52 protein-coding genes (1 of these 52 running past the window's edge) are annotated in these 57,671 nt (G+C 49.1%); 34 read left to right on the top strand and 18 right to left on the bottom strand.

What is annotated here, in order from left to right:
* From AC4PME_RS13470 to AC4PME_RS13450, 5 genes are all read left to right on the top strand, one after another.
* A protein-coding gene (locus tag AC4PME_RS13470) for a hypothetical protein (RefSeq protein ID WP_491045696.1) crosses the window boundary here: on the top strand, nucleotides 1–287 show its final stretch. Its footprint begins 292 nt before the window's first position; only the last 287 of its 579 coding nucleotides appear in the window; its start codon lies off the left edge, out of view; its stop codon occupies nucleotides 285–287.
* Nucleotides 284–541, top strand: coding sequence for a hypothetical protein (locus tag AC4PME_RS13465; RefSeq protein ID WP_303574544.1), 258 nt, complete (start codon nucleotides 284–286; stop codon nucleotides 539–541). Before AC4PME_RS13470 ends, AC4PME_RS13465 begins: the two co-directional genes overlap by 4 nt.
* A 9-nt stretch (nucleotides 542–550) precedes the next feature.
* Nucleotides 551–1,126, top strand: a complete 576-nt coding sequence (locus AC4PME_RS13460) for a CC0125/CC1285 family lipoprotein (RefSeq protein WP_491045695.1) — start codon at nucleotides 551–553, stop codon at nucleotides 1,124–1,126.
* Between the two features lie 151 nt (nucleotides 1,127–1,277).
* Nucleotides 1,278–1,823 (top strand): type II secretion system protein, encoded by a 546-nt coding sequence (locus tag AC4PME_RS13455; protein WP_269748666.1) that lies wholly within the window; start codon nucleotides 1,278–1,280, stop codon nucleotides 1,821–1,823.
* A gap of 229 nt (nucleotides 1,824–2,052) precedes the next feature.
* Nucleotides 2,053–2,514, top strand: a complete 462-nt coding sequence (locus AC4PME_RS13450; protein WP_161599135.1) for a ferritin family protein — start codon at nucleotides 2,053–2,055, stop codon at nucleotides 2,512–2,514.
* 24 nt (nucleotides 2,515–2,538) lie between these two features.
* Here the strand turns inward: AC4PME_RS13450 and yfbR are convergent, their stop codons facing one another.
* Nucleotides 2,539–3,183: a 5'-deoxynucleotidase gene (yfbR, locus tag AC4PME_RS13445; protein ID WP_119500972.1), complete on the bottom strand. Its 645-nt coding sequence runs from the start codon at nucleotides 3,181–3,183 to the stop codon at nucleotides 2,539–2,541.
* Nucleotides 3,184–3,476: 293 nt separating this feature from the next.
* Here yfbR and AC4PME_RS13440 point away from each other — a divergent pair, with 293 nt between their 5' ends.
* Both AC4PME_RS13440 and AC4PME_RS13435 read left to right on the top strand, forming a co-directional pair.
* Complete coding sequence (locus AC4PME_RS13440; RefSeq protein ID WP_070125299.1) at nucleotides 3,477–3,653, top strand: DUF1328 domain-containing protein; 177 nt, start codon at nucleotides 3,477–3,479, stop codon at nucleotides 3,651–3,653.
* Nucleotides 3,654–3,683: 30 nt separating this feature from the next.
* Nucleotides 3,684–3,878, top strand: coding sequence for a hypothetical protein (locus AC4PME_RS13435; RefSeq protein WP_119500971.1), 195 nt, complete (start codon nucleotides 3,684–3,686; stop codon nucleotides 3,876–3,878).
* A gap of 45 nt (nucleotides 3,879–3,923) precedes the next feature.
* Here AC4PME_RS13435 and AC4PME_RS13430 read toward each other — a convergent pair whose 3' ends face one another.
* The 6 genes from AC4PME_RS13430 to AC4PME_RS13405 all read right to left on the bottom strand — a co-directional run bounded on the left by AC4PME_RS13430 (nucleotide 3,924) and on the right by AC4PME_RS13405 (nucleotide 9,426).
* Entirely contained in the window at nucleotides 3,924–4,475 is a 552-nt protein-coding gene (locus AC4PME_RS13430) for a DUF6942 family protein (RefSeq protein WP_119500970.1), read from the bottom strand.
* A gap of 90 nt (nucleotides 4,476–4,565) precedes the next feature.
* A complete protein-coding gene (locus AC4PME_RS13425) occupies nucleotides 4,566–7,013 on the bottom strand; it encodes an efflux RND transporter permease subunit (protein ID WP_491045694.1) in 2,448 nt (815 codons plus the stop codon).
* Entirely contained in the window at nucleotides 6,964–7,866 is a 903-nt protein-coding gene (locus AC4PME_RS13420) for an MlaA family lipoprotein (protein ID WP_491045693.1), read from the bottom strand. Before AC4PME_RS13420 ends, AC4PME_RS13425 begins: the two co-directional genes overlap by 50 nt.
* Nucleotides 7,853–8,194 carry a hypothetical protein gene (locus tag AC4PME_RS13415; protein WP_150154265.1) on the bottom strand — a complete coding sequence of 114 codons (342 nt, stop codon included), beginning with the start codon at nucleotides 8,192–8,194 and terminating at the stop codon, nucleotides 7,853–7,855. The genes AC4PME_RS13420 and AC4PME_RS13415 overlap by 14 nt, the downstream gene beginning before the upstream one ends.
* 53 nt (nucleotides 8,195–8,247) lie before the next feature.
* A complete protein-coding gene (locus AC4PME_RS13410; RefSeq protein WP_161599134.1) occupies nucleotides 8,248–8,415 on the bottom strand; it encodes a hypothetical protein in 168 nt (55 codons plus the stop codon).
* Nucleotides 8,416–8,823: 408 nt separating this feature from the next.
* Entirely contained in the window at nucleotides 8,824–9,426 is a 603-nt protein-coding gene (locus AC4PME_RS13405; RefSeq protein ID WP_119500967.1) for a BON domain-containing protein, read from the bottom strand.
* Between the two features lie 262 nt (nucleotides 9,427–9,688).
* Between AC4PME_RS13405 and AC4PME_RS13400 the strand changes: the two genes are divergently transcribed.
* Entirely contained in the window at nucleotides 9,689–10,675 is a 987-nt protein-coding gene (locus AC4PME_RS13400) for an endonuclease/exonuclease/phosphatase family protein (protein WP_491045692.1), read from the top strand.
* Nucleotides 10,676–10,733: 58 nt separating this feature from the next.
* On the opposite strand, the gene AC4PME_RS13395 is transcribed toward AC4PME_RS13400, so the two are convergent.
* Together AC4PME_RS13395 and AC4PME_RS13390 are read right to left on the bottom strand one after the other, a co-directional pair.
* A complete protein-coding gene (locus AC4PME_RS13395) occupies nucleotides 10,734–11,120 on the bottom strand; it encodes a response regulator transcription factor (protein ID WP_491045691.1) in 387 nt (128 codons plus the stop codon).
* 414 nt (nucleotides 11,121–11,534) lie between these two features.
* The gene (locus tag AC4PME_RS13390) at nucleotides 11,535–12,065 is read right to left on the bottom strand and encodes a hypothetical protein (protein ID WP_491045690.1); all 531 of its coding nucleotides are present in this window, start codon (nucleotides 12,063–12,065) and stop codon (nucleotides 11,535–11,537) included.
* A 272-nt stretch (nucleotides 12,066–12,337) separates the two neighbouring features.
* Between AC4PME_RS13390 and AC4PME_RS13385 the strand changes: the two genes are divergently transcribed.
* The 3 genes from AC4PME_RS13385 to AC4PME_RS13375 all read left to right on the top strand — a co-directional run bounded on the left by AC4PME_RS13385 (nucleotide 12,338) and on the right by AC4PME_RS13375 (nucleotide 16,155).
* Nucleotides 12,338–14,461, top strand: a complete 2,124-nt coding sequence (locus AC4PME_RS13385) for a TonB-dependent receptor plug domain-containing protein (RefSeq protein ID WP_491045689.1) — start codon at nucleotides 12,338–12,340, stop codon at nucleotides 14,459–14,461.
* Between the two features lie 108 nt (nucleotides 14,462–14,569).
* Nucleotides 14,570–15,631, top strand: coding sequence for a hypothetical protein (locus tag AC4PME_RS13380; protein ID WP_491045688.1), 1,062 nt, complete (start codon nucleotides 14,570–14,572; stop codon nucleotides 15,629–15,631).
* Nucleotides 15,631–16,155, top strand: coding sequence for a response regulator transcription factor (locus tag AC4PME_RS13375; RefSeq protein ID WP_491045687.1), 525 nt, complete (start codon nucleotides 15,631–15,633; stop codon nucleotides 16,153–16,155). The genes AC4PME_RS13380 and AC4PME_RS13375 overlap by 1 nt, the downstream gene beginning before the upstream one ends.
* A 2-nt stretch (nucleotides 16,156–16,157) precedes the next feature.
* Here AC4PME_RS13375 and AC4PME_RS13370 read toward each other — a convergent pair whose 3' ends face one another.
* Entirely contained in the window at nucleotides 16,158–19,046 is a 2,889-nt protein-coding gene (locus AC4PME_RS13370) for a response regulator (protein ID WP_491045686.1), read from the bottom strand.
* A gap of 227 nt (nucleotides 19,047–19,273) precedes the next feature.
* Between AC4PME_RS13370 and AC4PME_RS13365 the strand changes: the two genes are divergently transcribed.
* Together AC4PME_RS13365 and AC4PME_RS13360 are read left to right on the top strand one after the other, a co-directional pair.
* A complete protein-coding gene (locus AC4PME_RS13365) occupies nucleotides 19,274–19,762 on the top strand; it encodes a GAF domain-containing protein (RefSeq protein WP_491045685.1) in 489 nt (162 codons plus the stop codon).
* A 42-nt stretch (nucleotides 19,763–19,804) separates the two neighbouring features.
* Nucleotides 19,805–21,028 carry an MFS transporter gene (locus AC4PME_RS13360; protein ID WP_491045684.1) on the top strand — a complete coding sequence of 408 codons (1,224 nt, stop codon included), beginning with the start codon at nucleotides 19,805–19,807 and terminating at the stop codon, nucleotides 21,026–21,028.
* Between the two features lie 4 nt (nucleotides 21,029–21,032).
* Here AC4PME_RS13360 and AC4PME_RS13355 read toward each other — a convergent pair whose 3' ends face one another.
* The gene (locus AC4PME_RS13355; protein WP_269748665.1) at nucleotides 21,033–21,161 is read right to left on the bottom strand and encodes a hypothetical protein; all 129 of its coding nucleotides are present in this window, start codon (nucleotides 21,159–21,161) and stop codon (nucleotides 21,033–21,035) included.
* Between the two features lie 249 nt (nucleotides 21,162–21,410).
* Here AC4PME_RS13355 and AC4PME_RS13350 point away from each other — a divergent pair, with 249 nt between their 5' ends.
* The 3 genes from AC4PME_RS13350 to AC4PME_RS13340 all read left to right on the top strand — a co-directional run bounded on the left by AC4PME_RS13350 (nucleotide 21,411) and on the right by AC4PME_RS13340 (nucleotide 24,432).
* Nucleotides 21,411–21,719 (top strand): hypothetical protein, encoded by a 309-nt coding sequence (locus tag AC4PME_RS13350; RefSeq protein WP_491045683.1) that lies wholly within the window; start codon nucleotides 21,411–21,413, stop codon nucleotides 21,717–21,719.
* Nucleotides 21,720–21,782: 63 nt separating this feature from the next.
* The gene (locus tag AC4PME_RS13345) at nucleotides 21,783–23,687 is read left to right on the top strand and encodes a copper resistance system multicopper oxidase (RefSeq protein WP_491045682.1); all 1,905 of its coding nucleotides are present in this window, start codon (nucleotides 21,783–21,785) and stop codon (nucleotides 23,685–23,687) included.
* On the top strand, nucleotides 23,680–24,432 hold the full coding sequence (locus AC4PME_RS13340; protein ID WP_491045681.1) for a copper resistance protein B: 753 nt from the start codon (nucleotides 23,680–23,682) through the stop codon (nucleotides 24,430–24,432). Before AC4PME_RS13345 ends, AC4PME_RS13340 begins: the two co-directional genes overlap by 8 nt.
* Before the next feature lie 77 nt (nucleotides 24,433–24,509).
* Here the strand turns inward: AC4PME_RS13340 and AC4PME_RS13335 are convergent, their stop codons facing one another.
* On the bottom strand, nucleotides 24,510–25,814 hold the full coding sequence (locus tag AC4PME_RS13335; RefSeq protein WP_119500953.1) for a porin: 1,305 nt from the start codon (nucleotides 25,812–25,814) through the stop codon (nucleotides 24,510–24,512).
* A gap of 210 nt (nucleotides 25,815–26,024) precedes the next feature.
* Between AC4PME_RS13335 and AC4PME_RS13330 the strand changes: the two genes are divergently transcribed.
* The 4 genes from AC4PME_RS13330 (at nucleotide 26,025) to AC4PME_RS13315 (ending at nucleotide 31,358) form a co-directional block, all read left to right on the top strand.
* On the top strand, nucleotides 26,025–27,785 hold the full coding sequence (locus AC4PME_RS13330; RefSeq protein WP_491045680.1) for a M14 family zinc carboxypeptidase: 1,761 nt from the start codon (nucleotides 26,025–26,027) through the stop codon (nucleotides 27,783–27,785).
* Nucleotides 27,786–27,793: 8 nt separating this feature from the next.
* Nucleotides 27,794–28,732 (top strand): hypothetical protein, encoded by a 939-nt coding sequence (locus AC4PME_RS13325; RefSeq protein ID WP_491045679.1) that lies wholly within the window; start codon nucleotides 27,794–27,796, stop codon nucleotides 28,730–28,732.
* A 106-nt stretch (nucleotides 28,733–28,838) separates the two neighbouring features.
* The gene (locus AC4PME_RS13320; RefSeq protein ID WP_491045678.1) at nucleotides 28,839–30,212 is read left to right on the top strand and encodes an alkaline phosphatase PhoX; all 1,374 of its coding nucleotides are present in this window, start codon (nucleotides 28,839–28,841) and stop codon (nucleotides 30,210–30,212) included.
* Between the two features lie 153 nt (nucleotides 30,213–30,365).
* On the top strand, nucleotides 30,366–31,358 hold the full coding sequence (locus AC4PME_RS13315) for a patatin-like phospholipase family protein (protein WP_491045677.1): 993 nt from the start codon (nucleotides 30,366–30,368) through the stop codon (nucleotides 31,356–31,358).
* A 151-nt stretch (nucleotides 31,359–31,509) separates the two neighbouring features.
* Here AC4PME_RS13315 and AC4PME_RS13310 read toward each other — a convergent pair whose 3' ends face one another.
* The 3 genes from AC4PME_RS13310 to AC4PME_RS13300 are packed head-to-tail and all read right to left on the bottom strand — an operon-like array spanning nucleotide 31,510 to nucleotide 34,331.
* Nucleotides 31,510–32,529 (bottom strand): amidohydrolase family protein, encoded by a 1,020-nt coding sequence (locus tag AC4PME_RS13310; protein ID WP_119500949.1) that lies wholly within the window; start codon nucleotides 32,527–32,529, stop codon nucleotides 31,510–31,512.
* Between the two features lie 15 nt (nucleotides 32,530–32,544).
* Nucleotides 32,545–33,642 carry a 4-oxalomesaconate tautomerase gene (locus AC4PME_RS13305; protein ID WP_491045676.1) on the bottom strand — a complete coding sequence of 366 codons (1,098 nt, stop codon included), beginning with the start codon at nucleotides 33,640–33,642 and terminating at the stop codon, nucleotides 32,545–32,547.
* Nucleotides 33,639–34,331: a 4-carboxy-4-hydroxy-2-oxoadipate aldolase/oxaloacetate decarboxylase gene (locus tag AC4PME_RS13300; protein ID WP_119500948.1), complete on the bottom strand. Its 693-nt coding sequence runs from the start codon at nucleotides 34,329–34,331 to the stop codon at nucleotides 33,639–33,641. The genes AC4PME_RS13305 and AC4PME_RS13300 overlap by 4 nt, the downstream gene beginning before the upstream one ends.
* 132 nt (nucleotides 34,332–34,463) lie before the next feature.
* Between AC4PME_RS13300 and AC4PME_RS13295 the strand changes: the two genes are divergently transcribed.
* The 6 genes from AC4PME_RS13295 (at nucleotide 34,464) to AC4PME_RS13270 (ending at nucleotide 42,193) form a co-directional block, all read left to right on the top strand.
* Nucleotides 34,464–35,651, top strand: coding sequence for a LysR family transcriptional regulator (locus AC4PME_RS13295; RefSeq protein WP_490709017.1), 1,188 nt, complete (start codon nucleotides 34,464–34,466; stop codon nucleotides 35,649–35,651).
* Nucleotides 35,652–35,716: 65 nt separating this feature from the next.
* Nucleotides 35,717–37,144 carry a GGDEF domain-containing protein gene (locus AC4PME_RS13290; RefSeq protein ID WP_491045675.1) on the top strand — a complete coding sequence of 476 codons (1,428 nt, stop codon included), beginning with the start codon at nucleotides 35,717–35,719 and terminating at the stop codon, nucleotides 37,142–37,144.
* 83 nt (nucleotides 37,145–37,227) lie between these two features.
* Complete coding sequence (locus AC4PME_RS13285) at nucleotides 37,228–38,412, top strand: AGE family epimerase/isomerase (protein WP_491045674.1); 1,185 nt, start codon at nucleotides 37,228–37,230, stop codon at nucleotides 38,410–38,412.
* Nucleotides 38,413–38,760: 348 nt separating this feature from the next.
* Nucleotides 38,761–40,452 (top strand): GMC oxidoreductase, encoded by a 1,692-nt coding sequence (locus tag AC4PME_RS13280; protein WP_119500945.1) that lies wholly within the window; start codon nucleotides 38,761–38,763, stop codon nucleotides 40,450–40,452.
* Nucleotides 40,452–41,051, top strand: a complete 600-nt coding sequence (locus AC4PME_RS13275; protein ID WP_119500944.1) for a gluconate 2-dehydrogenase subunit 3 family protein — start codon at nucleotides 40,452–40,454, stop codon at nucleotides 41,049–41,051. Before AC4PME_RS13280 ends, AC4PME_RS13275 begins: the two co-directional genes overlap by 1 nt.
* Nucleotides 41,052–41,062: 11 nt before the next feature.
* Nucleotides 41,063–42,193: a ThuA domain-containing protein gene (locus AC4PME_RS13270; protein WP_491045673.1), complete on the top strand. Its 1,131-nt coding sequence runs from the start codon at nucleotides 41,063–41,065 to the stop codon at nucleotides 42,191–42,193.
* 98 nt (nucleotides 42,194–42,291) lie between these two features.
* On the opposite strand, the gene AC4PME_RS13265 is transcribed toward AC4PME_RS13270, so the two are convergent.
* Nucleotides 42,292–43,794, bottom strand: a complete 1,503-nt coding sequence (locus AC4PME_RS13265; protein ID WP_491045672.1) for a carboxylesterase family protein — start codon at nucleotides 43,792–43,794, stop codon at nucleotides 42,292–42,294.
* 259 nt (nucleotides 43,795–44,053) lie between these two features.
* On the opposite strand from AC4PME_RS13265, the gene AC4PME_RS13260 reads away from it, so the two are divergent.
* The 6 genes from AC4PME_RS13260 to AC4PME_RS13235 are packed head-to-tail and all read left to right on the top strand — an operon-like array spanning nucleotide 44,054 to nucleotide 50,572.
* Complete coding sequence (locus tag AC4PME_RS13260) at nucleotides 44,054–45,307, top strand: OprO/OprP family phosphate-selective porin (protein ID WP_491045671.1); 1,254 nt, start codon at nucleotides 44,054–44,056, stop codon at nucleotides 45,305–45,307.
* Between the two features lie 11 nt (nucleotides 45,308–45,318).
* On the top strand, nucleotides 45,319–46,281 hold the full coding sequence (locus AC4PME_RS13255; protein ID WP_491045670.1) for a Bug family tripartite tricarboxylate transporter substrate binding protein: 963 nt from the start codon (nucleotides 45,319–45,321) through the stop codon (nucleotides 46,279–46,281).
* Nucleotides 46,278–46,748 (top strand): tripartite tricarboxylate transporter TctB family protein, encoded by a 471-nt coding sequence (locus AC4PME_RS13250; RefSeq protein WP_491045669.1) that lies wholly within the window; start codon nucleotides 46,278–46,280, stop codon nucleotides 46,746–46,748. The genes AC4PME_RS13255 and AC4PME_RS13250 overlap by 4 nt, the downstream gene beginning before the upstream one ends.
* Nucleotides 46,749–46,751: 3 nt before the next feature.
* Nucleotides 46,752–48,269 carry a tripartite tricarboxylate transporter permease gene (locus tag AC4PME_RS13245; RefSeq protein ID WP_490709010.1) on the top strand — a complete coding sequence of 506 codons (1,518 nt, stop codon included), beginning with the start codon at nucleotides 46,752–46,754 and terminating at the stop codon, nucleotides 48,267–48,269.
* An 18-nt stretch (nucleotides 48,270–48,287) separates the two neighbouring features.
* Nucleotides 48,288–49,895 (top strand): sensor histidine kinase, encoded by a 1,608-nt coding sequence (locus AC4PME_RS13240; protein WP_491045668.1) that lies wholly within the window; start codon nucleotides 48,288–48,290, stop codon nucleotides 49,893–49,895.
* 2 nt (nucleotides 49,896–49,897) lie between these two features.
* The gene (locus tag AC4PME_RS13235) at nucleotides 49,898–50,572 is read left to right on the top strand and encodes a response regulator (protein ID WP_490709009.1); all 675 of its coding nucleotides are present in this window, start codon (nucleotides 49,898–49,900) and stop codon (nucleotides 50,570–50,572) included.
* Between the two features lie 15 nt (nucleotides 50,573–50,587).
* Here AC4PME_RS13235 and AC4PME_RS13230 read toward each other — a convergent pair whose 3' ends face one another.
* The gene (locus AC4PME_RS13230; RefSeq protein ID WP_491045667.1) at nucleotides 50,588–53,386 is read right to left on the bottom strand and encodes a rhamnogalacturonan lyase family protein; all 2,799 of its coding nucleotides are present in this window, start codon (nucleotides 53,384–53,386) and stop codon (nucleotides 50,588–50,590) included.
* Between the two features lie 408 nt (nucleotides 53,387–53,794).
* Nucleotides 53,795–54,130: a DUF3718 domain-containing protein gene (locus AC4PME_RS13225; RefSeq protein WP_491045666.1), complete on the bottom strand. Its 336-nt coding sequence runs from the start codon at nucleotides 54,128–54,130 to the stop codon at nucleotides 53,795–53,797.
* A gap of 408 nt (nucleotides 54,131–54,538) precedes the next feature.
* On the opposite strand from AC4PME_RS13225, the gene AC4PME_RS13220 reads away from it, so the two are divergent.
* Nucleotides 54,539–55,927: a GAF domain-containing sensor histidine kinase gene (locus tag AC4PME_RS13220; RefSeq protein ID WP_491045665.1), complete on the top strand. Its 1,389-nt coding sequence runs from the start codon at nucleotides 54,539–54,541 to the stop codon at nucleotides 55,925–55,927.
* A 156-nt stretch (nucleotides 55,928–56,083) separates the two neighbouring features.
* Nucleotides 56,084–57,610 (top strand): DUF3369 domain-containing protein, encoded by a 1,527-nt coding sequence (locus AC4PME_RS13215; RefSeq protein ID WP_491045664.1) that lies wholly within the window; start codon nucleotides 56,084–56,086, stop codon nucleotides 57,608–57,610.
* Nucleotides 57,611–57,671 lie beyond the last annotated feature (61 nt).

Raw genomic sequence — 57,671 nt, 5'->3', positions numbered from 1 at the left:
GGCAATCAGTGGTTGTCACCGGCATATCAATTCTGGCGTCATTCGTGTTTGCCTGCTTCTGCTGGCTCATCGCCAATATCGGTATCGCCATCACATTGCATCATTTTAACGTTCACAACGGCGTAACAGCACTGATCGTTTTTGTGCTTAATCTCGCTTTTGCGGTGGCTGCATTTGCGATAGCCAGAAATGCTTACCGCTATATTTCGCTGATGCCTGCAGTCAGAACGCTGTTGCAGGCTGTAGGTGTGAATAAAGAGGAAAAACAGGAGGAAACAAAATCATGAACCTGTTTTTAAGTTCGGCACTGCGCGCCCGTGACAAGGCGCAGGAAAACTACGAAATATCGCAATATGAAAGTGCGGTTGCAGTGAACCATGCTAAAGTGACAGCAAGACTTTTTGTTGCCCGCCCCGAAACCCTGCTTACCTGTTTCGGTGCCGGTGCCTGGAAAGGTGCAACCAGTGATGATCCGCCCGGCAAGCGCCGGCAGGCCCTGTTTGCTTTTGCCCGCACCGCAGTTTTCAATTTCTTAGGATAAGGACACCATATGCCAGGTTTTGCATCAGGATTAATGATTAAAACGCGCAACGTATTTTTACCGGTGCTAACGGCAAGTGTGCTGGTTCTCAGTGCCTGTAGCAGTGTACCGGACTCAGCGCCAACACCATATAAGGCGGCAAAATCTGAGAAACAGTACGGATATTCATCTGTTCAACTGTCTGATGCGGAGTACAGAGTGATGTTCCGCGCCACAGAAGCCACCGATGCGGCGCTGGTGCAGGAATATACTTTATACCGCGCCGCTGAAATCGCTAAGGCTGCCGGCTATCAGTATCTGGCTATCGTGAAAACAGATGTTGAACGTAAAATGACTACCGGCAAACGCCTGGTAAAAGACACCAGTGCTGCGCAGATCCCTGTACTGCAGGAAGAGCAATGCACAATGTCAGGCTGTTCCGGCGTAGCCCAGCCATTCCCGGCTCAAACCACAGACATGACCGTTGAAACGCAGACCATGGAAGACGTGTATTTTTCAATCATGGTAAGAATGAGCAATGATGCGGCAACCCTGGGTAAAAAAGCCTTTACAGTCAGGGAACTGCTGGCGAACAAACCTGCCTGATATCTGAATTGTAAGCATCGCCGGGGCAGTCATTTACTTATTCTGCCCTATACCTGATAAACGCCTGAAATACCCGTTTCAGGCGTTTCTTTATTGGCGCAAACGTTCCTTTCCTCTATTCTCATCATGTCGTTAATCAGAACCTTATATCATGATGAAAACTTTTAAATATTCTGCAGGCTTTACATTAATCGAGCTGGTCATCGTCATTGTCATTCTTGGCGTGCTGGCAGTAACAGCTGCTCCCCGTTTTATTGATTTATCTGAAGATGCCACCAATGCCGTTACTCAGGGTCAGATGGGCGCATTTAAGTCAGGCATTACGCTGTTACAGGCCAAATATCAGATTCGCCAGACAACGCCGATAAATATCGGCGGACAGTCTGTAGATTTCACTCCGGATGGTTGGGCTCAGGGGAGCACTGCGGACACCGCCGGCTGTGTGGACCTGTGGAACAAAGTTTACAGCAGTCCGGAACCGGTAAATGCGCTGGCCAGCTACAACAGTCCCCTGGTGACTGGCTGGAACGCTTACTACTACAGTGGCGCCTGCGGATACATTCTCGGTAATGCCGGCGAAGTATTTTACGATGACACCGGTAATCCGACTCAGGTCCATTTTGTGTACTTCACTCAGGATCTCACTGTATCTACCTATTCCGGTAATGCAGGCGATGTGAAAATGTACAACCTGTAATTGCTGTAAACAGCACTTCAAAGCCGGCATTGTTCGCAATGCCGGCTTTTACTTTTTTACAGAGCAAATTGTAAAGATGTATTTACCCGCTTCCTGCACACACTGCCTGTTTAAGCATCCGAAAAAAAAGCCTTATGTATCATAAATATAAAATTTGAGTAGCAGACATACCATATGGCCTGATCCCTGCAATTTCCCATACAGAGTTTTGCAACAAAGGGAACCCGCTGTGTCTGCTGCTAATTATCCGTCTGATAATATTTCATATCTCATCAATGTCCTGCAAAGCGGTATCTCGTTTTACAGCGACGGAATTAAAGCCGTGAGTTGCGACAGTACCCGCGCCTTGTTTTCCCGTATATTAAGGGAGAAGCAACAAGCCTGTACTGATCTCATGCCCTATGCAAATCAACAAAGTGACTTTACCGAAACGTCTCTGGTTATCGAAGCCAGAAAACTCTATACCCATGTAGTCAGTAAGCTTTCTGCAGACAGTGAGCAAGTGTTTGTTGATCAACTGGTAGCACTGGAATCACGGGTTTTAAAACAGTTCGATGATGCGTTAAACGAAAAACAGAGCCAGTCTTGTGCTCAGCTGTTGCGGAAAATCCGCACACGCATGCAGCAATGTTATGATGAATTATTATCCCTGAAACAAGCCAGAACGCAGTTATTGAAAGACCGCGCCTGAACTGAGGACGTTAAACGTTCCCTGTTATTCTTTAATATTCAGCGTATTAGCCCTTTCGACCCAGTCTAAATCGCGGGTCTGCTCATCCAGCGTTCCTTTTGCATCTTCAAGAAATACCTGACAGAAATAATCCACACATTTAAACGTGTCCCGATATTTTTTCAGTTGTATGTCCATCTCGTGCATAGCATTTGAAAACTCTGAGTTGGATTTTGATAACTCATAGTCACATTTCAAATAAGCACACAAAACGTCTGCAGCTTTCGCCAGCGCCACATGAATATCTTCTTTATCCTGCTCAATCAGAGGCTGGTAACGCTGACGTAGTGGTTCAGGTAACGTTTGAAGTAACATGGCTTCAAACCTTCGCTCCAGCTTCTTAATCGCCATGGTGGTTTCAGGGTCGTGATATTTTACCGGGCTGGGGATGTCGCTCATACCGGCAATTTCACTGCCTTCATGGAAAATAGCCATCGAGGCTACCCGGTCAGGCTCAACATCTTCGTTAAATACGTCTTTTGCAATTGCACCGAGCATGTGAGCAACCACTGCGGCTTCATAAATATGCGTCGATAGCATTTCTTCCTGAAACTGCGCCATCAATGGCCAGCGTTTTACGTTTCTTGCTCTTTGCATCAAACCGATAAATGCAGAATGGTTTTTACTCATGAATAGTTGTCCGTGTATCGAAAGCGGGACCGGCAACGGCTGGCGGGCCACAGGTAAGCCGGGTTAAATAAATGATGAAATATAAATCTAGTGTACCAGCGTCTCTCATGCACTGCATGAAAGCTTTCCGGAGACTGTGTAAAAAATGCAAGTAAGTTGTAACTACCGCCCTGTCAATCAGACCCAAACACAGCAAAACAAAAAATACACCTTAATTTTCAACAATTTAAATAATGGCACAATACCAGCATAAGTTAATATGTCATTTACTAGAGCAATATGAGGAAATAATTATGCTAGGTTGGGCAGTTACATTTTTCATTATCGCCATTATCGCAGCAGTTTTTGGCTTTGGCGGCATTGCCGGTGCAGCATCAGGCATTGCTCAGTTTTTATTCTTCGTGTTTGTAGCGTTGCTGGTGATCTCTCTGATCGCGAATGCATTACGCGGCAAATCACCTAGAGTCTAACAATATACATTGGAACAAGGAGAAAGGACTATGAACTTATCTAAATTAATGCTTAAGGCACTGTTAGTAGCAGGTTTTGCATTCTCACTGGCCGCATGCGGCGACGGTGAAGCAGAAAACGCAGGTGAAAAACTCGACGAAGTCGTTACCGATGCAGGTAACGCAGTTGAAGACGCCTGTGAAGATGCCAAAGAAGGCATGAATGCAGAAGACAAAGACTGTTAATCAGTACTGAGAAAACTCAAAACCAGACCTCCGGGTCTGGTTTTTTTATGTCTGGCGCCCCATAGCCTGTTTCAACAAAGTTGGCCTGCTTCTGATCAGATGATTCAGAAAACCAATTTTTTCATTCGTCAACTGCCGGTAGTCAAAATACGGCGTCACAATCAATGACCGTCGCAAACACACAGCAAAATCAGCCGTCAGCCATTCCACACTGTCTGTAAGTCCCAACGTTCCGGCAAAGGTTTTGCCCATCACAATGTTTAATCTGGCAGGGTTAAAGTGTTCCGGCGCTTCAAACCAGAGCGCTGTACTCCCCTGTTCTGTCAGCAAAAGCTCGTCACGATACTGTTGCCATGAGGAAATGCCTCGTGTCTGGCCGGCACTCTCTGACAACGCAAATACCCATTTTGCGTAAACATTAAATACTTTACGCCAGCCGTTTCCGCATTCCCGGTTTATATTCTCAATGAGGGTGCCATTTGCCGGCAACAATTGCCCCGCTGGCCCCGTCAAAGGATAATCAGGCCGGTTGGCCATAAATACCCGGATACTGGCCTCTTCTCTCCCTAACCCTGCAACGGAATCTGCCTCAGGCATTGCTCAGCTCCTTTCTCAGCCATCAGTAAAAAAGGCCTGCATCGCTGCAAGCCTTTATTCGTCTATATATCATACCTGATTGCAGGGGCATTACCCGCTACTTTTCTTACCAACAAAACGATTTAGCAGCGCCGGCAATAAACTCAGGTCAGTAAACAGTGCCAGCAGCATCGCCAGTGCCGTCAGCAAGCCAAAATACACACTGGGTAAAAAGTCAGAAAAACCGAACAATGAGAAACCCGTTGCGATAATGGTAGAGGTGAACAATATAGCCAGTCCGGAATGCCCGAAGGCTGAACGGCTCCCCGCGTCTGCGCTGCCATCTCCCTGTTTCATACCAGACAGGTAACTGTGTAAAAAGTGAATGGTATCATCGACAGCGATACCCATGGCAATAGCTGCAATAGTGATAGTCATAATATCAAGGGAAATACCGGACCAGCCAATGATCCCTAAAATTCCCAGCGTGGTGAGAATATTCGGTAGCAGCGCAATCAGTGTGACCTTAAGCGAGCGGAAAATAGCAAACAGCACCAGCGCCAGCACAGCATACACAATGCCGAGAGTTTTGATCTGGGAGTCAAACAGACGACTGAGAATATCCTGATACAACACGAACAGGTTAGTCAGTTCATACTGAGAGTCATCCAGCCCCGTGGCTTTTAAGTCAGACTGCAGTTGAGTCATAAACAGTTGACGGTTCAACCCTTCCGTGGTGTCCTGAATACGCGTAGAGATACGAAAGGCATTATCTTCTGCAGAAAAATACGCCCCCACCAGCTGATTTACCACCTTTTCATCCAGTAAACGGTAGATAGAGGTAAGCTCATACTCGGTAAGCGGTTTTCCGCCATTTAACTGTTTTGCCAGTTCAGTAAAATTCACTACCGACGTCACACTGCCTGTGGCGTCAAAAGCCTTGATGGCCGCCTGCGCCAGCTGCAACTGTGCGACAGAATCTGCCGTCAGCACCAGTTCCTTCGACGCGTTTTGTTCATCCAGTGTAATAATGACATCCAGAGCAGTAGAACCACCAAATTCACGGTCGATAAACGCCAGTTCTTTGTAGATTTGCGTGTCTTTATCAAAGTAATTAATAAAGGAGTTTTCAACATTAAGCCGTGTGATGCCCGCCGCCATAACAGCAAACACAATGAGCACAAACCCGCTGACAGCCAATGGTGCGCGCATCGATAGCCGGCGCAGGCGTTCCAGCAAAGCTTTAATAAAACTGTACTCTTTCGTTTCTTTACTGGCCGGTAAAAAGGACAGTAAAGCCGGGAACAGCAGCAAACTTACCGCCATGGTGATCAACATGGAAGCCAGCATCATCCATCCAAATGCGACCACCGGCTGCAAGCCTGAAAAGATGAGAGCGCCGAATCCCACAGAGGTTGTCAGCGTGGCGTAAAAACAGGGAGACAGTTTATCTTCCAACGTAGCGACAATGCGCTGGCGTTGAGAATACGCCGGGTTATCCCGGCTTATTTCACGGTAGCTGCCGATGACGTGGATCATCACCGCCAGGGTAAGGATAAGTTGCAAAGCCACAAAATTGGCTGAAATGACTGTGGTTCGTAAATCCAGCAACCCGAACAGGCCCATGGTCAGAAATACACTGACTGCACAGGACAGTAACGGAAAGAATACCCACTTAAATGAACGGTACAATAAGGCCAGAAGTAACACGATAACTGCAGCGATTGCGGTGCCAAAATTCACCAGGTCTGACTTGATGATATCTATAAGATGCTGGCCCACGACATAGGCGCCGCCAAGATAAGTGTTCGCTCTGTCAGACACAGACTGCGTGATTTGTTCAATTTGTTCAATTTCGGCTTTGCGCTGTGCGGTCAGTTGCTGCCGGATAGGGTCTGCCTTCGCCTTTAACGCTTCAATTTTCTTATTGTCGGCGTCACTGAGGCTCCCGCCGTCTAGTACTTTGGCCTGAATGGCGGTGATTTCTTTGTCAATTTCTGCCAGTTCAGGATTGTCTTTAAAAACGATCTGAATGCCCGTTGCGGTTTCCTGACGGTTAACCAGCAGATCAGTAAAAATCGGATGGCCTGACATCATCGATTTCATTTGCGCGGGAGAATACTGCTGCTTTTCCCATGACAGAGAAGCCACATCGGTATCGCCGGTAAGTGCACCGGCATCATTAATAAGCGGCACGGTGATAATGGATGTCACAGCTTCGACACGGTCGATTTTCTTTATTTCTGCCGACAACGCAGCAATATCATCAAATGTCTGCCGGCTGAACAGATCATGAGAAACCGGCTCATAAGCCAGCAGAATGAATTCCTGCGGGGCAAACGTCTGATCAGCAACCTGAGTCTGAATGTAGAGCTTGTTATCTTTGACCAGTAAGGTGTCTGCGGACGCATCAATGCGAAATTGCGATATGTGTAATCCCAGCCACGCTAAAGCCGCAATAAAGAAAACCAGAATACCCCAGCGGGCTGAAATGATTCCTGCCGCCAGCTTACTGGTTATCTTGCTGTTCGCGTTCACTGAGTTCGAAGAGTTCGTCACGTCGCTGTCCCTGAATGTACTGATTACGGAAAAAGATGTAAGGATCCTCAGCCTGCTCATACAGTTTTCTGTAAGTATCTGACTGATTTGAGAAGTCATCAAAACCTTCAAAAATCCTCAACTGATAGCTTTCCGGTGGTTCGGCAATGTAATTTACCGGATGGACAAACCCTTCGGTGAGCGTAGATAACGCGCCCCGGGAATCAGACGGACCTAAAATGGGAATAACCAGATACGGGCCGGAGCCAATATCGTAGCGTTGTAGGGTATTTGCGATGGTTTGCTTTTGCGGTTTGATGTCGAACCAGTCGGATGCGGGGTCGAATAAGCCGAGCAGTCCCACCGTAGAATTGATCAGAAAGCGCCCTAAGTTTGCACCAGCCTCACTGAACTCGCCTGCAAAGGTGTTGTTGACCAGATTCAGCGGCTCTCTGAGATTATCAAAGGCATTACCGATTTTGTCTCTTACTACACCGGGCACTACATAATGATAACCGTCTGCCAACGGTAAAAGTACATACTGATAAGACACATTATTAAAGCTGAACATGGCCCGGTTGAACCCTTCCCAGGGATCATTGTAATACACCTCACCACCGGTATTCCCTGACTCAGGGGTATCACCTACTGCAACCACTACCGGAGAAACGGATACGGCTCCCTGGCTGGTTTGCACGGTAACGTCCTTCCCTTTCGCAAGCTCTTCAGCCAGCGCGGGTTCGTTATTTTGTGATTGCTTGTTGTCCTGCGGTTGTACAGCAGAATTTTCAGGCGTGTCGGGCGCGCTGGCACAGCCGCCCAATAAAAATAAACAAATAATTAAGGCGAAAGCACCTTGTCTATAAGCTGGCATAGATACCACTTTCCTTCCTTTCGTGGTGATTCATTATATTTTGAGCCCGCTGCAGAGCTTCATCCCTGCTGTAGTCCCAGTCACTATCATCATAGTTACGGGCCAAATCAAGATAATGCTCAATCCTTTGCTTACGAATTTGATGAAACGAATTCGCCGGGTCAAATTCCAACTCATTAAATACCGCCTCAACTTCTGCCAGATCAGCACCGGTTGATGTTTCTGCCGGCGTTTCCCCCAGCCAGGTTGAAAGTTGCTTTCCGGACCCCAGAGCTACAAGGCTGGTCAGAAGTAACACTGTCATTACTGCAATTTTTAAGTAATTCATGTTTTTCACCATCGTTGTTTAATTCAAGGGCCGTCCGGATCGCTTTCCTGTACTTACTTAGCGGTCGCTGCCTCCGCCATCACTGCACCTGCTGTTGCCTTACCGGCTTTGTGGTCACGTTTGTCGTAGCGATCGAACCAGTTAAAAACTGGCTGCGAGTGAATGAGACGCTCAAATGACGTTGACGGTAACGGACGGTGTTTAGTCTTCAGAAATTTCATACTGCTCCCTTATGTGCGTAGAATTGAATTCCGGTAAATGACTTATTTACTCTCACAACTATTTTTAATATTCCAATTTCCGCGCCATATTTTTAAAGACCTCACGGATATGCCGCAAAGGCCACCGCCGTACTTCAACGCCTTGACCGGTCTTTCCGTAACCTACTGTTTTATTAGACTTAAGTATTAATTCATTATCATTGAAGAAAAATCAGAGGGAAAGGATGCGGGCGATTACACCCAAACAATTTACGTGGACCTGAAAAAGAAATGATACTTTTTTACTACAGGCGGGAAATATTTTCACAGACGGGAAGGAAGGTTTTTCAGCAAGGCTCACTAACCGGGACGCAATAAAAAAAGGGCTGAGATAACTCAGCCCTTTCCGGATTATGCAGTTAAAAAGTATTATTCGCTTTTCATCGCTGTTTTCTGTTGAACGACCTTCAGGTTGTCTTCAACGTCTGTAACATCTGTGGCGTTTTTCGCAATCTCAACGGCCAGGTCACGCTCAGCGTCTGAGTCTACTGTACCGGTAAGCGTAACATTGCCCTGCTCAACATCCACGTCGATATCAAAACCAGAAATGTCAGAGTCCATCAGTAAACGGGTTTTGATTACAGTCGCGATTTTAGCATCTGTCAGTTTGCCAGTTGCAGAGTCCATATCCATGTCATCACCGTCCATAGCTTCAGAGTCATGCTCCTCTACAACGGTCAGCTGGTTATCAACATCTGTTACGCCGTCGATATTCGCTACCAGCTCTTCCGCGAGCTTTTTATCGACAGAGTTATCAACTTTACCTGTCAGAATAACTTTGCCATTCTGAACATCGGTGTTGATATCGAAAGAATTCAGATTACCGTTAAACAGTAATGTTGCTTCAGCTTTGCCGTCAATCCAGGCATCCTTGGCACCTTCCTCCCACTTGTTCGCAGTATCCATAGATCCTGCAAAAGCAGAAGTAGTTAATGTACCAGCTACTAACAGTGAAAGAATTGAACGTTTCATAATTTTGCTCTCCTTAATTATCAAGCAAAATAAATGAAGCTAACTTCATGCCAGCAAATTAAATAACTGAAAGATATGATTTTTTATAGTGGACTCCAATTTTCCGCTCTTTCCCTTCATGCAAACTTTTCTCAGAACCCCGTATTTTTTACCTTGCATTTACAATTGCTGAAATCACCCCGTTTGATCGAACAGGACAGAAAGTCTTTATATAAGTAAGCTAAATATTTTGATTCCGGACAGTAATTTCAGCGGACGAGCCATGACAACAGTACTCTCTATCATTACCCTTTTCTTTATTGTGGCTGCAATACTGCCTCACATACCCGGCCAGCACTGGTTAATCCGCGTATGGGAGTTTCCCCGTTTGCAGCAGGCGTTTATTTTACTTGTGCTCACCTTAGTCTGGACATACTGGTATATCGAAACGCCCTTACTGGCGCTGTGCATGCAGGCCGGTGCTGTCTGTGCTTTGCTCTATCAACTTGCCTGGGTAATCCCTTACACACCGGTATGGCGCACGGAAGTGAATCAGGTACCGGCAACTGATGACGACCGCACAATAAGCATTCTCACCAGCAATGTATTAATGACTAACGATAACTATGACGCACTGATTAATCTTACCAGGCAACGTAAACCGGATATTCTGGTGACGCTGGAAAGCAACAAAGACTGGGAGCAGGCATTAACGGTCCTTCACGACGACTATCCTTACCGCCTCTCTTGTCCGCTGGAAAATCTTTACGGCATGCATCTTTATAGCCGGCGCCCCTTCGGCAACGAAAAAATCCGGTTCATTATTGAAGATGACGTGCCATCTATGGAAATCTGGCAGGAAATGGCGGGTACTCAGGTAAAAATCCATTTTGTACACCCTAAACCGCCAAGTCCCACAGAAAATAAATCTGCCGGACCCAGAGATAAGGAACTGACACGGGTAGGAAAAGAAATGGCAAAGCTAAAGCAGCCGGCCATTGTCACCGGCGACCTCAATGATGTGGCATGGTCACCGACAACCCGAAAATTCAGAAAAATAAGTGGCATGCTGGATCCCCGTCGTGGCCGTGGATTTTTCAACACTTTCCATGCGGATTATCCGTTGCTGCGCTGGCCCCTTGACCATGTCTTTCATACTGAGCATTTCGAACTGGTCAAAATAGAAAGAATGCCGGATGTAGGCTCCGACCACTTTCCCTTGCTCACAACACTGAGACTAAGAACTAGTCCATCAGTTAAACAGGCATAAAAAAACCTGTGGCTTTTCAGCTACAGGTTTACATGAACTCTCTTTTGAAGGTATTTTGTCAGGCTGTGATTGCCAGCGGTTCCTGTGTGGCAAAGCGTTGACAACGACTCACAATGTCACGGTAGTCTGAAGGATCAGGAACACTGTCATCTGCAGCGGCAAAGGCTGCGTTACCTGCGGGGTCTTGCCCGGGGTTCATCAGTAATACCGGCGAATCACAGGCTTGTTTTATTTGTGCCAGTATATCCGCACCGGGTAAATCCGGCATCGCCACATCAAGCAGAATAGCGTCGTACCGCTGAGCCTTGCTCAGACGGATAGCCAGCTTTCCGCTGGCAGCAAAATCCACTCTCCATCCCAGTCCGGTCAAAAAGCAGGTTAACTGGCTTGCTACCACAGGATCGTCTTCAACGACCAGAATTTGTAAAATTGTACCGGGGGTCATGTTGCCTCCTTGCTGTTTTCACACTCTGTCCGCATTTCTGCGACAGGTCTCATGGACCCTAAAACTTAAGGAAACGCACATTTAACTTGTACTGGTGCTACAGGTGCAGCAATCAATTTGCTACCTTTCTGCACTTCAATCTGCAGGATTTACGTTTGCAGAATTCACGCCATCTCTCTATAAGCGGCGTTTATTACCAATTTTTAGATACCACCACAATCAGTATTAACCCTAAATATCAATACATTAAAGAAATAAGCGTACTGATTTCACGATCAAAGGTAAGACAACATTACCATTAATGAAATTTGAAAAACAATTCTATCTGTGAATATTGTCCCCATGGCAGGTCAAATTGGGACAAGCCTCCCCGCACCTGCTCATTTTTTGTGCAAACGCAGGAAGAAATGAATATCAGGAAAGGAAGGAATTAATTTTCTGGCATGCTTTATCGCGGGATATAAAGTGCGCAAGAGCCAGCAACCGGTCGTCCCGTGGCCAGACCGCCTGATTGAGGGTACTGATATCGTTTTCCGATAGCCGCTGCGTATCCAGCATTAGCGCCAGTGCTTTTTTATTTGGCTTTATCAGCGCGGGTTCAGCTGCGGTAACCAGACTGACAGGGACACAAATAAATTCCCGCTTTTGCGGATCGCGGATCACGCAAATTTCATTGTCACTGGAAAGTACAGCCGGCCAGCCTTCAGCGATGCGGCTTTGACCAAACATGGCCAGCGTAAACGCAATCAGTACACCAAACACGGTAAGTTGGAAAACCTGAGATAAATCAGGAGCCATAACCACAATAATGGCGACTACAACACAAAAAATACACCACGCAGCAAACACCCGGCGCATGGCCTTCGGGCTGATACCGGAAAAAATTGTTGCGTGTTTAAGTTGCTCTTTATCGAGAGTCTTAACAGAAACCAGATTATCAGACACTACAATATCCTACAGAATAACTTTATACCTGAAACGTATAACCAATATGATAAAGCCGCAACTAATCATTAGTATGACAAGGATGGACCGGATGAACGGCTATTGTTACATGATTTCTGAGCCTGAATAAGGGCTTATCTTCCGTAAAGCCAAATAAATATCACTAAACTTCTCAAACGCTTAACTTTTGAACATGTGCGACAATTTGTCGCATGTTGGTTTTGCGACGCCGCCGTTACACTATCGCCGGATTTAATAACCGGAAAATGTAAGTGAAACCATTCCCCTATGCTGTGTTGTCTGCAACCACACTGCTCAGTACATTAGCTTCTGCCGGAGAAACTCCGGTGGAAACCATCGAAGTCACCACCCGCCAGCCTCATCTTCATGGTGATGAGAACCTCTCATCCCGTCTGGCACAAGCCGGTATCACGTTTTCAGCAGCAGGCGGTGTCTCTGCAATACCGGTGATGAACGGTATGATGGGTGACCGCATTCAGCTACTCACCGACGGTGTGCCTGTTACTGCAGCTTGTGGTAACCAGATGAACCCGCCTCTGTCATATGTTTCCGCCAATCAGGTCAATACCATTGCCGTTTTACCGGGCGTATCTCCGGTCAGTGCCGGCGGTGACAATATTGCCGGGGTTATTGCATTGTCTACTTTCACACCGGCATTCAATTCAAGTAATACGGTAACGTTTGAGAAAGGGTCGCTGGGGTATTTTTATCAAAGCAACGACAATGGCAGAACCCTGAGCGCTGATGCCACTGTTGCCAGTGACACATGGTATCTGAGCTATGCAGGAAATCAGTCCAAAGCAGAAAGCTACGAAGACGGGCATGGTAACCTGGTACCTGATACCCTTTATAAAGCCACAAACCATTTGCTGAGTGGTGGTTATCAGGATGCATCACAACGCCTGCAACTGAGCATTTCTCACCAGCGTATCCCCTATCAGGGCTTCCCGAACCAGTACATGGACATGACTGACAATACCAGTACAGGCATTACGGCACTGTACCAGCGACAGTTCGGAGATATTGCCCTGGATGCCACCGCCAGTACCCGTCATACCACCCATGAAATGGGTTTCTTCACGGCGGAGAAAACAGGCATGATGCCAATGAACACAGACAGCCACGATACTGCAGTAAAGCTGAAGTGGACAATGCCGGCAGATAACAGCGGTACCTTTGTTTTTGGTCAGGAATATTACGCCAATCGCCTGGACGACTGGTGGCCGGCTGTGGAAGGCTCAGCCATGATGGGCCCCAATGACTACATCAACATTAATGACGGGGAGCGGGACCGCCTTGCAGCCTGGGCTGAATGGTTGTCCGCCGCTGATAAAGACTGGCAGTACCAGGCGGGACTGCGCGCTGAATATGTCACAACGGATACCGGTGAAGTTCAGGCATATGTCAACAGCAGCATGGATGGAATGTCCATGGGTGGCATGTCCATAGGTGATATGACAACGAGCAGCGGGACGATGATGACAAACAATCTGGCAGCAGCCAGCGCATTTAATTCAGCAGACCGGAGTCAGTCTGACACACTGTTCGACGCCACGTTGCTGGCTACACGCAAATTATCCGGCGATCAAAGCCTGACCCTAGGTATTGCAAGAAAGAACCGCGCCCCTAACCTTTATGAACGCTACAGCTGGGGAGCCAGCGCCATGGCAACATCCATGATTGGCTGGTTCGGGGACGGCAACGGCTATATCGGCAACATCAATCTTGCACCTGAAACCGCCAGTACAGCGTCGGTGTCCTGGCAAGCTGAAAAATCAGACTGGGCAGCAGAAGTGAGTATCTGGTACACGCGGGTATCAGACTACATTGACGTCGATGTCTCCGGTACTTTCAACCGCACAGACTCCGCTGCAGGACAGAGAAACATTCTGCAATTTATAAACACAGACGCCACCCTTACCGGTGCTGATGTAAAAGCATCGAAGCGTCTGTTTGACAATGAAGCAGGGGCACTGACCTGGAAAACAGCGTTCAGCTGGCAACAAGGTGAGCGCCGTCACGGAGAAGGCAATCTTTACCAAATCATACCGGTACAGAATACTATGAGCCTGGAATATGCCATATCGTCGTTCTCAGGTGCATTATCGTGGCAATGGACAGGCAGTAAAAACGATGTGGATAACCGGCGGAATGAGAACACCACTGACGCCTGGTCACTGCTGCATCTGTCTACTGCATGGCAACAGGGTAATATGACTTTCCACTTCGACATCCATAATCTGCTGGATACCTGGTATGAAGAGCCCGCTGGCGGCGTCAACATTGCTCAGTTTAAGCAAACGCCGGAACAGGGCTTCGCGCAGATTGCCGGAAGGGGGCGGTCTTTTGACCTTGGCGTAACACTGGCGTTTTAGCCTTAACACTTTATACTCTGCGGTTGTACGCCGCAGAGCACTCTATAATCAGGCCCGCTCTGCAGAAGCAGTACGCCGGAATAACAGACAATGCGGTAATCCACGCTGATGCTACTGATCTTGCTCACCCTGCTACCCGAAAAGCGCCGGCTGAACGCCGTAGCGTTGTTTGTCTGCACGGTGCTGGAAATCGTGCTGATAAACTGGCTTATCGGATTGAACGGTGCGGCCAGTAATCCCTACGCCATCATATTACTGATCCCCCTTGTCGCCGGTCTGGTACAACTTCCCTTCAGGTTGGCCACGGCGGTATTGCTTATCAGTACCGGTGCCCAGTTATTACAACTGCTTGCTTCCCCTGCTTCTCATCATGATGGTATGGCGCAGCATGCGGCCAATATGGTGTGGAGTTTTGCCGGCACCAGCGTGTTTATCGCAGCCATCATTTTTTATTACCGCCGCCAGTTAAGAAAGCGCAATGCGGCTATTGTTGCGCTCAGAGAAACTCAGTTAAGAAATGAACAACTCCTGGCTATTGGCACTGCCGCCGCACAACTTACCCATGATGCTGCGACGCCGGTTCAGACAATTAATTTACTACTGGAAGAGTGGCGGGACAGCCCGGATCCGGCACTCATAAAAGAGCTCAGTGAACAGGTCAGCAGACTGAATGGTTTGTTATCTGACTGGCGGGAAGTGGCTGATGATGTCAGAGAGTCCCGCACCACAACCTACCGCAGCTCAGGATTAATCAAAGCATTACGGCATAGTCTGACCCTTGCCAGACCGGAAGCCCTTATTCACTGGCAAACCTGTAATAACGATTGCAATATTCACGCTGACCGCACCCTGCTGCCTGCGCTTACAAATATTGTCGTTAATGCCTGTGAGGAAGCGTCCGGTGAAACAGACAACGGCGTGAGCATCACTCAGGTTGTCAGCACCGGTCAATGGACGTTGCGGATAGCCAATCCGCTGAATAATGCGCCACCTGAACACGCACCGGTCATCGGCAGGCAACTTGTTCACAGCGAAAAAGGAAACGGGGTTGCCAGTGTGCTGACAAACGCAACAATTGAGCGGTTCGGTGGCAAAGTCAGTTGGGAAATTATTGATAGCCGGGGCACTCTCACACTTGAAACCACGGTTATTTTGCCGGCAGAGCAATAATGCAGACTATCTTTATCATTGACGATGATCCCAGACTTTCGCAAGTGCTTGCCAGACGGTTCGCCACCAAAACAGAATTTAATGTACATTGCTTTGCATCGGCCAGCGAAGCCATGCACCACTGGCAAACCGGTGTTTATGCAATTTTGCTGGATATGATGCTGCAGGATGAAACCGGACTGGATTTTATTGAACAGCTTGCCGCCCGCTTTTGCCCCCGACACCTGATTGTGATGACAGGATACGCCAGCATTCCTACCACCGTGCGGGCCATAAAAAGCGGTGCCACAGACTACTTAACCAAACCGGTTTCTTTCCAGACCATTTTGCAACGCCTCGGGGTGGTATCAGCCGCGGATGAAACAGAATCACTGACACCGATGACGCCGGCGCAGGCGGAATGGGAACATATTCAGCGCACCCTGCACGATCACGAAAACAATATTTCCGCTACAGCGAAAGCACTGGGAATGCACCGCCGGACTTTACAAAGAAAACTGCAAAAGATGTCACCGGGTAAATAATATTACGTCTCTCTGTCGTCACGGGGTGACGTCAGGGAAGGTTTTGATGCGTTTAACCATTTAGTCAGTGCCGCATACATTTCTTCCTGCCGGAATGGCTTGCTTAAATGATCATCCATGCCACATTCCAGCGCTTTACGTTTGTCTTCCACCATGGCCGCAGCGGTCAGAGCAATAACCGGTACATTGATCCCTGATTCGCGGATTTGCCGGGTCGCTTCATAGCCGTCCATCACCGGCATCTGAATATCCATTAAAATAATATCAAAATGATGGCGACGCGTTGCAGCCACAGCCAGCGCCCCGTTATCTGCCATGGTGACATCCAGTCCAAGGTGACGTAACTGTTCACCCACAACTTCCTGGTTAATCTCGTTATCTTCTACCAGTAATACGTGACCGCTTAAAGCCCCTTCACGGTTATCCCTTACCCTTGCCCGCTCAGCTTTAAACTCATCAATTTCCCGTGGCTGAGGTAACTTAAACGGCACTTTTACTATAAAAGTCGTGCCCTCGCCCTGCCGGCTTGTTACTGAGATATTCCCGTCCATGGCGGTTGCCAGACGATGGCTGATGGTCATTCCCAGCCCTGTACCACCAAATTTGCGGCTGGTTGAAGAGTCCGCCTGCGTGAAGGCATCAAAGACTACCTTCTGCTGACTTTCCGACATGCCAATCCCGGTGTCTGTCACTGAAATTACCAGCAAGCATTCATGATCGTCGATATCTTCATACCGGCACACCAGGGTAACACTTCCCTCACTGGTGAATTTAATGGCATTGCTGAGTAAGTTCACCAGTATCTGCCGCAGACGCAACGAGTCACCGGTAAGCCAGGGGCGAAGTTTACCGTCGAAACGGAATTGCAGTTCAATCCCCTTCGCTTTGGCCTGTTCGAGAAACAAATCCCGCAACTGGCTGATAATGTCCTTTATAGAAAAAATCTGTTCCTCAAGTTCCAGTTTCTGCGCTTCGATTTTGGAAAAATCCAGAATGTCGTTAATAATACCCAGCAACAGCTCGCCGGAATGATTGATTTTTTCGAACTTGTCACGGAAGTTGGCCGGCGGCTCCTGGTTCAGCCCTAAACGGCTTAATCCCAGAATAGCATTCAGCGGCGTACGGATTTCATGGCTCATATTGGCAAGAAATTCACTTTTCGCACGGTTAGAACGTTCTGCGTCTTTAACCGCTTCAGCCTGAGCAAACTCTGACTCAACCAGTCTGCTGTTAGCCTGAGTCAAATCACGGGTCCGGCGTTTTACCTGATATTCAATTTCATCAGTATGCCCGGCCACAATAATAATGAACCAGCCCAGCAGCCCTGCGAACAATACAGAACCTGCCAGCAGTAAATGCACGCCCCAGGGCTGATAAAGAAAGCTGCTGCCGCTCACCTGCAGCAGCACCCAACTGTGGCCCCCGACTGTAATCGTTCTGACCTCATTTAGCGGAAAACGCTCAGCCAGGAAGCCCGCTTTGTTCTGTGCGGACTTATTCCATCCTGTAGTCAGGTATTCTACGTCTTCGCCGGAGAGATTTTGCCGGAACAAGGTGGACTGGCCGGACGGTGCCGCCGGATCAAAGACCAGTACGCCCAGGGTAGGCAAAAGAGAATCACCAAAGGCATTCTCAATCATTTCCCGAGCTTTCAAAACCGCAGTGGCATAACCGGAATGATTTGATCCAGTGGTTTTTCCACCCGGCATGAACATGAGTACGCCGGGCTCAGAGCGGTCTCCCTGAACAAGGTTGATAGGCGCAGTGGGGAATAAACGATGGCTGGACCACGCGTTATCCAGCGCTTTCCGGCGGGATATTTGTGAATATACATCCAGACCCAGAGCTTTTATGTTGCCCGTCATAGGCTCAATAAACGACACGATTACGTGGGTATCACGGTTATCTACCGCAACCATATCTTCTTTGGCATCCAGACCTTTCACTTCAAAATGAATGGTGGGGTCGAAGGCCTCATAACTCGCCTGCATAGCCGTTTCAAACGCCTTCAGTTCCCGCCCTTCCAGTCTTTCATTCCATGATAACCCGTGAATTGAAGGGTTCCGCTTTAACAGGTCCAGCGTAAAGACACGGTATTCTGAAGGGGTGACATCTTCCTGAATTCTGACAAAACCCGCCAGCGCCTGAAGGATATCCGAAACTTTGGACAATTCACCGCTGAGTGCACGCTCAAGGACGTTCACATTAACAGTAAACTCAACTTTGTGTTTTTCCATTTCCGTTTTGGTCACCAGCCAACCCAGCAACGCCGTGCAGGAGGTAATAGTGATCAGGGAATAGAATACAAAGCGGACCTTGGATACATGAGAAGACAGGGTTTTCGGTGTAAATACCAGTAGCCAGGGAATGATAAACACGATGCCGATAGCATCGCCCATATACCAGCTTACCCAGTTTTTAAACCAGTCCTGGTCAGAAATAACCCCCTGTGCCCAGAGAAAAATATTACTCAAAGTGGCGCCGGTTAAGGGGCTGATAATTGCTCCGAGCAATAAAAATTTCGCCACCACCGCAGGTCGCACAAAATTAACCGGCGCGGGAATGACACTGACAATCAATACCCGCCCGACCAGCGCCTGTGTTGCCGCGAACGCCCCCATCATGCCGGAAACAAACAATGACGGCTCTCCGCCGGCATAGTTTAAAGATATAATGAAATTAAGCACTGCAGCACCGGCGAATACACCAAATAATGCAAACGGGCCAAGCAAAAGTACGGCCAGCAGACCGAGGCCGGCAGCGGGCCAGACTACCGTAGCAAAACCGGGCGGAATGGCAGCCCATATACTGAGCAGTCCAAACAATATATAGCCTGTTGAGACCAGAAAAGTGGCCAGCAGTTTTTGCATGTGCGACTGAACTTTAAACATCTATTCCTTTACCTGACCTTCCACCTCAGAAAATCCTGTTTTTTTTCCGCTGCTACAACATGTTACACACGTAAACCGTGTTCAGCGTAACGCATTAAAACATAGTCTCTATACTATAGTTCAAATTTAAAGAAAAAATATTCTTCACCGCGCAGAGTTAATATAGAATCCCATACCTGTCGTAACAAACATTGGCCGGTCCCTTGCGGATCTGATGTGACCCCTGTATGGATTATCCCGTTCTGCCCCACGAAGACGCCCGCTTAAAAGCGTTGCACGACCTGAAAATTCTCGATACTGAGCCGGATGAACGGTTAGATGCGATAACGAAAGCCGCGCAAGCGTATTTTGACTGTAAGATATGTCTTATCAGTCTGATAGCAGAAGATCGCCAGTGGTTTAAATCCAGACAATGTCTGGATAAAACTGAGACGCCGCGAAATGTGTCTTTCTGTACTTATGCCATTGCCGAAGAAGAATACTTGATTGTACCTGATGCCACACAGGATAACCGCTTTGCAGGCAGTCCGCTGGTTAAAGGTGAACCCTTTATCCGCGCTTATGCTGGCATGATCCTGAAATCCCCGGATGGTTACGAGCTGGGTACATTGTGCGTTATCTATGACGCGCCCCGCACGTTTTCTGATCAGGATATCAATGTATTGCGGGACCTAGGCAAACAAATTGAAGAGATAATCTTCCAACATCTACGTTAAGTCATCGCTCCGTAAAAGGATGCTCAACCAGTAAAGGATACTATGACACGACAATCAGGACGTTTTCCGCCCGGATTTTACGCATTTCTCACCGGCAGAGGGCTGTTCAGTGTCATAGACTCCATATTAGGCACTGCTGTTGGCTGGCATTTATATCAGGCCACAAAAGATCCCTTCGACCTGGCGCTGGTAGGATTATTTCAAATCGTCCCGGTGTATGTTTTCTTTATCCTTACCGGCTGGGTTGCCGACCATATGTCCCGTAAGAAGGTACTGCAAACCGGGGCCGTTTGCTGGCTGGGTATCATTCTTTGTATCGCCTTTGAGATGCACGACGGTAACTTCAATAAGTGGGTTTTACTGTCGTTATTAATGGCACTCGGCACCGTCAAAGCGTTTATATCTCCGTCCATGCAGGCCATTGTGCCCAACCTGGTGCCCCCCTACCGGCTTGGCGCAGCCATCGCGATTACCAGCACCGTGTGGAATCTGGCACTAACCGCCGGTCCCTTCGTCGCCGGTCTGCTGATAGCGTTAATGGACTTCAAAGTGTACTGGACAGTATGCGTAATTTGCTTTGTGATCAGCATTTGTTTCTTGTTTCTGCCCCCGATTGGCCCTGCTAATACCCGAGGACAACGTAGTAAAAAAGCCTTGTGGGAAGGCGTACATTTCATGCAGCGAAATCCCATCGTACTGGGAAGTTTGTCGCTGGATTTACTCATCGTGCTGGGCGGTTCCGTCGTGGCATTGTTACCCGTTTATGCCGCGGACATTCTGCACACAGGTCCGCAAGGGCTGGGCATGCTGAGGGCCATGCCCGCTATCGGCGCGGTACTCATCGGCATTTATCTGTCGAAATTTAAAACCGACTTCCGCCACGCCGGTTATACACTATTCACTGCCCTGTTTGTCTTTGCCTGCTCGGTACTCGTATTTTCGCAGACGACCAGTATCTTGATAGCCTGCGCATGCTTATTCATTTATGGCGCATCAGATATGTTCAGCGTAGTTATCCGCGGCTCCGTTATTCAGCATAATACACCGGATGCACTACGGGGGCGTGTGGGCGCGCTGAATGCCATCTTCATCGCGTCATCAAATCAACTGGGGGATTTCAGAGCGGGAACGGTAGCTGCCGCAGCAGGACCCGCCGGCGCTGCATTGATTGGAGCAATCACAGCTTTTGGTGTGGTTGGATGGGGAATCTGGCAATTCCCCTCACTGAGAAAACTGACTTCAACGGATATGAAAGAAAAAGCCTGAGGCTTTAAAGATTGATCACCAGATTGTTTTCCACAATAAGCAACATCATCAGACCCGCAGCAAAACAATACAGTACCGGATCGGACACACAATCTTTCAGATAGTTTTTCATTTTATCAATACGGTGGTTCATAGCGGACTTCCCGTTTTTGGTTATCAACAACTTAAATTTACCACACATTAACAATTTTTAAACATTAAACTTTAGCATGAAGCTGCCTGCCGTGAAATCAGGCAACAGAGTCGCATGATTGCGTGTCTGCTCTTGCATAGCATCCGGCGACCGTTATATTCTGAAAAGGTAAATGAACAGGAACAATTTATTTCTCTGATGAAAGTCTTCACTGCATTTTTAATGGTTTGTCTGCTTGGTGTGTTCACAATGAACGCACAAGGGACTGTGCACGATCCTGCGCGGCACCATGCAATGCAATCTGTGGAAATGAATATGACCGGCCACATGCAGGACTATACAAAGTCTGATGCAATGATGTCTGGTATGACTCAGGAAGACTGCTGTAAACACGAGTGTCATTGTGATGTCTCTATGTGCCACAATAGCCTGTTCGTGCTGTCTCACTTTACGCACTTCACCGCAGCAGTTGTGGTGAGTGATACCATTAACACCATATCAGAACCGCTGACTGCTCATGGTGGTCCGCCCTTCAAGCCACCTATCCGGTTAAGTTAATTACAGTTAAGCACCTCCTGCATTGCATGCAGGCGGACATTACATTTTTAACCGGAAATAGTCATGAAAAACCAGGATTCGTCACGTCGTCGTTTTCTTTGCGGCGCGGTGACCTCTATGTCAGCGATGGCATTATATCAGGCCGCCCCGCGTTGGGCTGTTGCTCAGGGGAACACTGAATTTCAGACCAATAATAATGAAGTTAATCTGAAGATCAGCCAGCAAACATTTTCTTTTGGCAATAAGAAAAATAACACCATTACCATTAACGGTCAGATGCCGGGGCCACTATTACGTTTTCGCGAAGGTGAACGGGCAATAATTAACGTCAGCAATGCCCTCAGCGAAGACACGTCAATCCACTGGCACGGCATCATTTTACCCGCCAACATGGACGGTGTGCCGGGCCTGTCCTTTGCCGGCATAAAGCCGGGCGAAACCTTCAGATACGAATTTGATTTGCAACAAAGCGGTACCTACTGGTACCACAGCCACTCGGGCTTACAGGAACAGATTGGGCATCTTGGCCCGCTGGTTATTCATCCCGCTGACGGCAATATTGGTGCCGACCGCGAACATATGATCCTGCTGTCAGACTGGACCTTTGAAGATCCTCACGACATATTCCGTAAACTAAAAGTGTCTGAAGGTTATTACAACTACCAGAAACGGACCATTTTCGACACCTTAAAAGATGTGGAAGAGCAAGGCCTGGCCGATACATGGCATGTTCGCAGTATGTGGAACAGCATGCGGATGGATCCCAGGGATATTGCTGATGTGTCAGCCAGCGCATATACCTACCTGATGAATGGCCGGGATGCGGTGATGAACTGGGAGGCTCTGTTTAATCCGGGTGAAAAAGTCAGGCTGCGGCTGGTGAACGGTTCCGCCATGACCTATTTCGATTTCCGTATTCCGGGACTGGAAATGACGGTTGTCGCGGCCGACGGTCAGCCGGTAAAACCTGTCACCGTTGATGAAATCCGTATTGCCATTGCAGAAAGTTACGATGTGATTGTACAGCCCAAAGAGAACAAAGCTTATACCCTCTTTGCCGAAAGCTATGATCGCAGCGGCTTTGTTCGCGGCACACTCGCGCCACGGCCCGGAATGAGCGCCGCCGTCCCTCCCCGCCGGACGATTACTGAACGCGGTATGGATGCCATGAGCATGGATCATGGTGACATGGATCACAGTAGTATGAGCCACGACGATACTGGCCATGGCAGCATGGGCCATAGTGGAATGAATCATGCTGCTATGAACCATCCCCCTGCGGAAACAAGCGCCTCCGGCGCAACGACGCCCGGAGACCATAGTAGTATGGATCATAGCCAAATGAGCCATGGAAATATGGATCACAGCGCAATGAATCACGGTGGTCATGAAATGCAGGGCAGCGGCAAACCTGCCGTCGATGATATTGCCATTCATCACGACCCGGACGGACACGGTCCGGGGGCAGCGATGATTGCAGCGAATCCCCGTTCAAGACTGGACGAACCCGGTATTGGCCTGGGTAATGACGGTCGCCGGGTACTCGTTTATAAAGATCTCACCGGAGCACAAACCTGGGGGGACGAACGTGAACCGTCCCGCAACCTCGAACTTCACCTTACCGGAAACATGCAGCGCTACATGTGGTCATTTGACGGCAAAAAGTTCAGCGAGGTTGACGGACCGGTGGTGTTCCGCCACGGAGAAAGGTTAAGACTGGTGCTGGTAAACGATACCATGATGGACCACCCTATCCATTTACATGGTATGTGGATGGAACTGGAAAATGGTCAGTATCCCCGTCCACGAAAACATACCATCAGCTTAAAACCCTCAGAAAAAGTGTCATTACTTATCACCGCGGATGCTATGGGTGACTGGGCATTCCACTGCCATCTGCTCTATCACATGGAAGCCGGCATGTTCAGGGTAGTCAGTGTTCAGCACGGAGGGCATCATCATGGTTAAATTCAATCTTTTAGCCGTTGCTGTGCTCAGCAGTATTACATTCCCAACCTGCACACAGGCAGAGGATAAATCAGACTGGCCGTCGCCAATGATGGAAATGTCTGCCTGGCAAGTCATGCTCGACAGGCTGGAATTATCCCGTAATACAGATAAAGAAAATGTGTTTACCTGGGATGCCACCGCCTGGTACGGCGGCGATTATCACCGCGTTGTGTTAAGGACTGAGGGTGAAAATCAGCAAAACGATGGTCATCCCACCGACCTTGAAAGAACAGATATCAGCTACAGCTACATGATTTCATCTTTCTGGTCGCTGCAGGCGGGCCTTGGTCTGAAAGGTGAGATGTCGTCCGGAGAGAACGCCGAGCACTATGCAGTATTCAGTCTGACTGGCCTGGCGCCTTACTACTTTGAAACCGACTCCAGTTTGCTTATCAATGAAGACGGCGACGTTCAGTGGCTGAATGAGTTTGAGTATGACTTTTTGCTGACGCAAACCAGTTATCTTCAACCCAGGTTAACGGTGAATACCAACCTGACAGATTCAGAGCGCTTTGGCAGGGAGGCCGGAATTGAATCCGTGCGGTTCGGCTTGCGTTACCGTCAGGAAGTGGTGCGGGAGTTTGCGCCATACATTGGTGTTTACTGGCAAAAGCAGTTAGGACAAACTGCGAACACTACCGCTGCAAACGGTGAAGACACGTCCGAATTCGGCTTTATTGCCGGCGCGCGGATTTGGTTCTGACAATAAAAAAGCACAGCGGCCGTTGCTGCTGTGCTTTTGGTCTCTGGATAAGCCGCCGGGGCTGATGCCCCGGCCTGTTAAAATGCGGTATTAATCTGTACGCTCAGAATTTGCGCTTTCGCATGCTCTGTAGCGGTAAGATCGCTGACAATAGAGCCGATTGCACGTTGCTGAGATACCGCCGCTTCACGTCCTTTGATATACACGTAGGCCATATCCACACTGGTGTCGTCAGTCAGCGCCCAGGTTGCTCCGGCACTTACCCAGTGACGATCTGTGTCAGGAATGCTCAGTGAACGGTGTGCAAAACTCACAGCACCTTCATCATAAGCATAACCGGCACGCAGCGTCAGTTTCTCATCATACTGATAAGTAACACCTGCACTCCAGCGCCAGGTATCTTCAAAATCTTCTTCTTTGAGCAGCAAATCATAGCCACTGTCCAGATTCGCTTCCAGCTTGTCAAAGGTGCTCCAGTCTGTGTAATTCACACTGGCCTGCACAGACCATTGCTCATCAATTTCTTGATCGATGGCCAGCTCAGTGACTGCAGCGAAATTCAAATCCAGACTACCGCCCTGATTATACAGCTCAGCAACTTCAGGGATCAGCACACCCAGATCTGACTTAATTTCACCGGCCAGTTCCAGCTGTGTTTCTGCCCGGTAACTTAACGCCACATTAGTACCGTCAGCCGGTTGCCAGAATACACCGGCGTTCCAGCCATAGCCGATATCATCACCGGCCATTTCGACAATAGTCAGGTTGCCCAGCGCCGGATTGCCCATCACCTGACCAAAGACCTGAGGAATAGAGGTACTGATTTTCGCATCGGCATAAGTAACATTCAGGCCAAGCCCCAGACTTAATGTGTCCGTTGCTTTCCAGGCGACAGCCGGATTTACCGTAAAAGAGATGATCTCAGCTTCATCTGCATAATGCAGCGCATTGTAATCATCGCTGTAATCTGTCGACAGGCCGTAGCTGGTAAACAAACCAATACCCCAGGAGAACTTATCGTTAACCGGCGCAGCGTAAAATATGGAAGGGATGACGGCTGATTCAGCAATGTCTTCAGCACTGGCATCGCTGGTAATGGTTGCGCCGCCTACTGAGGTGGTCATGTCACCACGGATATCCACTTCGGGGTCAAGATAGCTGACCTGGGCGCTGAATTGTGCTTTATCAAACGCGGTGATAGCAGCCGGGTTGGTTGCCAGCACAGAAGCGTTTTCCGGCTTTGCAGCCTGACCCGCCATAGCGCGACCCAGTCCGTTCGCACTGTGTTCATTGACCTGAAAACCTGCAGAGAAAGCAGAAGAAGAGAACAGTCCGGCTACAGAAAGCGCAAGCGCTGTACGGACGAATAAAGGATGCTTCATAAAAACTCTATGATTATTGAAAAAGGGCCGCATCCTACTGGTACGACCGGTTACCTTCAAGTAAAACAAATGTAAATGCTTATTTTTAAGACGAATTACAGCAAAACGATTCGATAAAGCCCTGAAAACCACTGATAAGGGAAATGTTGCGGGGTGCTTTTAATTGCTATGATTCACTTTGCATAATAAAAATATCTGACCGGAAAAATCATGACACTCAGACACTTATTCACTATTTCTGCACTCACAGCCTCTTTGTGCTTCAGTGCAGGAAAAGCTATTGCAAGCACGCCCCAGCAAACAGAAAGTTTTGAAATGTGGCCTGGCGCACAGTACAGCCCGTCCATCCCCACGGTAAAATCGGTGCTCGGGTATAACACCGGCGAACGCATCACGACCCACAGTGATATGCTGACCTATTTCAAAGCACTGGCAGAAGCGGCTCCGGAGCGGGTCCATCTGGTTAAATACGCAGAAAGCTGGGAGGGCCGTGCGCTTATCTATGTTGCTATCGGTTCGCCCGAGCATATTAAGGACCTTGAGCCGTTCGCAGCAAATATGAACCGCCTGGCCGACCCCCGAAAAACTTCCCGTGTTGAAGCTAATAAGCTTATCGCTTCCCTGCCCTCGTCGGTATGGCTTCAGCACGGTGTTCACGGCAACGAAATCAGCAGTACCGATGCCGCAATGATGACGGCTTATCACTTGCTGGCAGCACAGAACGACCCGTTGACGGCGAAGGTGCTAAAAAACACACTGGTCTTTATCGACCCGCTGCAAAACCCAGATGGCCGCACCCGGTTTACGCACAATTACTATTCCTCCACCGGCTTACAGGACTGCGATGATCGCCTGAGCGTCGATCAGAATGAACCATGGCCCAGGGGCAGAAGTAACCACTATCTGTTTGACATGAACCGCGACTGGCTTGCCATTACCCAGCCTGAAACGCTGGGCCGGGTGAATGCCCTGAACCACTTCAAGCCAACGGTAGTCATTGATTTACACGAAATGGGCAGTGACTCCACCTACTTTTTCGTGCCGGCAGCGAGCCCGATCAACCCGCATATGCAGCAGGCACAGCTCGACAATAACGATTTAATAGGCAGAAACAACGGTAAACATTTTGACCGCATGGGTTTTGACTATTTTACCCGCGAAGTCTATGACGCATTTTATCCTGGCTATGGTGACAGCTGGCCTACTTTTTACGGGGCGTCTGCTGCCACCTATGAAGTGGCTTCTACCCGTGGAATGACATTCAGAAATAAAGACGGCAAAGTGAATCACTATCGGGATCCTGTGCAAAAGCACTTTGTTGCTTCCCTTTCTACCCTCGAGGCAGCCGCGGATAACCGTGAAAAAATCCTTAACGATTTTTATCAGTATCAGGTTAATGCTATTGAAGCCGGTAAAAAAGATGACGAGCGTACCTTTATTATTCCGGCAACCACCGATCGTGCCGGCAGCCACCGTCTGGCTACATTAATGGCGACCCACGGTGTCGAAGTAAAACAGGCTGGCGAATCATTTAAAGCATGTGGCACCCGGTATAACAAAGGGGCCTATATCATTGATACTGCCCAGCCCCGTGGCCGGTTTGTGAAAACCACTTTTACCCGCCAGGTCGATATGGCGGAATCATTCATCAAAGAGCAGGAACGGCGCCGGGCCCGCAAGCTGAACGATGAAATTTATGATGTAACAGCATGGTCTCTGCCACTGTTATTCAATGTCAAAACCGACAGTTGTGATGATGGTTTATCTGTAAAAGGCAGCTACGTGACACCTGACTTGCCCCTGAAAGGGAATGTGGATAAACCGGACGCCAGTGTGGCCTGGCTGGTGCCCTGGGGTGATGCCGCAGCCGGCCGTTTTCTGACAGCTGCGCTGCAACAGGGGATCTATCTAAAAAGTGCTGATGAAGCCTTCACTTCGACGATAAGCGCCGGTTTCCGGCCGGCACATTAATTATTGAAGTGAAAGCCAATGGCGAAGGCACCAGTGAGAAGATTGCCGCGCTTGCGGCACAAACCGGCGCGCTGGTAACAGGCACTGACAGCAGTTGGGTAACCGACGGTCCCAGCTTCGGCAGCCGCAGTACACCGGTGATGTCAGCACCCAATATTGCTATGGCCTGGGATTCTCCCACCAGCTCACTGAGCGCCGGCAGCACCCGCTTTGTTATTGAGCGGCAATTTAATTATCCGGTCACAGCAATCCGGACAGATATGCTGGCAAGCAGAAACCTCAACCACTATCAGGTGATCATTTTGCCCGCAGGCTGGTACGACGGAGCCTTAGGCCAGCGCGGCGCTGAAAACCTCAAGAGCTGGGTAAAACAGGGAGGTGTGTTAATCACTTTTGCACAGGCAACCGCTTTTGCAGCCTCACCGGATAACGGCTTGCTGGATGCAGACCCGGAATACAGCTTTAACGATGAAACGGTGGAAGCAGATGAACAGGCAGATCATCGTGGTCATGTTGCCGGTTCACATATTACTGATAAATCGCAACTTATACGCCGCATTGAAAACAATCAGCGTTCACCGGATTACGTCGCCGGAATCCTTGCGAAGGTTGAAGTGGACCAGGAGCACTGGCTTACCGCAGGGGTCAATCCTGAAGTGGTTTCGCTGGTAACAGGCAATACTATTTTTGCCCCCATGAAACTGGATGCCGGTAAAAACGTTGCCTGGTATAAAGGTGCTGATGAGCTGCTCGCATCCGGATATTTATGGGACGAGAACCGTGAACAGCTGGCTTATAAGCCATTTCTGATGGTGCAACCGTCCGGCGAAGGCATGGTGATAGGTTTTACCCAGGACCCTTCGAGCCGCGCATACATGGATGGTCTGAACGTCATGCTGTTGAATGCTATATTCCGTGGCGCAGCGCATGCATCACCACGACGCTGATCTGACGGTTAATCCTGTTACGGTTTCATCTTAACGTAACAGACTGGCATGAAGAATTAAGGTATTGTTATATTGTAACAATACCTTTTTTTATGAGAACACAATAATGATAACAAGACGACAATTCACCTTTGGCCTGGCGGCTCTGTCTGCAGGGAGCAGCGCATTCGGCGGGCTCGCAAATGCAGCTACTCAGCATGCCGCAGGCGGACTGCGTGCAGCGACCGGGTTTGGCCCGCTGAAACCGGATCCGGCTTCCCTGCTGGATTTACCGGAAGGCTTTACTTATAAAGTCATTTCAGCGCTGGGCCAGGCCATGTCTGACGGCCTGAATGTGCCGGATAAAGCTGACGGAATGGGCTGTTTTAAACTGGACGATCAGCGTGTGGCTCTGGTGAGAAACCATGAGCTTACCCCGAAAGACCGGACCTTACAGCCTGCATCGGTTGCCTCGCACAAAACTGCAGACGCCTATGACACCGCCCCCGACGGGAATGCACTGCCCGGTGGCACGACTACCATGGTGTATAATTTAATCACCGGTGAAACTGAAAGCCAGCATGTGAGTTTATGCGGCACAATCCGGAACTGTTCCGGTGGCATTACTCCCTGGGGCAGCTGGCTCACTTGCGAAGAGAGTATTGATAAGCCGTCGGCTTATAACAGTAAAGACCACGGCTGGGTTTTTGAAGTCCCCTCAACAGCACAAACCCTTGTCTCACCTCAGCCGCTTAAAGCCATGGGCCGTTTTAACCATGAAGCTGCAGCGGTAGATCCCCGTACCGGTATTGTTTACATGACGGAAGACCGGGGAGACAGCCTGTTCTACCGCTTTATTCCCGATGTGCCCGGCGATCTTATCAAGGGTGGCAGACTACAGGCACTGGCAATGAAAGCCAGTCCGGGTTACGACAGCCGCAACTGGGTTAACCCGGCAATGCCGCTGCAACAATGGCTCGACGCCAGCTGGATAGATTTGACAGACCCGGAGAGTCCGGAAGATGATCTCCGTAAACGGGGATATGCAGACGGCGCAGCCCTGTTCGCCCGTGGTGAGGGGATCCACTGGGGAGACGGTGAACTCTATTTTTGCTGTACCAATGGCGGCAAGAAGCAACTGGGACAAATTATGCGCTATCAGCCTTCTGCGTCTGAAGGCACAGAACACGAAGCAGCTAAGCCGGGCCGGCTGCAATTGTTCCTGGAAAGTACAGATAAATCTCTGTTTAACTTTGGCGACAATCTTACTGTTGCACCTTTTGGTGACTTAATTGTTTGTGAAGATCAGTACACAGAGGTCGTTGACAACCATCTGCGGGGTGTAACCCCTGATGGCAGCGTGTATCCTTTTGCCCGCTTACATGATCAAACTGAACTTGCCGGCGCATGCTTCTCACCGGACGGCAGTACCCTGTTTGTTAATTTATATTCACCAGCCAGAACCGTTGCAATAACTGGTCCCTGGTCAGCCAGAAGCTGATAATACCTGTTTACCGGACAGCCGGATAAGGCTGTCCGTTTCCCCCTCCCCACCTGAGATGTTTATTTTTTATTCAATTTTGCACTAAACCCCGGGCAGAACCGTATGCTATCCTGAAAATGCTGCATAGCAGCATAACTTAAGGAACAGGCGATGAAACCACTGAAGATAAATCTCGCTTTACAGGGTGGCGGGGCCCACGGTGCTTTCACCTGGGGAGTGTTAATCAGGCTGCTGGAAGAAGAGTGGCTGGAGTTTGACGGCATCAGCGGCACCAGTGCCGGCGCAATGAATGCTGTAATGCTGGCTGAAGGCTGGCGTAAAGACGGTCGCCGGGGTGCAGCGACGCAACTGGATGCATTCTGGGAAGCCATCGCTGACAAAGGTATACAGATGCCCATGCCGAAAATATTGGAACAATCACTGAACAAATGGTGGATGAGCATGTTTCAACATTTTTCCCCCTACGACATCAATACGATGGACATCAACCCGCTGCGGGATGTGCTCGATGAAATCACTGATTTCAAAGCATTGCAGCACCACTCCCCTTTTCGCTTATTCATTGCCGCAACTGAAGTGACGACGGGAAAACTGGAACTCTTCAATGAACAGGAGCTGACCGTCAGTCACGTTCTGGCTTCCGCCTGTTTGCCCAACGTATACAAAGCGGTGACGATAAATAATAAGCACTACTGGGACGGTGGCTACGCGGCCAATCCGGCTATCTTTCCGTTGATCCACAGTTGTGACGCTCAGGATGTTCTGATTGTACTGCTGCAACCGTTACAACGGGGAGCACTGCCTGTCCGTTCGGAAGAAATCAGTGACCGCATCAGTGAACTCACATTTCACTGTGCTTTTTTGCGGGAGATGCGCTCAATGCTGGATATTAAAACCTCGTCTCAACGATGGGGCTGGGTTTCCGGAGATTTTGAGAAACGTATACGGGCCACCCGCACCCACATCATAGAAAACAGTGAATTAATGTCTGCCCTTGACCAGATGAGTAAGTACGACAATTCAAGGGCGTTCCTTCTGGAACTGAAGGAAGAAGGTATTAAAACTGCCGAACAGTGGCTGGAAACCAGCACCGGAGATTTGGGGAAAAGAGACAGTTGCGATTTACCCGGACTTTTTGGTTAAATCTTATTGATAAAGATTCTCATTTGCATTAAGATGATTTCACCTTTTGAGAATTGAGCCTGTTAATTTTCAACCTGGTACTACTCCTCCAGCCAAAAGGCAGGACCCTTAGACCGCCGGAGCTCATCCCGGCGGTATTTTTTTATTTGAATTAAAGTCCCATGGATTTCAGTTTTGCATCCAGACGGGGATAAACACGGCGGGCATTCCCTGAGTAAACCTGCGTTCGTTGTTCCTCAGTTAAATCCAGCGCATCGACATAACGTTTCGTGTCATCGAAGTAGTAACCGGTTTCCGGGTCGATGCCGCGCACAGCACCAATCATTTCTGAACCAAACAGAATGTTGTCCAGATCGATAACATCAAACAATAAATCGATACCCGGCTGGTGATACACACATGTATCAAAATACACATTTTTCATCACGTGCTCACGTAACGGGGGCTGCTCAAGCATATCGGCAAGACCACGGTAACGTCCCCAGTGATAAGGCACTGCGCCGCCACCATGAGGAATGATAAAACGCAGATCCGGAAACTCTTTAAACAGATTTCCCTGCAGGAACTGCATGAATGCCGTGGTGTCTGCGTTCATATAGTGAGCGCCGGTAGCATGGAAGTTTGCATTACAGGAGCCGGACACGTGGATCATTGCCGGTACATCCAGTTCTACCATTTTTTCGTAGAAGGGATACCAGCTTTCATCTGTCAGAGGCTTTGATGTCCAGTGACCACCGGAAGGATCCGGGTTCAGGTTACAACCAACAAAACCCAGTTCGTTCACGCAACGTTCTAGTTCATCCACCGAATTTTTAATCGGCACACCCGGTGATTGTGGCAGCTGGCAAACACCGATAAATTGCTTCGGATATAAATCCACCACACGCTTGATCAAATCATTACATGCGCTGGTCCACTGTTTAGAAACGGCTTCATCCCCCAGGTGGTGTGCCATGGCAGACGCGCGGGGAGAAAAAATGGTCATATCTGAACCGCGCTCAATCAGCAAACGAAGCTGGTTTTTCTCAATACTTTCCTGAATTTGCTCATCACTGATATGAGGAACTTCAGGTAACGCTTTACCCGCCTTAAACGCCGCCAGTTGCGCATCACGGAATAATTGAAGTGGTTCCGGTGCCGTTGTGTAATGGCCGTGACAATCAATAATCATAATCAATCCTGTAACTTATTGTTTCCCGGGCGCAGAGAAAGCTGAGTCTGCGACCAGCACTTCTCCCCGCATGAGCAAACGGGCTGTGCGCAACAGCGCAGAACGGTTAATTTTTAAAGTCGACAGCGAACCGCTGCCTTCCACATCCATTGCCACAGTGAAACTGCCGGTCGGATGTTCTATTTCAAGACGGGAGTAGTCGCTACAACCTTTGAGGTAGCCGTAGGCGATGGAACCGTCCACCACGCAGGCTGTAGCAACACTCACCGAACCCAGTACACCTATGGCATCATGCACACGGTGTGGAATAAAGGTGCGGGTATTCAGCAAACCACCCCGGACAGGGGCCGATATAAGCGACATTTTAGGGACAGTTTTATCGCTTACATCACCAAGGTTCATTTGCCGGCCCGCTTTTAACCTGATGCTTTCAATGCGTTCTTTAACGCCGGTATTTTTTTCAATTTCCGCAGGCGACTCATCGCCTGTTAAGCCAAAGTCAGCGGCATTTAACAGCACAACAGGCATGCCGTTATCGATACAGGTCACTTCCACACCATCAATCACATCTTTGGCGTTGCCGGTGGGAAACAGTGCGCCGCAACTGGCTCCGGCAACATCGAGGAAATCAATCAGAACCGGCGCAGCCGTGCCCGGCACGCCGTCAATACGGGCATCACCTTCATATACCGGCACACCGTCTTTAACTTCGACCTGTGCTACCGCAAGGCCACCGGTATTAACCATGTGAATACGCACACTGGTGGTACCTTCCTGTGCGTCAATTAAGCCTTGTTCAATCGCGAAAGGACCCACGCCTGCAAGAATATTTCCGCAATTCTGGCCATCACTGACCATGGCTTTATCCACCACAACCTGCAGGAAAAGATAATCCACGTCGGCATCGTCTCTGGTGGACGGACTGACTACTGCTACCTTGCTGGTTAACGGATGGGCACCGCCAACACCGTCGATTTGCCTGTCATCCGGAGAGCCCATTGCAGCCAGCAAAACCCGGTCCCGCAATGAGGGATCTTCCGGTAACGAAGATGCCAGAAAATACAAGCCTTTAGACGTTCCGCCGCGCATCAGATGGCAGGGAATGGCCTTCACTTGCTGTACTCCTCGTAAGACACATATTTCAGGCCTTTTTCAGCCAGACGCTCACGCATATTGTAAATATCCAGCCCAAGTTCTCCGGCGGCCAGGCGATCCCGTTTGGATGCTTCGTTATCAAGACGCTTCTGTACTTTTTCATGCACTGCATCCGCTTCGTTACGCTGCACCACCACAACACCATCGTCATCGGCAACAATTATGTCGCCCGGATGAATCAGTGCGCCGGCACAAACCACCGGCACGTTTACGCTGGCAATGGTTTCTTTCACTGTGCCCTGGGCAAAAATAGCTTTAGACCAGACGGGAAATTCCATTTCCTGCAGCGTTGCGGTATCACGCACACCGCCGTCAATGATTAACCCTTTCACGCCACGGGCTTTTAACGAGGTAGCCAGCAAATCGCCAAAAAAACCGTCAATGCAGTGACTGGTGGGCGATACAACTAATACATCTCCGGGCTGACATTGCTCAACAGCAACGTGGATCATCCAGTTGTCACCCGGGGCAACCTGACAGGTTACAGCCGTACCGGAAATACTGGCCGGGCGGTAAATTGGACGCATGTAATCAGCCAGCAAACCTTTGCGGCCCTGAGCTTCGTGAACGGTAGCCACTTCCGCGCCTTCATATTTTTTCAGCGTGTCCTCAGATGCACGTGGACAATTCGTAACGCATACAGCCATAACCTTAAACCCTTCTGACTTTTTGATGTGGCTCAGTATGCGCCGGTAAATGTTAAAAAGCCGTTTAGAAACCTGTGCAGCATCATTACTTTTTTCTATAATGGCAAAAAATCTCTACTGGTTTGCCATGCCATGTTGAATATCCGGCACCTGCACTGTGCACTTGAAATTAAAAAGTACTGCAATCTGTCAGAAGCAGCCAGACAAGTGCACCTCACTCAATCTGCTCTTACTCAAAGCATTAAAAAACTGGAAGAGAGCATTGGCTGGACGCTGTTTACCCGTTCCTCCTCTGGTATGTTCGTTACCCCTGAGGGAGATGTTTTTCTGAACCGGTTTGGTCGCGCCTTCAGTTTGCTGGAAAGCTTTGCCACCACCTTATTCAGTGCCGACAAGCATGGCAGAACGTCGTTTCTGCGGGGGGTCACTGCAAGGCAACTTGATGCTCTGGTACATATTGTTGAATTGCAAAGTTACACGGCTGCATCAGTAAAAATGGGCTTGTCTCAGCCTACGCTCCACAGAACTATCCGTGATCTGGAAACCCTTTGCCAGCAAACCCTGTTCAACCGCTCCCCCACCGGCGTTGAGGCCACCTGGCGGGCCAGACAGTTTTCCCGTATTGCCTCATTGTATTTTTCAGAACTCAGCCAGGGGCTGGACGAAGTCGCAGAATTAAATGGTGAAAAGCTGGGTAGCGTGCGTATTGGCAGCTTACCGCTTGCGCGGTCAGAGATTGTCCCCAAAGCTGTACTCGCTCTGCTTGAAGAGGCGCCGGGCGCCAATATAAGCATTGTCGACGGTCCTTATGAAGAGCAACTGCATGCCTTGCTGCACGGACATATTGATATACTGGTAGGCGCCCTGCGCTTCCCCGCCCTGTCTGACGATATTGAACAGATCCCTTTGTTTGATGATTACCTGTCAATTGTGACCGGCAGTCACCATCCGCTGGCCGCCAAATCTCCTCTTACTACAAAAGACTGGCAATCACTGAAGTGGATTGCGGCAAAAGAAGGCACACCTGCACGTAAGGCCTTTGGTGACCTGCTTCATGCCATTTGCCCCGATCACGCTTACGAAGTGATTGAGTGCAGCTCACTGATGGCAATTCGCGGATTGCTAATCAACAGCGACCGCGCCGCCATTCTGCCTGCCCGCCAGGTTGAAATTGATGTTGCCGCAGGATTGCTGGCGGTCAACCCCACGCCACTGAACGATGCACCGAGACAGATTGGCTATACATTAAGAAAAAACTGGCACCCCACCCGATTGCAAAAAGAATTTTTGTGCCATTTGGAAGCAAAATCCGGACATTAGACTAAAGTATAAAAATATTTAATGTTAATCCTCAAAATCAGTCTGACTTTTTAAGGAAAACAACCATGTCACCGGTAACAAAAGAAAGAACCCGCTATCTTGTACTTGTTGCATTAGATCTCAGCAAAAAGTTGTCGGTGCTTATTATGGCGATGAGTATTATGTCTCTTGCCGGTTACTTCTATGATATTGGTTTTTTGTATCGTCCCGCTGAGGATCAGGTAGCAACCCACCCCTATACCGCTATTCAGGCTTTTTTTATTGCTTTGTGCATTGTTTTGAACAGGCCCGGAAGAAGACAGCATATTAAATGGATTCTGGCCGTGAGTTTATTGCTTTCACTTTCGTGGCTCGCAGACGAGATACTTGGAAGTAAAATCCTTTATACGATCATTCCTTTTACCGATATTGCACTGTCAGAACATAACGCAGGAAAAATCAATCATGTTGGTATCAATACCTTTATCACTTTTCTGCTGATTTGGTTTTCTGTGACTATGAAAGCATTAAATTATAATTTGGGTTCACAATCAGCTGCATTCGCAGCATTATCTTTTCCGTCACTTTCTCTGTTTGGTTATGCTTATTCAATTACACCTTTCCACGGAGAAATGTCTTTACTAAGCACCGCGACTTTACTCCTGCTTAGTAGCGCCGCACTTTGGAGTACTGCAAACCACGGAGTAGTAAGGGCAGTCCTGTCACCGTACATTGGTGGTCAGATAGCCCGCTTTCAATTCGCTACCGGTTGTATTTTTGCTTTCTTCCTTGGATATCTTGTCGTCAAATCAATTGCATCTATCCAATATTCCGGAGTAGTCGGTGCCTACGCTGTTGCTGTGTGCTGGTTGATAATAATCCTTGTCACTATTAGTGCTGCTTTGTTTGAGCGAAGCGATAAAATTCGACGCAGGATGGAAAATCAGTTAGCGAATTCAGCGAGAACTGACCCGTTGACAGGTCTGATGAACCGCAGAGCGTTTAACGAAGTTTTAAAATACGAAGCAGGCCGGACCAACCGCTACGGAACGAAGGCAGTTCTGATCCTCATGGATATCGACCATTTCAAAGGGGTAAATGACACCTACGGTCATCCTGTCGGTGACGAAGTTCTCAAAAGAATTGCGGCCACGATAAGGGATAATATCAGAGATACAGACAGTGCCTGCCGTTTCGGCGGTGAAGAATTTGCCATATTGTTATCTGACACGAGTCCCGAAGGTGGGTTGACAGTAAGCCATGCTTTGCGAAAAGTGATTGAAGAAACAGTCATTGTTCCGTCACCAGATCAGAGTATCAAAGTTACTGCTTCATTCGGGTTGACACAACTCGCTGAAAACCGGATTGAAGAAGCTCTGATACGCGCAGATAAAGCACTCTATCAGTCAAAGGAAAGGGGTCGCAACAGGGTATCTGTTCACGTTCTGGCAACCCCCCGACACAATGTTTACTGCAGACGAAGCAACCAGGTAGTCCGCCAGCTGGCTTTTTAGACTGCAAAAACACTGTCAAACCCATGTACTGACGATTACAATGCGTGTCCGTTGTCCATTCATCTGTAGTGCAAGGAAATTTCATGGAAACGATACATCGCGATTTTATCGACGCCTGGCAGCGTTTTGACCACTGGCTGACGACATCATTGTTTCCGAAATGGGCTGCACAGGGTTTTGCTGAAAACGGCGCCGCACTGGAATGTTTTGATGGTGAAGGCAAGCCCGACTGGCAAGCCGACAAGCGTATGCGGGTGCAATCAAGACAAATATTTTCAATGTGCTACGGCTATAAAAAAGGGTTCCTGCCTGAAGGTAAAGCCCTGGCGCAGGCAACGGAACAATTTATCAGCAACGCCTGTCCTGACGCCCTCCCCGGCTTTTACCCGATGACCCTTGATGCATCCGATAAAGTAAAAAATGCCGCTACCGATTTGTATGATGTGGCATTTTTTCTGCTGGCATACAGTTGGCAAAAAGACGCGCTGAATGATGATCATGCTCTGCTGAAAGCGAAAAACCTTGCACTGCACGTGGATACTGTTCTGAAAAGTGATCATGGTGGCTGGCTTGAAGGGACATATGCCCACACCACGCGGCGTCAAAATCCGCACATGCATTTGTTCGAAGCCTTTATTCACCTGTACCGGGTCAGTAATGACATGTTCTGGCTTGAACGCTGCAATCAGGTGTATGCAATGTTTGAGGAGCATTTTTTCGATGCACAGCACGGTGTGTTGCTTGAGTTTTTCACCACAGACTGGCATCCATGCCCCAGTGATGGCAGGAGTGTTGAACCGGGCCACATGATGGAGTGGGTATGGCTGCTGCATGAATTTCAGACTGTCAGTGGCACAGATACCACACGTTATCAGTCGGTATTATACCGCCATGCCAGAGACTACGGGTTGACGCCCGGTAACCGCTGGTTGCACGATACGGTTACACCCGAAGGAACCGTCGTGTCGTCCACCTTTAAGAGCTGGCCGATGACGGAGTGGATCAAAGCTGCACTGGTTCACAGCACTTTGCCTGACAATGCAAACCGGGAACAGGACATTGCCAGTGCCACATTTGCCATCCACCAGTTGATTGACGGCTTCTCTCATCCGCAACTTGAAGCCCATTACACGTATGTTATAGACAGCAACGGACAACCCGTGGACCCGAAAATGGCTGCCAGTACCTTATATCACCTTTGTATGGCACATAATGAAGCCTCCCGTTTTGCCGCTACATTTGCTGAAAGCCCTGCTGTTTCCGGATAACGTATTGGGTGGACTTTCCGGCTCACGGCGCTTTGACACCGTGAGCCATTGAAACAAAATCTCACAATTTCCTTCAGACATTAATTTTCCAAAAACCCCTTACAGCTCATACGCATAGCCAGCAAGCAAGAAAGCGCTTACAAATGTACCTGCACGCCTGTTACAAAACAGGAAAACTTTATAATGACATCGATGACATAAATACATTATAGTGTTACTAAATTTACTTTTTGTTAACCATATTGATTACAAATAAAATCAATATGGTTAAGGTCAGGATTCACTGTGTGATCTGCTTGTAGGGACAAAAACAGGCGCAGATCGTTTTCAACTTAAACAGGGGCGAAAATGTCAAAAAATACATATGATGCCATCGTAGTTGGCTCTGGTATCAGCGGGGGCTGGGCTGCCAAAGAGCTTACCGAAAAGGGCCTGAAGGTACTTATGCTTGAGCGCGGCGAAAACGTCGAGCACATCAAAGACTACACCAACATGAGTAAAAATTTATGGGACTATCCACACCACGGTCGTCCCAGCCTGGAAGCACTGGCCGCTGAACCCAATATGGCCCGTGGTAAGGGATATCCTTTTAATGAACCCACAATGGGCGCCTGGGCTTCCGCGCAAACATCTCCCTATGTGGAAAAAGAACCTTTCCAGTGGTTTCGTGCCTATCAGGTGGGTGGACGTTCTTTGTTGTGGGGTCGTCAGTCTTACCGCTTAAACCCTGAAGACTTTGAAGCCAATGGTAAAGAAGGTGTGGGTGTTGACTGGCCTATTCGCTATGAAGATGTGGCACCATGGTATTCGTATGTTGAAAAGTTTGCCGGAATTTCCGGTAACCGTGACGGTCTGGATGTATTACCTGACGGTGAATTCCTGCCGGCATTTGCTTTTAATGCTGTGGAAAAAGACGTACAAGCCCGTCTTAAGAAACAGTACAAGGGCAAGCGACAATTAATTATGGGCCGTACCGCCCACATTACCGAACAACGTCCCGAACAGGGTCGTGTGAAGTGTCAGCACCGCGACAAGTGCTGGACGGGCTGTCCTTTCGGCGGCTATTTCAGTACCCAGTCTGCAACCCTTCCCGCGGCACTGAAAACCGGCAATCTTACTCTGCGCCCGCTCTCCATCGTGAAAGAGCTGATTTACGATAAAGACACCAAACGGGTTACCGGGGTTGAAATAATTGATTCGGAAACCGGATTAACTGAAGTTTTCCACAGCAAAATTGTCTTCCTGAATGCCTCGGCACTGAACTCTGCCTGGTTACTGATGAACTCAGCCCGTGATGTGTGGGATAACGGTCTTGGCTCAAGCTCAGGTGAACTGGGTCATAACGTCATGGACCACCACTACATGCTCGGTGGTATGGCAGAAATTGAAGGCCACCTCGACAAATACGTCTATGGCCGCAGACCGACAGGCTTCTATATTCCCCGCTTTGCAAACTGGGGCGATGACAAGCGTGACTTCCTCCGTGGCTTCGGCTTCCAGGGTAACGCATCCCGTTCAGGCTTCAGCCGCAGTGCTGACGACTTAGGTATCGGAGCCGGATTAAAAGACGGTCTCAGTGAACCGGGTCCGTGGAGCATCAGTACAGTTGGTTTTGGTGAAATTCTGCCGGACCACCGCAATAAAGTGAGTCTGAACCATGATGTGAAAGACGCATGGGGACTGCCGGTGCTGGAAATGGATGCCAAAATCCGTGACAACGAACTGAAAATGCGTAAGGCCATGAAAGAAGACATTGTTGAAATGTTTGACAGCATCGGTCTTAAAAATGCCACCGCCTGGGAAACCACTTACCACATGGGTAAAGGTATTCATGAAATGGGCACCGCCCGCATGGGCCGGGATCCTAAGACTTCCGTGCTTAACAAGCACAACCAGGTGTGGGATGCGCCTAACGTATTTGTTACCGACGGAGCCTGTATGACATCGTCTTCATGTGTGAACCCTTCACTTACTTACATGGCACTGACAGCCCGTGCCGCAGATTTTGCAGTAGAAGAACTCAAGCGGGGTAATCTGTAATGGATCGTCGTGATTTACTAAAACTTATCGCAACCGCCACCGGCACAAGCTTTATTTGTTCTCCGGCCATGGCCGTCTGGCAAGAGCAACCGGCCCTGACCTCTGTAAAAGACTCAGGACTGGACGATAACACCGTCGCGCTGATTACAGAACTGTGCGAAACCGTATTACCGAGAACCGATACGCCGGGAGCGAAAGATGCAGGTTTACCGGCGTTCTTTATCGGCATGATCCGCGAATGCTACACACCGGAACAACAGGCTCTGATGGAAGCCGGATTTAAAGATGTGGATGCACGCAGTCAGGAAGAATATGGTAAACCTTTCGTTGGCTTAAGCCAGAAACAGAAAACCGCACTGGCTTCTAAGCTGGACAGTGAGGCGCTGGCGTTTAACCGCGGTGAAGACTCGCCCTGGGACGGTAAAGAAGATGGCCTGCCTCATTACTTTACCCTCTACAAGCAGCTGATGATTTTTGGTTTCTTTACGTCGAAAACTGGCGGCACGCAGGTGCTCCGTCATGTAGATATACCGGGCGACTACAAAGATATCCCTTATAAGAAAGGGGATAAAGCCTGGATGACTGTTTGGCCGATGTAAGGAAACTCCTGATGATGAAGAAAAATATGCTTAAAGCCATTATTGCCGGCAGCATCGCAATGGGCGGTCAGGTAGCGACGGGCAGCGCGTCTGCCGCAGAAGAATTAACCGACTGTTCCTTACGGGATGTGCCTTTTTCCAGCTCTATGCCGGCTTACGATGTAGTAATGCGTCCGAAAGCCAGAGCCATTGTTGAAAAACACTATCCCGGCGTACTGGCTAAAATTCCGGCGTGGATCTTAAGTGAATCAATGCCTTCTTTCAGTACATTGATCACACTGGACCAGTTACTGGCCCGTGTGGGTGTTGAAGACGATGCAAACGCTGCAGCTATGCGCAAAGAACTGGCAGCACTGCGGGTCACCCGTAAAGATAAGATTGCACGTTGTGCAAGGTTCGATTCAGAGCCGGTGGAATTCGAGTTGGGAGAAGAACCTGTTCAGGTGCTGATCTATCAGAAAATCAATGGCTATGACCACGGCGAATCAGTAACTGCTGCCACAGAAAACCTGAGCAAGCTGGCAAAAGAAATGGGCTATGGTGTTTCTGTCAGCGCCAAAGGCAGTGCATTTACACCGGAAAACCTGTCTGAATTTGATGTGGTGATTTGGAATAATGTCAGTGGCGACACCCTCACCCTCTCTCAGCGTAAAGCGTTTGAAGACTATATGAATAATGGTGGCGGCTTCCTGGGCATTCATGCTTCAGCCGGCGACTCCGTGTATTTCTGGGACTGGTATCGTGATGTGCTGATTGGTGCACAGTTTATCGGCCATCCCGGCGATGACAACTGGTTCCAGGATGCATCGCTGGATGTTACCCGTCACGGCACCGGTGTGGCAGAAGGGATCCCCGACCGTTGGGAATTAAATGATGAGTGGTATTCGTTCTCAGACAGCGTGTCCTCTAAAGGCTACGATATCGTAATGGCCATAGATGAAACCACGTATGTGCCGGGTAAAGAACTGGAAATGGGTGAAGATCATCCGCTGGTCTGGACGCATTGCATCGGCGAAGGCCGGGCGATGTACAGCGCTATCGGTCACCGCAAAGAAGTTTACAACGCCGAATACAACATTAAGTTATTAAAAAACGGTATGAAGTGGACAGCGGGACAAGGTAACGATACCTGCAAACAGTGATATTTTCGCTGAACAATTGAAATGATAAGGCCCGGTCAGTCCGGGCCTTTTTTCGTTTAACGGCAAATATGCCATGTCATAGCTGATAACAAACAGGGTTAAGGATTTACCCGCGTCTGATAAATCTGTCGCAGTATGCCGAGCTTTTTGGCTCTGACTTCTTTTTCAGCATGGGCAGTCTTATCAAAAACCATCCAGTTCTTGTCCTGCTTATCCACTGGCTGCCACTCAGGTAAGCCCTGCCCGTTCGGGTTGCCGGTTCTTATGAAATTCCGCCAGTATGCCTGCATCGCTTTAACAGCATCATCCCCGGCAGGATTAAAAAGAGCAAAGGTTTCTGAGGCATGCCCTGCCCCCGGCGTACTCTCATCCGCAACGTCGTAAAAATAACGGTACCCCGGTTGCTGAACGGTTTGCATTGCGCCGGTTGTCACCATACCGGCCAGAACATAACGCAAATCACCGAACAAATGTTGAAAAGGTAAGGCCGTCAGCGCCTGCTCGCCCAGTCCATACGCCTTTTGCACACTGTCAGCAGCAGATGCCGTTAAGGTGAGCATGCGCTGAGGTGACACACCGGCATAGGGATACACATTGCCGTCATAACTATTTCCGCCGCTAATATAAGGTACGGCGTGCTGTTTCCCCTGAGCAAACAATCGCGCCGGTTCGTCGGGCAACGTAATACCGTCAGCAACCGGCAGATGAAAGCCGTTTATCCCATTGACGAATGCTTCCGGACTGGTCTGATAAAGCTGCTCTCTGCTGACTTTGTCAGCTCCTGTTGCCCGCTGTGCGATGGCAGTGGACAGGGTTACTGCATCCGGGCTGCCCTGAAGCGGCAATGCTCCGGTAGTGCGTGGCAGCGGCCAGGTGCCGTATCCACTTTGAGAAATCGCGCCGGAGAACAAGCCTTCAGCTTGGGGAGTTACCATTAACATCTGCACAGCCATGCCGCCTGCAGAGCCGCCGGCAATCGTCACCCTGGCGGAATCGCCACCGAATTTAGCGATATTATCCTGGACCCAGGACAGCGCAGCGACCATATCCATCACGCTGTAGTTAACACCATCAGGTTGAGATAAAGCCGGATGAGCAAAAATACCCAGTGCACCAAGCCGGTAGTTAAACGATACCAGTACAAGTCCCTGATTCACCCAGTGTGAAACGACTTTGGGATCTAAATCTCCTGAACCGCCTACATACCCGCCGCCATGGATCCATACCAACACTGGCCGGGCAGTCTGGCCGTCATCCGCTGACGGGGAGAAGACATTAATTCCCAGGCGGTCTTCGCTGCCATTGTCTTTGCCTCGCTGCGGGCAGGGAGGAAAAAACGAATTTGCAGCATAGGGCGAAGCAATGGCATCCGGTGTCTGAGGCGGCTGCCAGCGCAAGTTACCCACCGGCGCTTTGGCATAAGGCATACCGCGATAAAAATCTATTCCGTCTGCATGCTGCCCGGTTACTGTACCGGAGGCGAGAGTTACCTCAGGCGTGTCATGGCCGGCGGCATACCCGCAGGATAGCGACGAAATAGTTAAAAACAGTACAGAGAAACACCCGCGAAAGCGCTGGCGGCAAAATAAAGTGAATAACATCCTGGTCCTCATCATAGAAACCGGTGACAGGCACCGTTAAAGTTTATGCAACAATAACATTAACTTAACATCGTCAGACAGTAATTGTTACCGGTAAAGCTTCTTTTATTCCTGTAACCTGATCTATTTTGTTCATTCTGTTCATGAACAAAACAAACTAAACAGACAGTTATATTTTCAAGCACAAAAACATCCATTACATAGCCTTAACAAAGGACTAACAATATTCTTGCGTCACGAAACATTGAGGTACTTTGTGATGCATAAAACAACAATCGGTTTGCTGTGTCTGGCAGCCACTTATCAGGCTTCGGCACAAACAGAATCAGCCGGTAATCAGTCTCTTGAAAACAGGCTTTCTCAGTTAGAGCAACAGCTCGCATCAATGGAAGCGAAAGACGCCAGTGACGATAAGTGGGTGACGTTAGGCGGGCGGCTTCAGATAGACGCTAACATCTTTGACGGCGCCTACAATGCAGACAACGAAGGCAACACGGGTTCCACTATTTTTCCACGCCGTGCGCGATTGTCGGTGGAAGGCGAACGTAGCGATCTGGAATACAAAATGATTCTGGAATTCGCCGAAGAAACCATCGAAATCCTGTTACTCCGCTTCGAATATACCGGTTTTGAAAACGGCCCGACTATTAAGTTCGGTAAAATTCGCGAAGACATTACTCTGGATGCGCTGACCAGCTCTAAGCACATGGCGTTAATCGAGCGTGCGAGCATGGCAAATACTATGTCGCCTTATTTCCGTTGGGGTGTGGCTGCATATCAATACTTCCCTTCAACAGGTTTGCGTTACGCTGTGGGTGTGCATAAAAACGATGCATTTGGCGCAGAAGGTACCGATGATGACTCCGCCATTTCACTGGCAACCACAGGACGCCTCACGTGGGCGCACGAATTTAAAGAAAACAATCTGATCCACCTGGGCTCATGGGGCTCATACCGCAAAATGGATAACAGCCAGTTGTCAGCTTCTTTCGCCCGTGCGGAAGTCAGAGAGCCGAACGTGAGACTGGTCAATTATGCCGCCGGCGGCGACACCGTGCCCCTTGACCACCTGAGTCAGTACGGTATTGAAGCCGCCTACCAGTACAACAGCTTACTGGTTCAGGGTGAAGTAGCCCGTCGCAATATCGCCACCAGCGATCCTGCATCGTTGCTCGACGACGAAAACTTTGACGGCTATTACTTTCAGGCCAGCTACATGCTAACCGGCGAGAGTAAGTCATATTCCAAAGGCAGCGCACGTTTCAATCAGCCTAAAGGCGTTGAAGACGCATGGGAAATAGCCGCCCGCGTTTCGTCTATGGATGCCACCAGCGAATTTCAGGGCACCCGGGCCAAATCCTTCACGGCGGGTGTGTCTTACTACATCGATGAAAATACAAAAATTATGCTGAACGGCGTGCACAGCAAAGTATCAGGCCCCGGCACAGAAGCGCTTGTGGGTGATGAAACCAGCGGCAACGCCATCACCATGCGTTTCCATTACGACTTTTAACGGAGGGATTCATGCGTTCTGTTTTGATTAGTGCTGCAATATTGTGGCTGGTGAGTGCCAGTGCCTTCGCCAAGGATCACTTTCTGATCCCGGGCGGCCCCGGCGGCGGCTGGGACACTACCGGTCGCGGTATCGGGGAGGCGTTGATGAAATCAGGTATTTCAGATAACGCCTCGTTTCAGAATATGTCCGGTGGTGGTGGCGGTCGTGCCATCGCTTACCTGATTGAATCGGGTAACAAACACGGCGATATGTTGATGGTTAACTCTACGCCTATTGTAATCCGTGCGTTAACTGGTCAGGTACCTTTCAGCTACCGTGACGTGAAGCCCGTTGCCAGCATCATTGCCGACTACGGCGCCTTTGTGGTGAGAGAAGACTCGCCCATCAAAAGTTGGGATGAAGCCATTGCAATCCTGTCCAAAAACGTCCGTGAACTGACCATCGCAGGCGGTTCTGCACGGGGCAGTATGGATCATCTGGTGGCTTCGCTGGCAGTCAATGCTGCCGGCCTTGACGGTGCCCGCATCCGCTACATCCCTTACGACGCAGGCGGTCAGGCAAAAGCCGGACTGCTCTCAGGTGAAGTACAAATGCTTTCTACCGGACTAAGCGAAGCACTGGAAATTGCAGAAGGTGGCCAGGCACGCATTTTAGCCATCACAGCGCCTGAAACCGTGCCCGCCTATCCGGATATTCCCACCTTAAAATCGCTGGGTTACGACGCCACGTTCGTAAACTGGCGTGGATTGTTTGCGGCACCTGATACATCTGATGAAAAAGTACAGGAATACATCGATAAATACGCCGCGCTGCTGAAAACCCCTGAGTGGGCGGCAGTTCGCGATAGAAACGGTTGGATGGATTTGTTCCGTACCACGGATGATTTTGAGGCAGATCTGGCAGCACAGGAAGCACAAATTAAAACCCTGATGATTCAACTTGGCTTTATTCAACAGGAGCAACAACCATGACACGTCAGTTACTCGGCCCTGCCCTGTTTCTCGTTTTTTTCACGTTCTACGGTATCTATGCCTGGCAAATCCCTCTGCTACCGTTTGAACAATATGAAGTGGTGGATTCTTCCACTATGCCAAAACTCTACGCCATGGCAGGCGCCCTGTTCAGTTTTTTAGCTATCGTCAGCCATATTATTAAAAGCAAGGAACCACAGGGCGAACAAAAGCCGCTTGGGATCACTAAACATACGGTTCGTCAGACCGCGATTATTATGCTGCTGATGGTGATCTACAGCGCGCTGCTCGATCCGTTAGGGTTCATTGTAGCAACACTTATTTTTCTGATTTCCGGCTTTTGGGTTATGGGAGAAAGACGCGCCCGCATAGTGCTGTTCGCCTCAGTCCCTATGGTGGTGTTTTTCTGGCTCCTCATGACCCAACTTCTTGATATTTACCTGGCCCCCGGCAGCATTTGGAGTTAACCCATGTTTGATGCAATGATGATAGGCCTGGATGCCGCATTCCAATGGCACAATTTGATGTATGTTGTGATTGGCTGTCTGGTCGGTACCTTTATCGGTATGCTCCCGGGCTTAGGGCCCATTACTGCCATCGCATTAATGATCCCGATCACCTACAGTATCGGCCCCAGTTCAGGCATGATCCTGATGGCCGGTGTTTATTACGGTGCCATCTTTGGTGGCTCTACCAGCTCCATTTTGATTAACGCACCGGGCATTGCCGGCACCGTCGCCTCATCCTTCGACGGTTATCCGCTGGCAATGAAGGGACAGGCCGGTAAAGCACTGGCCATCGCGGCCTGGGCCTCGTTCACCGGCGGTACCATTGGCGCGGTGATGCTGATGGTAGCAGCTCCTACGCTGGCAGAAGTCTCGCTGAGTTTCCATTCCGGCGACTACGTGATGTTAATGCTGGTAGGTTTAACCGCTATTGCAGCGTTCTCCAGCAACGGCGAATTTTTAAAAGCCATGATGATGACCGTATTTGGTCTTGCCCTGTCTACCATTGGTATCGACCCGTCATCCGGCACTGAGCGCTTTACTTTCGGCCAGCCCGATTTGCTGGACGGATTGAGCTTTCTGCTGATTGCTATGGCCACTTTTGCCTTGTCAGAAGCCCTGATGAATGTCATTAAGCCAGACAGTGCTAAAGACACCAGCATGGGCGGTAATCAGCTGGGCAGCTTTAAGCTGAGCAAAGACGAAGTAAAAGAAATCGCGCCGTCAGTAGGCCGTTCATCCATCCTTGGCTTTTTAATTGGTGTTTTGCCCGGTGCCGGCGCAACCATCGCCAGCTTTATGGCCTATGCCGCAGAAAGAAATCTGGCCCCTGCCCGTTTCAAGAAAGAGTTTGGCCAGGGTGCCAAGCGTGGTCTTGCTGCTCCTGAGGCAGCGAACAACGCAGCGTGTACAGGTTCATTTGTCCCTCTGTTAACGCTGGGGATCCCTGGATCAGGTACGACGGCAATTATGCTGGGGGCACTGATTGCTTACGGCTTACAACCCGGACCACTTCTTATGCAGGAAAATCCTGACGTATTCTGGTCTGTCATTGTGTCCATGTATTTTGGTAACGTGGTACTGCTCATTCTTAACCTGCCATTGATCCCGTATCTGGCTAAAGTGCTGGTATTGCCCAAATCACTGCTGACCATTTTTATCCTGTTCTTCAGTTTAATTGGTGTGTATCTGGTATCCTTTAACACATTCGATTTATTCATGATGATCGGGTTTGCCTTCGTGGCGGTTGTCCTGCGCATATTACAATTCCCTATGGCCCCGTTGTTACTGGGCTTTATTCTGGGCGACATGATTGAGCGTAACTTCCGTCGTGCCATGCTGATTTCAGACGGCTCATTCAGTTTCATCTGGGAACGGCCGCTTACCCTGTCGATCCTGATTGTAGCAATTGTTGTTTTGCTGGTACCACTGTTAGGTTTTGTCAAAAACCGCCGGGCAAAAACAACGGCAACGCCGGACTAAAAAGGGGCAAAACAACTGGTGGCAACAAGACGTTATTTCATTCGTAACAAGCTGGAATCCTGGTTAGTTGCCGCCATTGTTGTTATGAGCCTGCTACAGCTTGCTGTATTAGGCTTTGCCAGCCAGTATCTGCTGGCTTCTGTCATTGAAGAAAAAACCGGCCAACAGGCCCTTGCCATTGCCCGTTCCCTCGCCAGTCGTCCCGATATCATCCATGCTGTAGAAGCGGAATCCGTTCCTGAACCGCTTCAGCGGGAGCTCGCTCTGCTGCAACACGGTTACGGTGCCAGTTATGTAGTCATTGGTAACGAAAGTAAAATCCGTTTATTTCACCCGGTAACAGACCGTGTCGGCCAGCCTATGCAAGGGGGCGACAGTCAGGCTGCACTGGAAGGCAACTATTACATCTCTTCTTCGACGGGTTCTATGGGTCCGTCAATCCGGGGCAAAGCGCCGGTTATCAATGCCAGTGGCGATGTCATCGGATTGGTGTCTGTGGGATTTTTGGAAAAATCAGTAAGCCTCGCCATTGAGGAACAAACCTGGCTGATCCTGGGCGTTATCTTCGTGATTCTGGCGTTGGCTGTGATTGCCGCGCGCTGGATTGGTAACCGTGTGCGTAGTCGTTTATTTGGTCTGCAACCGGATGAAATTGGCCGCTTGTATGCCGAGCAGGAAGCTATCTTTAACACCGTGCGGACCGGCATCATTGCCATGACACTGGACGGTAAAATACAGCGCATGAACCAGCGTGCCAGAGTATTGTTATTCGCTGAGAACGAACATGGCGGGACGATAAACGACATCCTGCCCCAGCATGCAGAATTTCTGCTGAAAAACACCGATAAACACATCCGTGGTTTCGAACTGTTTGCCAATCAGCAATGGCTGGTATTATCCCGCGTACCTCTGCAGGTGCAGGGTCAGATGGCAGGCCTGATGCTGACGATGCGTCCTGCCGATGAAGTGGAACATTTGTCACAGCAACTTGCACGGGTAGAAGCGTTTGCGGAGTTACTGCGGGTTCAGACTCATGATTACTCAAACAAACTGAATACCCTGGCTGCTTTGTTGCAGATGGGGAATGTGGAAAAAGCCCTTGAATTGATCAGTAATGAAAGTCAGGAAGTGCAGACTCAGGTACACAGCCTGGTCGGCCGGGTACAAACGCCGGTGCTCGCCGCACTGTTGTTCGGCAAATATCACAAAGCACAGGAAGGCAATGTGGCGCTGGACATCAGTCCGGATACACAGCTTTCTGTGATTAACGATAAACACTTACTCGAATGTCTGGTTTCTATCTTCGGTAACCTGATCGATAATGCCATCGAAGCGTCCCAGCGTGCGGGCAGTCACCGGCCGGCAAAAGTCAGTGTGAGCCTGGAAGAAATGGGCAATAATATCGTTTTCGATGTTGAAGACAGTGGTGACGGTATTCCCGCTGCAGAATATGAACGTATTTTCGCACCGTCGTTCAGCTCAAAATCTGATGCCCGTCATGGAGTGGGCATGTATTTAGTGAAAACGCATCTTGAAGGCTGCAACGGCAGTATCGAGATTGGCGAGTCGGAATCAGGCGGAGCCCGCTTCTCTGTGTATATTCCGAGAACAGAAGTGTCAAAATAGTTATGCCCTACTCTTGTATTATTGTTGAAGATCAGCCCCACGTAGCCCAGTATCTGGCTCAGTACCTCATTCAAACCGGTCGCTACATGGTGATGGGCATGGCAAATAACGTGGCGGCAGCCGAAGCTTTGCTTGGCGCCATGCAACCTGACTTACTTCTGCTTGATGTTTATCTGCCCGACGGCAATGGCCTTGAACTGATGAAAAGTCATCACGATAAATTGCAGAAGACAGAAGTGTTTCTGCTAACAGCAGCGAAAGAAGTACAGGTACTGGAACAGGCAATGAAATTAGGCGTGTCTGACTTTCTGGTAAAACCGATTCTGCAAAGTCGTCTGGAACAGGCCCTGCAGAACTTTGAGAACCGCCACAAGCAGTTATCCGGTGCGTCAGAGCTTACGCAAACTGTCGTGGATCAATTCTTCAGCCGGCAGAGCGACGGAAAGGCGCAGCGTTTACCCAAAGGCGTAGATGGCTTAACACTTCAAAAAATACAGCAGGTCTTTACTGCAGCGCCCAAAGACAGCCTGAGCGCACAACAGGTTGGCGATACTGTCGGCGTAAGCCGCTCCACCGCCCGCCGCTATCTCGAATACTTACTGGAAACCGAAGAGCTCATTGCTGAGCAGGTCTACGGCAACGTGGGCCGCCCCGAGCGCTGCTACCGGTTGAGATAGCAACGCAGGAAAAGGCTACTGCACAAAAGTAACCGCAGCTTCCGGTTCGGTGTTGTAGGTTGTACCGTCTTCCATGGTCAGTTTGAACATATACCAGTAGGTTGTACCATTTACCAGTGACAGGGTGTCGGTCAGGCTGCCGCTGACCGGCGCTGACGGACTGATACGCGTGCGCCCGCTCAGTTCTGCTTTGGTGTTCCGGTAAAGTTGTACACCACGAATAGCTTGCGGGAAATCTTCCAGTTGCCAGCTGATCACAATACCGTCACCGTTTTGCACTGCAGATAAATGTGTTTTGGGCTCCAGCAGACGTTCTGCATTCACCGGATCACTGGTTATCTGGCCTTTTGATGCAGTATCAAACACCAGCCAGTAAATGTACGGCGTACCGGGCACTGATGATTCATCTGTCCACTGTGTTGAATCCGCTGCAAGTGAAGCGACTCCTGATGCCTGTTCAAAAACGGGATCAGCTTCACCTTCCACACGTTCTGCGCGGAACACAGATACACTACTCACTTCAATATTCGCAGTGAACCAGCTCAGGGTTACCGGGCTGGCAGAACTTTGATGAAAAGTGCGGATCTCCGGTATGTCGCTTGAGGTTAATGTTGCAGTTGTCACAGGCAATAACTCAGGCTCACCATGCTTACTTTTTACACTGCCCCAGTAGTAATACCGGGTGTCCGGTTCGACATCAGTGTCCACAAAGCGGCTTTCACCGCTGTCGAGTGTAGTGAGCAGTTCACGGGTTTCAGGGTCGTCAGATAAACTCTTATACAATGTCATTCCCTTGTAAGGATAGCCGTTTGAATGAACGCTGATTTCAACCGACTCTGCATTTCCGCGGGCAACAGGCTTCAGCCACAGCTGACTCTTTTGTGTCTGAATGTCATACACCGGCATAGCTTTCATATCACTTCCCAGGTAAAAGGAAGGATGAGGCGGCTGGTTATAACCCACGTTTTGCCACGCAATAGCTGTACGGTATTGTGGGTTGTGCATCAATGCCGGAATACGGTATTCCGTGTCTTCAGTGGTAGAAAAGAGAAGTAAAGCACTGCTGTCACTGTTGGCCCAGATGACTTCTTCCCGCCAGTCACCCAATATATCTGCTGACAGAACCGGCGTTGCTTTCGTGCCGTTATTCGACACGGCGCCCCATTCGCTACCGTCAAGTATGACTTCAGAGGTTTCCGTAGCCGGCTGCCACTTGTAGATCCGGTTGCCATCCAGTAACTCGCGATTCAAATCACCATCCCACCAGGATAAAAAATTTACCTGAGACGGCCGGGTATCCGAAATAACCGTTCCGTTGGCAGCGACGAGTCCGCCCCGTGTTGCCCAGTTCTCATTACCAACATATGCCGGGTCAATATCGGCACTTACGCCACGTCCCACATCGGTGCCATTGCCCGGGCGGTGCCATAATATTTCACCGGTGGCGGCATCATGCAATTCAACGCCATACTCTGTACCGTCTTTGGTATAAGCAGACGGTGACTCATGCACCATATGAATTTCAAGACCGGGACGTTCTGGATCGATATCCGACATATGCAAAGCATCACCGTGTCCTAAATCCGTGCTGTACAGCAAATGGCCATCATCATCGATGGTAGCGGCGCCGTACACGATCTCGTCTTTGCCGTCGCCGTCAACATCTCCCACAGAAATGCTGTGGGCTCCCTGACCATATCCACCGGCATCTGCACCGCCGTTATTACTGTCATATACCCAGCGGCTGACAAACTGACCGTCAACCCAGTCAAAGGCACTGACAACTGCTCTGGTGTAATATCCTCTGGCGAAAAAAGCGGTTGGTGTGGAGCCGTCAAAGTAGCCCACGCCGGCGAGAAAGCGATCCACCCGGTTTCCGTAACCATCCCCCCAACTGCTTACACTACCCCGCTCAGGGACATAATCAATGGTATCCAGTGCCTTTCCAGACAAACCATCGAACATGGTCAGAAATTCAGGCCCTTCCAGCACGTACCCCTGACTGTTACGGTAATCAGCATTGGCATCACCTATTACCGTCCCCTCTCCGTCCACAGTGCCATCCGCCGTTTTCATGGCGACTTCTGCCCGGCCATCCTGATCGAAATCATAGGCAACAAACTGAGTATAATGGGCACCGGAGCGAATATTCCTGCCAAGATCGATACGCCAAAGTTGCTGTCCTTCCAATGTGTAAGCATCCAGATACGTGTTTCCGGTATGACCGGCCTGTGAATTGTCTTTGGCATTTGACGGATACCATTTAACAATGACTTCGTACCGGCCATCTCCCGTTAAATCCGCCACCGAGCCGTCATTGGCCGAATACGTGAAGGATTGTCCGTTTACCCAGCCGTCCGCAGGCTTGTTCAGCGGGATCTGCAGCATCACATCCTTCCAGGCTGTGGCCATGGCAGCACTGCGATCTTTTTTGCGTTTATTTTTGTTGTTCAGGCCGGAAGCTTTAATTTCATACACATCATCTTTGTCTCCCTGCGGGTCGGTGAAGAAAGTCGCACCGGATAGCTTTTTACCGTTCAGCTTGTGACCGTTCCTGTAAATATCAAAGGAAATATCGAGCGGATCGGTGCCCAGCAACCGCCAGCTCACCGCGTTGCCCTGCTCAGCGGGAATGACAACCAGTCCCCGGTCGAGGGATTCCATGATGATACCGGTAGCGGGATCACTTTGATTTTGTCTGTGTCTGTCGCTGGCATCAGCGCATGCGGCACTGAGCATAAGGACGGGAGGGATTAAGGCGCCGGTGATAAGGCGGCCGGATTTTAGTGCGCGATGCTTAGTCTGGAATATCATGTATTTTCCTTGTCCGAAATATCAACACAAATGTTAATTTTTCGTAAACTAGAAAATTACACGCAAGGACTCAAGCCAAACCTGTCAACTTCTGTCAGTTTGGTTCAAATGCGAAAATTCACTGTCATCTGAACTGTTTCTATTATTGCCTTCTGGCAACAATCAGCACATGTTTTTGCGGATACTGATCAAGTTCAATGTGTTAACCGCAGTCATTCCCGCATGCCACCAGCGAGCGATACGATCGTACTTTTCACCGGTCTGACGGGGTTCCATAAAAGTGACGGGATAAAACGAATGATAGGGAGAGTAAACAGAATATAAGGAAGGAAGTCCAGATGTTTACCTCACCCCGCTCCGGCAACGCCGACATCCCTGCGGGGTAAGTAAACATAACGCAAAACCGGATTAATGACGGGGTTTTACACTCGCGATGTAGTTGTCAGCCACATATTTACCACTGGTGATAAAGGCGTTAATGCTGTCAGGGTTGTCACTGTACTGTGCAACAAATTCAACAATGGGCAGGCCATTACAGGTAACATTATTTTCAACATAGTGCTTAGTCAGACCTGCATCTTCCAGCGCATTTCGAAGCTTCAGTTTGCTGCCGGTTGCTGCGGTGACACAAATTTTTGACGTCACTGCTGTATCTGCAGGCGTCAGTTCAGGACTTGCGTTTGCCATACCCATTGCACCAAAAGACATACCAACAACAGCCAGAGTTTTCGTAAATGCTTTCATAATTATTTCCTTTTCAATTATTAAGAGATTTAAGCGTTATGCTTGCTCTTACTATCGCAATGGAAGTGCCAACTTTTTTGAACATTTAAAATCAATAACTTAATTTTAAACACTCTGATGGCAGCAAAAATGAGTGATTATTTTAGCCAGCTTAAGTAGCCGTATTGACTAATAATTAGTGCTATTTACATTCATTCGAATAGAAGACCGGATGTAATGCCGCGATTGAACTTTAGGCTAGAACTGAGATGCCCGGTTTGCTGAATACGCCGGTGTGAAGTACCTTTAAAATTCTTAAGGTTTAACTATGCTGATGTTCAGGATCCGGTTTTTCTGTTTATGAAGCCGGCTTCTCATACGGATATGCCATCAACTAAAGCTCCTTTGAATTAACGCCGGTATGTCAAAATGAAAGAAGCGCTTGAGTCAATTCTTCTTACAGTCAGCCAAAGTGAAGACATCGATAAGGGTGAACTCGCCGTCGCTTCCCAACTTATTATTCACTCTGTTTGTAAGGGCCTGAATATCGAACGTGCGGGGATCTGGCTTTACGACACAACTCAATCACATATAGAGTGTGCATTGCTCATAGACAAAGGAGAAACACTCGATCAGGAAGCGATTGTATTAAGCAGAACGGACTTCCCTCACTATTTTGCTGCACTGGATTCAGAGCGGACCATTGCCGCTGATAATGCAATGACCGACCCTGCAACCTTCGAATTTGCTGAATGCTACCTGACTCCCCTGAATATTAACGCCATGCTCGATGTACCTATACGTCACCGTGGTAATATGATTGGAATAATATGCTGCGAACATCGCGGAAACCCGAGACAGTGGGATCCCGATGAAATCGTGTTTGCTGCAGCGCTGGCCGACTTATACGGCCGCGCAGTAAGTGCCAAGGAGCGGGCTGATTATGAGAATAAGCTCATTGAAGCTAATCAGACGCTGGAACAAAAAGTTAAGGATCGTACCGCAGAGCTTGAAGATACTCTGCGGTCTCTGGAATCAGCACGGGAGAAACTGGTTCAGTCAGAAAAAATGGCAGCACTGGGGAATCTGGTGGCCGGCATTGCGCACGAAATTAATACACCACTTGGCATTGCGCTTACTTCTGTCAGTAACTGTAAGGAGGAGCTGGCCGGGATTTATAAGGATTTTGAATCCGGGGAGCTGTCGGAAGAAGGCTTCAGAGATTTTAATGACATATGCAGCGAAGGACTCAACCTGGCTGAATCCAGCCTTTTCCGGGCTGCCGATCTGGTCCAGGACTTTAAACGCACTTCAGCCGACCAGACATCCATGGACGTGGAACGTTTGTCTCTCGATGATTACATTCCCAGAGTATGCAACCCGCTGCGGCCCATGCTTAAAAAAGACAATATCCAACTTAAACTGGATATTCATCCTGACACTACCATCATTACCAGTCCGGGTATTATTGCCCAGCTACTTACTAATTTACTTTCCAATGCACAACGACACGGATTTCATGGCTATAAAAATGACAAGGGTAATCTGATAACCGTGGGCTGCTATGGTGTGGATGACGGCGTCATCATCAGTGTCAGTGACAACGGTAAGGGTATTCCGGCTTCACTGCACAAAAAAGTCTTCGAACCTTTCTACACCACCGCGCGGGATCAGGGCGGCACCGGTCTTGGTCTGAACATTTTATACAATCTTGTTATCCAAAAACTTCAGGGCGAAGTTGAACTCATCTCAGCACCGGACGAAGGCACCACATTCCGCCTGAAAATTCGCCCGGTGTCCGGTGAACTTGAGTCATAGATGACCATTTCGAATAAATATTACCGCTCCGGCACCATGAGCCACCTTCAGGCTGAGGCTGGCTTTTTAATAATTTGAAATTATCTGCCTGTTCACATTTGCGGTATCGCAGATTGTGAATTAAGTTTAAGTAACGCAAACTTTTTTTAGTCGTATATGCCGTTATTTAAAAAGTCAGAGATTGCAGTCAAAAAATCCAAGCTCCCCCCCTGGAAAGTAGTCATTATTGACGATGAACGTGATGTGCATAAGGTCACGAAACTCACGCTGCAAAAATTTTCCTTTGAGAACCGCAATCTCGAATTATTGTCGGCATACAGCGCTAAGGAAGGACTTGAACTCTTCAAAAATACGCCAGACATCGCGCTGGCTTTTGTCGACGTGGTCATGGAGACAGATGAAGCTGGTCTGAACCTTATCGACGCCATTCGCAATACACTCAAGAACCGTACGACACGTTTAGTTTTACGCACCGGGCAGCCTGGTCAGGCACCGGAAGAAGAAGTGATCAGCCGCTATGATATCAACGATTACAAGTCGAAAACCGAACTGACCTCTTCAAAACTGAAATCCTGTGTGTACACGGCTATCCGCTCCTACCGTGATATCCAGACTATTGAGGAAGGTAAACGGGGCATCGAAGGCGTGTTACAGTCTTCATCTTCAATTCTGGAAAGCCAGTCGCTGGGGCAATTCGGCACCGCAGTGTTAAAACAAACCCTGACTCTGCTTAATCTGAATAACTCTGTACTGTATTTATCTGCCCAGCACACGGACTTGTATGGACACACTAAAATGACCGTGCTCGGTGCCAGCGGTGATCTGGTGGGATTAAGTAAAGAAGGCGTTTCAGCAGAGATCCCGGACGAAATTGCGGAGAAAGTAAAAGAAGTACTGGAGAAGAAATCTCATTTCCAATCTGAAGAGCTGTTCATCGGCTACTACCCCACGGGCAAAGACAGCCATAATATTCTGTATGTGGAACTAAGTGAGCCGCTGAATAAGTTTCAGTTGAAAACGCTGGAAATGTTTGCCTCAAATGTGTCCGTCATTTTCCAGAACCTGATGCACAAAGAAGATATTCAGCATACGCAGAAAGAGCTGATTATGGTGCTCAGTGACGCCATAGAAATGCGCAGTAAAGAAACCGGCGGCCATGTTAAGCGTGTCATGCTGATGTCAGAGTTTTTGGCTGAAAAACTGTTCATGAGTGACGAGTTTATTGAAACCATCCGCTATGCTTCTGCCCTCCATGATGTGGGTAAAATCAGTATTCCGGAAACCATTCTGCACAAGCCCGGTAAACTGACTCCGGATGAATGGGAAATCATGAAAACCCACGCTCAGAAAGGCTACGAATTACTGGCTGGCTCCGACAAAATTGTCGCGAAAATGGGCGCTATCATTGCCAAAACCCACCATGAACGTTGGGATGGTGAAGGCTATCCGGAAGGACTGGCCGGTGACGATATTCCTGTTGAAGGCCGTATCATGGCTATCGTTGATGTTGTCGATGCACTGTTATCAAAACGCTGCTACAAGCCGCCCTGGAGCGCAGAAGATGTTAAAGCTTACCTGAATGAAAATGCCGGTAAGCAATTCGACCCTATCATCACACATGTCATGCTGGAGCATTTTGACCAGATTCAGGAAATCCGCGCTCAGGCACCGGATGAGGAATAGCCTCAAACACAAAAATGTATGGTCCGCCTCGTTATTGCAACAGTAAATGTCGATAACGGGG

The sequence above is a fragment of the Alteromonas sp. genome (assembly GCF_984505615.1).
Note: the sequence above shows the minus strand (reverse complement) of the source record. Positions and strands in the feature narration are given on the sequence as shown.

Coding starts and splice junctions, on each gene's coding strand:
- AC4PME_RS13245 (WP_490709010.1), top strand. CDS start 46,752: ATGTTTGATGCAATGATGATAGGCCTGGATGCCGCATTCCAATGGCAC.
- AC4PME_RS13270 (WP_491045673.1), top strand. CDS start 41,063: ATGATGAAGAAAAATATGCTTAAAGCCATTATTGCCGGCAGCATCGCA.
- AC4PME_RS13355 (WP_269748665.1), bottom strand. CDS start 21,161: ATGAACCACCGTATTGATAAAATGAAAAACTATCTGAAAGATTGTGTG.
- AC4PME_RS13395 (WP_491045691.1), bottom strand. CDS start 11,120: ATGACCCCCGGTACAATTTTACAAATTCTGGTCGTTGAAGACGATCCT.
- AC4PME_RS13215 (WP_491045664.1), top strand. CDS start 56,084: ATGCCGTTATTTAAAAAGTCAGAGATTGCAGTCAAAAAATCCAAGCTC.
- AC4PME_RS13350 (WP_491045683.1), top strand. CDS start 21,411: ATGAACGCACAAGGGACTGTGCACGATCCTGCGCGGCACCATGCAATG.
- AC4PME_RS13405 (WP_119500967.1), bottom strand. CDS start 9,426: ATGAAACGTTCAATTCTTTCACTGTTAGTAGCTGGTACATTAACTACT.
- AC4PME_RS13415 (WP_150154265.1), bottom strand. CDS start 8,194: ATGAATTACTTAAAAATTGCAGTAATGACAGTGTTACTTCTGACCAGC.
- yfbR (WP_119500972.1), bottom strand. CDS start 3,183: ATGAGTAAAAACCATTCTGCATTTATCGGTTTGATGCAAAGAGCAAGA.
- AC4PME_RS13345 (WP_491045682.1), top strand. CDS start 21,783: ATGAAAAACCAGGATTCGTCACGTCGTCGTTTTCTTTGCGGCGCGGTG.
- AC4PME_RS13220 (WP_491045665.1), top strand. CDS start 54,539: ATGAAAGAAGCGCTTGAGTCAATTCTTCTTACAGTCAGCCAAAGTGAA.
- AC4PME_RS13265 (WP_491045672.1), bottom strand. CDS start 43,794: ATGTTATTCACTTTATTTTGCCGCCAGCGCTTTCGCGGGTGTTTCTCT.
- AC4PME_RS13455 (WP_269748666.1), top strand. CDS start 1,278: ATGATGAAAACTTTTAAATATTCTGCAGGCTTTACATTAATCGAGCTG.
- AC4PME_RS13260 (WP_491045671.1), top strand. CDS start 44,054: ATGCATAAAACAACAATCGGTTTGCTGTGTCTGGCAGCCACTTATCAG.
- AC4PME_RS13420 (WP_491045693.1), bottom strand. CDS start 7,866: ATGCCAGCTTATAGACAAGGTGCTTTCGCCTTAATTATTTGTTTATTT.
- AC4PME_RS13435 (WP_119500971.1), top strand. CDS start 3,684: ATGAACTTATCTAAATTAATGCTTAAGGCACTGTTAGTAGCAGGTTTT.
- AC4PME_RS13235 (WP_490709009.1), top strand. CDS start 49,898: ATGCCCTACTCTTGTATTATTGTTGAAGATCAGCCCCACGTAGCCCAG.
- AC4PME_RS13230 (WP_491045667.1), bottom strand. CDS start 53,386: ATGATATTCCAGACTAAGCATCGCGCACTAAAATCCGGCCGCCTTATC.
- AC4PME_RS13310 (WP_119500949.1), bottom strand. CDS start 32,529: ATGATTATTGATTGTCACGGCCATTACACAACGGCACCGGAACCACTT.
- AC4PME_RS13290 (WP_491045675.1), top strand. CDS start 35,717: ATGTCACCGGTAACAAAAGAAAGAACCCGCTATCTTGTACTTGTTGCA.
- AC4PME_RS13365 (WP_491045685.1), top strand. CDS start 19,274: ATGGATTATCCCGTTCTGCCCCACGAAGACGCCCGCTTAAAAGCGTTG.
- AC4PME_RS13300 (WP_119500948.1), bottom strand. CDS start 34,331: ATGGCTGTATGCGTTACGAATTGTCCACGTGCATCTGAGGACACGCTG.
- AC4PME_RS13255 (WP_491045670.1), top strand. CDS start 45,319: ATGCGTTCTGTTTTGATTAGTGCTGCAATATTGTGGCTGGTGAGTGCC.
- AC4PME_RS13360 (WP_491045684.1), top strand. CDS start 19,805: ATGACACGACAATCAGGACGTTTTCCGCCCGGATTTTACGCATTTCTC.
- AC4PME_RS13460 (WP_491045695.1), top strand. CDS start 551: ATGCCAGGTTTTGCATCAGGATTAATGATTAAAACGCGCAACGTATTT.
- AC4PME_RS13375 (WP_491045687.1), top strand. CDS start 15,631: ATGCAGACTATCTTTATCATTGACGATGATCCCAGACTTTCGCAAGTG.
- AC4PME_RS13400 (WP_491045692.1), top strand. CDS start 9,689: ATGACAACAGTACTCTCTATCATTACCCTTTTCTTTATTGTGGCTGCA.
- AC4PME_RS13410 (WP_161599134.1), bottom strand. CDS start 8,415: ATGAAATTTCTGAAGACTAAACACCGTCCGTTACCGTCAACGTCATTT.
- AC4PME_RS13440 (WP_070125299.1), top strand. CDS start 3,477: ATGCTAGGTTGGGCAGTTACATTTTTCATTATCGCCATTATCGCAGCA.
- AC4PME_RS13315 (WP_491045677.1), top strand. CDS start 30,366: ATGAAACCACTGAAGATAAATCTCGCTTTACAGGGTGGCGGGGCCCAC.
- AC4PME_RS13275 (WP_119500944.1), top strand. CDS start 40,452: ATGGATCGTCGTGATTTACTAAAACTTATCGCAACCGCCACCGGCACA.
- AC4PME_RS13280 (WP_119500945.1), top strand. CDS start 38,761: ATGTCAAAAAATACATATGATGCCATCGTAGTTGGCTCTGGTATCAGC.
- AC4PME_RS13340 (WP_491045681.1), top strand. CDS start 23,680: ATGGTTAAATTCAATCTTTTAGCCGTTGCTGTGCTCAGCAGTATTACA.
- AC4PME_RS13330 (WP_491045680.1), top strand. CDS start 26,025: ATGACACTCAGACACTTATTCACTATTTCTGCACTCACAGCCTCTTTG.
- AC4PME_RS13320 (WP_491045678.1), top strand. CDS start 28,839: ATGATAACAAGACGACAATTCACCTTTGGCCTGGCGGCTCTGTCTGCA.
- AC4PME_RS13285 (WP_491045674.1), top strand. CDS start 37,228: ATGGAAACGATACATCGCGATTTTATCGACGCCTGGCAGCGTTTTGAC.
- AC4PME_RS13465 (WP_303574544.1), top strand. CDS start 284: ATGAACCTGTTTTTAAGTTCGGCACTGCGCGCCCGTGACAAGGCGCAG.
- AC4PME_RS13380 (WP_491045688.1), top strand. CDS start 14,570: ATGCTACTGATCTTGCTCACCCTGCTACCCGAAAAGCGCCGGCTGAAC.
- AC4PME_RS13250 (WP_491045669.1), top strand. CDS start 46,278: ATGACACGTCAGTTACTCGGCCCTGCCCTGTTTCTCGTTTTTTTCACG.
- AC4PME_RS13335 (WP_119500953.1), bottom strand. CDS start 25,814: ATGAAGCATCCTTTATTCGTCCGTACAGCGCTTGCGCTTTCTGTAGCC.
- AC4PME_RS13370 (WP_491045686.1), bottom strand. CDS start 19,046: ATGTTTAAAGTTCAGTCGCACATGCAAAAACTGCTGGCCACTTTTCTG.
- AC4PME_RS13430 (WP_119500970.1), bottom strand. CDS start 4,475: ATGCCTGAGGCAGATTCCGTTGCAGGGTTAGGGAGAGAAGAGGCCAGT.
- AC4PME_RS13225 (WP_491045666.1), bottom strand. CDS start 54,130: ATGAAAGCATTTACGAAAACTCTGGCTGTTGTTGGTATGTCTTTTGGT.
- AC4PME_RS13295 (WP_490709017.1), top strand. CDS start 34,464: ATGTTGAATATCCGGCACCTGCACTGTGCACTTGAAATTAAAAAGTAC.